Source organism: Rossellomorea aquimaris (genome assembly GCF_008180865.1).
GTDB classification, from domain to species: domain Bacteria; phylum Bacillota; class Bacilli; order Bacillales; family Bacillaceae_B; genus Rossellomorea; species Rossellomorea yichunensis.
Genome location: NZ_VTEX01000008.1, coordinates 1 through 56,240, shown reverse-complemented (window position 1 = coordinate 56,240; position 56,240 = coordinate 1). Strand labels below are relative to the sequence as shown.

The following is a 56,240-nucleotide window of genomic DNA, read 5'->3' as shown; positions in this document are numbered from 1 at the left end:
TCCAGCTTTTCCCGCAGGAGTCGAGCATCCTTCCGCTCCAATCAACTTTCGGAGCATGTTTCCTTAAAGGCTATTCTCTACCCACTCACTGACACCGGTCAAACAGCCCTTCTGTATTACACCAACAGGCTTTTCGAGATTAGCCAAAAATAAAAGCTGAGAGGTTATTCCTCATCAGCTTTTTCTTTATCTTCTTCTTCCATTGTTAAATAATTGAGAACACCCTGGTATACAGAGGCAGCGATTTTTTGCTGGTAGTCTTCTTTAAGTAAGTTAGCCCGCTCACCTGGATTGGATAAGAACCCGATTTCCACTAAGGCTCCCGACTTTTTGGCGTGTTTTAATATATATACATTCTGAATGCCCTTCGCTTCACGTGTGGTGTTTTCTAAATTACGAATAAGCTCTCCCTGAATGGCTTTTGCAAGGGCTTTATTTTCTTTATACTTTGGGTTATAGAATGTTTGTGCACCACTCCACTTAGCAGATGGAATGGAGTTTAGATGGATGCTTAAAAATAAGTCGGCTTCAGATTCATTGATTAAACTTAGCCTCTTCTTCAGATCTTCCACTTTCCGGCGGCTGTATCCTTTGGTTCCTTCATCGGCAAGATCTTCATCTTTTTCACGTGTCAGTATTACGAGAGCCCCTTGTTCCTGGAGATAATCCCTTACCATCAGAGAAACATTTAAAGCGATGTCCTTTTCCAGGGCATCCTGATCACCAGCCCCACCGTCCGGACCGCCATGTCCGGGATCTATATAGATGATTTTACCTGATAAGGGGAGATTCCAGGAATCCCACGTATCCTTGTCCAGAATCTTATATTGAATAATGAATAATAATATAGCCAGTGCAGAAATCATCCCGATTACCTTTAGTTTCTGAATCATTCCAGTCCTCCCATTTCAGTTTCAACCCGGAGTAAAGCTCCGCTGTCCTTACTAAAAAATATGGGACGAGAATGATTTTTAGAACTGAAATGATTAATTCAAACGCAGTTTATGACGCTTGATCCCCTTTTCATACCCTTCTGCCCACCATGTTTCCACAAAGTGCTCGCAGCAGTAATAGAAGGATTCATCCACTTGATTAGAGACGCCCATCTCTGACCAATACAACCAGAAATTATAAAGTGTATCAATAAAGTGTTTTAATTCTTCCTCGCACCGCTTTTTCACGAGGTCTGTGGGCTCACCGGTATAACCAAACTTGCTGACCTTTCCACCGAGCAGATAGGCTTCGATGGCCACATCAAAGCATGCCTCATCAAAACCCTGCTGCATAAATACTCCGCCTTGAACCTTTATATATCCAAAATGCTTTCGGACACTCTCCTGAAGCATTTTAATCGAAATCTCTTTCAGCAATGTTCTTTCCGTCTTAATTTGCTTTTCTCTTCTCTTTGTATTGAAAGTTGTAATAACGTTCAAAGATCATCCACCCCTTTGAACGTATTTTCCTACTTAACACACCACTTCATTCGAGTAACTGTTACCAATTTTTTTGAGGGACGGACCTCCGTTTTTTATGTAAAACAGAAGGTCCGTCCCTCTCTCACATAACAAAAAAAGCCCAACCGAATGAATCGGTTGAGCTTTTGTTTGAAATAATAATTAACGCTTAGAGAATTGTGGCGCGCGACGTGCACCTTTAAGACCGTATTTTTTACGCTCTTTCATACGAGAGTCACGAGTTAATAATCCAGCGCGTTTTAGAGTTCCACGGTACTCAGGGTCTGCTTGTAGTAAAGCACGAGCGATTCCGTGACGGATCGCACCAGCTTGACCAGCATAGCCTCCACCATGAACGTTTACTAAAACGTCATAGTTACCAAGAGTTTCAGTTGCAACTAGTGGTTGCTTAATTACTTCTCTTAGTGCTGCGAATGGGATATAAACTTCTACTTCACGATCATTGATAACAATGTTTCCGTTACCTGGTACTAAACGTACACGAGCTACTGAGCTCTTACGACGACCAGTTCCGTAATATTGAACTTGAGCCAAGATAATAACCTCCTCTTATTAATTATCCACGAAGTTCGTAAACTTCAGGTTGTTGTGCTTGATGCTTATGCTCTGCTCCAGCATACACATGTAATTTCTTGAACATTTGACGACCTAGAGAACCTTTTGGAAGCATACCTTTGATAGTAAGCTCTAACATTTTCTCTGAGTAGTTTGTACGCATTTCTAATGCTGTACGTTGCTTTAAACCACCTGGGTGATTAGTGTGACGGTAGTAAATCTTATCCGTTAACTTTTTACCAGTTAGTTCAATTTTTGAAGCATTAAGAATGATAACATGATCACCAGTGTCTACATGTGGTGTGAATGTTGGTTTGTGTTTTCCGCGTAGAATAGAAGCAACTTCACTAGCTAAACGTCCTAGAGTTTTGCCTTCAGCATCTACAACGAACCATTTACGATCGATTTCGTTGGCTTTTGCCATATACGTTGTACGCATGATTTAACCTCCTATTTAATGAATCCGTAGTATTTATTTTCTAATCACAATAAGTTTCCGGGGCTTATCGTGGGGTTAATAACATACCATATGCTATATTATCTTGTTCCCAGTCTATTGTCAAGAGAATGTTACACCAGGATTAGTTGTTTTAGAATTTTTTTTGAAAGTAAGATACAATACTACTTCACAGTAAGATCATAATCAACCTTCCACAGATATAACCCATGAGGTGGCGCTGTCTTCCCTGCCCTATTGCGATCCCGTGCTTCCAGTATTTCAGGGATCTCCTCTACCAGTAAATCCCCTGAGCCTACTTCTAATAAGGTACCAACCAATATCCTTACCATATTGTACAAAAATCCATTTCCCACAAAGGAAAAAATGAATTCTTCTTCATGCTCTTGAATGTCAATATGGTGAATGGTTCTTACTTTGTCTTCCACTTCTGTCTTAGCAGAACAAAAGCTCGTGAAGTCATGCTCCCCGATCAGATGCCGGGCAGCTTGTTCCATATCCGTCACTGAAAGATCATGCGGATAATGAAGGGAAAAGTGACGGTTAAACGGACTTCTCGATTCTCCCGTATAAACACGGTATCGATATTCCTTTTGTAGGACAGAGAACCTTGAGTGGAATTCAGTTGGAACAAACTCAGCTTCTTTAACGGTAACTTCATCCGGTAAGCGTGTGTTCAGCACGACCGGCCATTTCTCTTCAGGGATGGATAAAGGTGTATCAAAATGAAAAACCTGCCCGTTCGCATGAACACCAGCGTCGGTCCGCCCAGACCCACTGATCCGGATTCTTTCCCCTTTATGGATAGTGGACAGAATATCTTCTATGAGCCCCTGGACGGTTCGCTGATTGGGTTGTACCTGATAACCATGAAAATAGGTGCCATCATAAGCGATGGTACACTTCACTCTCTGCATACACGACACTCCCGTTATCCTCTAAAAATAATCAATACAACTGTTAGAAGGGCCAGTACCACTAATGCCCCCGTATCCTTCTTGTGCCAGGATAACAGGCGGTATTTTGTCCTGCCCTCTCCACCTTGATACCCTCTTGCCTCCATGGCGGTTGCCAGGTCCTCAGCCCTTTTAAAAGCACTGACGAAGAGTGGGATCAATAGAGGGATGATGGCTTGGATCCGATCTTTGATGGGACCGGAAGAAAACTCAGCACCCCTTGCAATTTGGGCCTTCATGATTTTATCCGTTTCCTCCATCAAGGTCGGAATGAACCTCAAGGAAATCGACATCATAAGGGCCAGCTCATGAACGGGAAACTTCACTTTTTTCAATGGGTTCAATAGCGTCTCGAGTCCGTCCGTAATCGTGATGGGGGAGGTCGTCAGCGTTAATAAAGACGTGACGAGAATCAGATAAAAGAATCGTAAAGAAATGAATATCCCCTGCCTTAACCCCTCTTCATGAACAGATAATATGCCTAAGTCCAGGATGACGGGACCTTCCTTGGTGAAAAACACGTGTAAAAAGAACGTAAAAAGAATCAACCAGAGGATAGGCTTCAATCCACCGATAATAAAACGCAAGGAAAGATTAGAAAGAATGAGTGCGCTAAATGTAAAAAGACCGAGCAATGCATACGTAACAAAATTATTTGCAAAAAAGACGACACAAATAAATCCAAAGATAAATAATAGTTTTGCCCTCGGATCCATCTGATGAAGGATGGATTTAGCAGGTACGTAGCGGCCAAAGATCATTTTCTCCATCATAGGGCTTCACCTCCGTCCATGACTTTGCGGATGGCTGAAGCTAATTCCTCTATCGTTAAACAGGTCTTCGGTAGCTTCTTCCCTGTTTTGTGTTCAAATTGATATTGAAAACGAACGACGTCCGGCACGTCCAATCCCATCTCAAACAGTTCATCCGCCGAAGAGAATATCTCTTCAGGACTTCCTTTTCTCTTAAGACGGCCTTTCTGCATAATCACAATCTCTTCTGCATAATGAGCAGCGTCTTCCATGCTATGGGTGACGAGAATGGTCGTCAGTCCTTTTTCCTTATGAAGGTCATAGAACATGTCCATAATTTCACGTTGACCCCTTGGATCGAGCCCCGCAGTAGGTTCATCGAGTACAATGACCTCCGGGTTCATAGCAAGTACACCTGCAATGGCTACACGTCTCATTTGTCCCCCTGATAAATCAAAAGGGGATTTATTAAGTACTTCTTCTGAAAGTCCAACCTTTACGATCAGTTCCTTGGCTCTTTTTATCGCTTCTTCTTCTGATACGCCAAAGTTCATTGGTCCGTAACAGATATCTTTAAGGACTGTTTCTTCAAACAACTGATGCTCAGGAAATTGAAAGACGATGCCTACCTTCTGTCTGACCGGCTTTAGACTTTTCGCCTTTTGTTTGGCTTTTATTTGATGTTCCCCTACTTGGACAACTCCCTCTGTAGGCTTTAACAGTCCGTTTAAATGCTGCAAGAGTGTTGACTTCCCTGAACCAGTGTGACCGATCACCGCAAGGAATTGACCTGTCGGGATGGTAAGATCGATATCTTGAATGGCGAGTTTTTCGAATGGAGTGTTGAATGAATACCGGTATTCTACCTGTTGAAATGTGATTTGCATAATTCATTCACCAACTCTTCTTCTGTAAAATATGTTTTTGACAAGGGTATCCCCACTTCTTTAAGAGCCCCGGTAAGCTTTATTGTGAAAGGAGAGTCCAGGCCAAGCTTGATTAACTCGTCCTCTAATAAGAAAATTTCTTCCGGGGTTCCTTCCTTAAAGACCATCCCCTGATTTAATACAATCATTCGATCGGCTTTTGTCGCTTCTTCCAGGTCGTGGGTAATGGAGATCACCGTCAGGTTTTCTTCCTCTTTCAGCTTGCGTACTGTTTCAAGAACTTCTTTTCTTCCTTTGGGATCAAGCATCGATGTCGCTTCATCTAAAATGATGATTGATGGCTGAAGGGCTACGACCCCGGCAATTGCTACACGCTGCTTTTGACCACCTGATAAATGGTGCGGCTCTTGATTAAGAAAATCCTCCATATGGACACTTTTTAAAGCATCATTGACTCGCTGTACCATCGATTCATAAGGTACTCCATGGTTTTCTAACCCAAAAGCCACATCATCTTCTACTGTAGCACCAACAAATTGATTATCGGGATTCTGAAAGACCATACCCAGCTTTGAACGGATGTCCCAGATAGAGCTCTCTTCAAGAACGATCCCGTCCACCGTTATCTTTCCCTTTTCAGGAAAATGAAGTCCATTCAACATTTTGGCAAGAGTCGATTTACCGGATCCGTTATGACCGACAATCGCTAACCATTCACCTTGATTGACAGTCAGGCTAATCCCTTTAAGGGCGTAGGAATTCTGATCAGGGTATCTGAAATGTACATCGTCTACTTGAATGATTTCTTTCATTTTTTGCAACCTCCTCTACGCTCTTCATACTCAGCTCAGCTAAAAAATCTCTGCATATAAAAAAAAGCCTGCACCCCGACCAAAGAAAAGAGAACTTTTCTTGTTCAACCATTGAACAGCTTCTATGAAAATAGAAGTTGGAAGGGGTGCACGAGCTAGACGAGTCAGCCGGAGCTGCTCATCGTAACGCTCTGCTTTTCATCAACATGCACTTATACAAAAAGGGCAAAGAAGCAGTTAAGGATTAACTGTCCTGCCCTTAATGTTAGAAGTCACGAATTATTAAACTAATTCGATGATTGCCATTGGAGCACCGTCACCACGGCGAGGACCAACCTTCATAATGCGAGTATATCCGCCTTGACGCTCTGTGTAACGAGGAGCGATGTCAGAGAATAACTTTTGTAGAGCATCTTGGTTGTTTTCAGCGTTTGCAACTTCTTTACGAATGAATGCACCAGCTTGACGACGCGCGTGAATGTCACCACGTTTACCTAGAGTGATCATTTTTTCCACAACTGAACGAAGCTCTTTCGCACGAGTTTCAGTTGTTTCGATGCGCTCGTTAATGATTAGGTCTGTAGCTAAATCACGTAGCATTGCTTTACGTTGAGCACTGGTACGTCCTAACTTTCTGTAAGCCATTAAGGGTTCCCTCCTTTGTTGAATCTATATATGAAAGAAGATGTTATCAGTCGTCTTTACGTAAGCCAAGTCCAAGGTCTTCAAGTTTAACTTTAACCTCTTCAAGTGATTTACGTCCTAAGTTACGCACTTTCATCATATCTTCTTCTGTCTTGTTAGCAAGCTCTTGAACAGTATTGATTCCAGCACGCTTCAGGCAGTTATAAGAACGAACAGAAAGATCTAATTCTTCGATCGTCATCTCAAGAACTTTCTCTTTTTGGTCTTCTTCTTTTTCTACCATGATTTCAGCATTCTGCGCTTCATCTGTAAGGCCAACGAAAATATTTAAGTGTTCTGTTAGAATCTTAGCACCCAAAGAAATCGCTTCTTTTGGTCCAATACTTCCATCAGTCCATACATCAAGAGAAAGTTTATCGTAGTTCGTCATTTGACCAACACGAGTATTTTCTATTTGATAGTTAACGCGTGAAACTGGAGTGTAAATAGAATCGATTGGGATCACGCCAATAGGAAGATCCTCACGTTTGTTCTGGTCTGCCGGTCTGTATCCACGTCCACGTGATGCGCTTAAACGCACACGGAAGTGTCCACTCTTAGATAATGTTGCGATGTGTAAATCAGGATTCAGCACTTCTACATCACTATCATGAGTAATATCAGCAGCCGTTACAACTCCTTCGCCCTGTACATCAATTTCTAGCGTTTTTTCTTCATCAGAGTAGATCTTTAACGCTAACTTCTTGATATTCAAAATGATGGATGTGACATCCTCTACGACGCCTTCAATTGTTGAAAATTCATGCAGTACTCCATCTATTTGAATAGATGTGACAGCAGCACCTGGGAGTGACGATAGTAGGATACGACGTAAGGAGTTACCCAAAGTTGTACCATATCCACGCTCAAGTGGTTCTACGACGAACTTTCCATATGTGGCATCATCGCTGATCTCAACCGTTTCAATTTTTGGCTTTTCAATTTCGATCATTAATATTTACCCTCCTTCAAAACGTCGAAACTCCGGGCTAAATAAGTTAAAGTCCGAAATTCCCCATGTTTACGTTCCCTATTGTGCACCAACAACTGGTTACTTTTCTGAATGAACGTATCTTGTATCATATCCCATTATAGACAACGATACAAAATTTATACAGAAAAATTAAACGCGGCGACGTTTTGGTGGACGGCATCCATTATGAGGAACTGGAGTAACGTCTCTGATTGCAGTAACTTCTAGACCTGCTGCTTGAAGAGCACGGATAGCTGCTTCACGACCAGCACCAGGACCTTTAACTGTTACTTCAAGAGTTTTTAAACCATGTTCTTGAGAAGCTTTCGCTGCAGTTTCAGCTGCCATTTGCGCTGCGAATGGAGTGGATTTACGAGAACCTCTGAATCCTAGTGAACCTGCACTTGACCAAGCAACAGCATTTCCGTGAACATCAGTAATAGTTACGATTGTGTTATTGAATGTAGAACGAATGTGTGCAATACCAGCTTCGATATTCTTTTTCACACGACGTTTACGAGTGTTTGTTTTACGTGCCATACTAAGAAGTAACCTCCTTTACCTATTATTTTTTCTTATTAGCTACAGTCTTACGAGGACCTTTACGTGTACGAGCATTGTTCTTCGTATGTTGTCCACGAACAGGTAGTCCACGACGGTGACGAAGACCGCGGTATGAACCGATTTCCATAAGACGTTTGATGTTTAGTGATACTTCACGACGAAGATCACCTTCTACTTTTAATTTATCAACGATATCACGAATCTTTCCTAGTTCGTCGTCAGTTAGATCGCGAACGCGAGTATCCTCAGATACACCAGCTTCAGATAAGATTTTCGCTGCAGTATTTTTACCAATACCGTAGATGTATGTTAATGAAATGACAACACGTTTGTCACGTGGAATGTCTACACCAGCAATACGTGCCATAGTGATAGCGCACCTCCTTTAAGATTAGCCTTGTTTTTGTTTGTGTTTAGGGTTTTCACAGATAACCATGACTTTACCTTTTCTACGAATAACTTTACATTTTTCGCAGATTGGCTTAACAGATGGTCTAACTTTCATCTTATTCTAACCTCCTTAATAGTACGGAGTGCAATAGATTATTTATAACGATAAGTGATTCTACCACGAGTTAAGTCATACGGTGATAATTCTACTGTTACCTTGTCACCAGGTAGGATACGAATGAAATGCATACGGATCTTTCCTGAAACATGTGCCAGTACTGTATGACCATTTTCTAATTCTACCTTAAACATCGCATTGGGCAAAGTCTCGGCGACCTTACCTTCAACTTCAATTACATCATCCTTAGCCATCGAACATGTCTCCCTTCTTCTCATCATTTAAAACTTCGTTAACAAACTTTGAAACAGCATAACGCAGTTTACCGTTCGTAACTCTTCCTGTTTCTATAATACTGTTTTGAACTTCTGGAGAAACATAGTCACACAAGTGAAGATGAGCGATGTTCTTTCGCTTGGCGCGATCAAACTTTCTTCGATCTCCATCTGCTATGAGTACAAAACGTTCATCCAATTGCTGAACAACGACCGAGTAGCTTCCTGTTTCTCTCCCTTTAAGGGTTTGAACAATCTGGCCTATCCTCGGAATCGTCGAATCTGACTCGATCAATCCAATCACCTTCACTTAGGCTTTCGTCAATATCTCATAGCCGTCTTCAGTAATTGCAATGGTGTGTTCAAAGTGCGCACACATTTTATCATCTACTGTGACGACTGTCCAGTTATCTGATAACGTTCTAACATATCGACTTCCTGCATTAACCATAGGTTCAATAGCCAGTACCATGCCAGGCTTTAAACGAGGGCCTTTGTTGGGTGGTCCATAATGAGGAATTTGCGGGTCCTCATGTAAGTCTTGACCAACTCCGTGTCCCACATACTCTCGAACGATAGAAAAGCCATTAGCCTCAACAAATGTTTGTATACTATGAGAGATATTCGACAGACGCTCGCCTGGTTTAGCTTCCTTAAGTCCCAGAAATAATGATTCTTCCGTAACATCCAGAAGCTTCTGGGTTTCATCATCTATTGTTCCAACTGGATATGTCCAAGCTGAGTCACCGTGATAACCGTTATACTTAGCACCGATATCGATGCTGATAATATCGCCATCCTTCAATACCCGATCGCCTGGAATTCCATGAACCAACTCATTGTTGACGGATGCACAGATGCTGCCACGAAACCCATTATACCCTTTAAAAGATGGAATTGCATCATGTTTACGAATGAATTTTTCAGCAATTGCATCCAATTCTTTCGTCGATATTCCCGGAGAAATATGCTTTTGCAATTCCGCATGAGTTAATGCCACAATCTTTCCAGCTTGCCGCATAATCTCAATCTCCCTCGGAGTTTTAGAAATGATCATTATGAAAGGCCTCCAAGTAGTTCATCAATGTCATCAAACACTCTATGGATGTCTTGTTGACCGTCAATGTTTTTCAGATAGCCTTTATCTTCGTAGTAAGCCAATAGTGGTTGAGTTTGCTTGATGTTTACGTCTAAACGGTTTTGAACCGTTTCTTCGTTATCATCTGCGCGTTGATATAACTCACCGCCGCAGCGATCACAAACGCCCTCTTCTGTTGGCGGATTAAAGACAAGATGATAAGTAGCGCCGCACTCTTTACAGATCCTGCGACCTGTCAAGCGCTCCATCAGGATGTCCTTATCTACATTTATATTAATGACATAATTCATTTTTTTACCAAGATCAGCCAGGATGTTTTCAAGTGCTTCTGCCTGAGCAACCGTTCTTGGAAACCCATCCAGTAAGAAGCCTTTTTCACAGTCCTCTTTGCTTAAACGTTCACGAACGATACCGATTGTCACTTCATCAGGAACAAGATCGCCATTATCCATGAATGATTTAGCCTTCAAGCCTAGTTCAGTACCGCCTTTAATAGCTGCACGGAACATATCGCCAGTAGAGATATGGGGGATACCATATTTATCTACGATCTTTTCAGCTTGAGTGCCTTTTCCTGCGCCTGGTAAGCCCATAAGAACTATATTCACTCTCGAACTCCCCCTAATTGTCTATAAAATGGCTTCAGGAACAAAATGTTCCCGAAAACCCTCTTATTTAATAAATCCTTTGTAGTGACGTTTCACTAACTGTGCTTCCAGTTGCTTCATTGTCTCAAGTGCAACACCTACTACGATGAGTAAGCTTGTTCCACCGATTTGAGCTGCAGGAGGTAATCCCGCAAAGTTAATGAAGAAAACAGGAAGTATAGAGATGACAGCTAAGAAGATTGCCCCAACAAATGTTAGACGATACAGAACGCGAGTGAGATACTCTTGTGTGGTTTTACCTGGACGAATACCAGGGATATATCCACCTTGCTTCTTCAAGTTTTCAGCCATTTGTTCTGGATTCACTTGAATGAAAGCATAGAAATACGTAAAGGCAACGATCAGAGCTACATAGATGATCATACCAACTGGTTTAGTGTAATCAAAGATGTACTGAATAGTACTTGTCACATCGTTTTCTCCGAAGAAAGATGAAATGGTCTGTGGCGTGATTATGAAAGAAATCGCAAAGATAACTGGAATAACACCCGCAGCATTTACCTTTAACGGTAGATGTGTTGATTGTCCACCAACCGGACTACGCCCCACTAAACGTTTTGCATATTGAATCGGAATCTTACGAAGTGCTTGTTGAATAAACACGACACCAACCACGATTGCAATAACTGCTAAAACAAGAAGTGCAAGAACCACAATTCGAAGGAAGAGCTGTTCGCCTGCCCCTTCAATTTGTTGAGCATAGATTTGGTTTACTGTGTTAGGGATAGCAGCAACAATACCTGCAAAGATCAGGATCGAAATACCATTCCCTACACCTTTAGCCGTGATTTGTTCACCCAACCACATAAGAAAAGCCGTACCAGCTGTTAGAACTAACGCTATTAGTAGGTACGTACTAACTCCCGGGCTTTGGATAAGCATTCCACCATATATTCTATTGAAGCCATAGGACATACCTAAAGCTTGGATGAATCCGAGAACGATGGTGAAATAACGTGTGAACTGAGCTAATTTTCGGCGTCCGACTTCACCTTGCTTAGACCACTCTGTAAACTTCGGCACAACATCCATTTGCAGGAGTTGTACGATGATAGAAGCAGTAATGTAAGGCATAATTCCCATCGCAAAGATGGAGAAGTTTTGCAGTGCACCGCCACCAAATGTATTCAGGAATCCGAGAATTCCTGCCTGGTCTTGCATTTTCAATACATTAGCGTCTACGTTTGGCACCGGAATGAAGGTACCAAGACGAAAGACTATTAACATTAGAAGGGTGAAAATAATTTTATTTCTTATATCACCCACGCGCATAAAATTGGAGATAGTTTGAAACATTAGATCACCTCGGATGTACCGCCAGCAGCTTCGATAGCTTCTTTAGCAGTGGTTGAGAATTTTTGTGCTTTTACTGTAAGCTTTTTCTCGATTGAACCTTTACCAAGAATCTTAATTCCCGCTTTTTCGTTACTCACTACGCCAGTTTCTACTAGTAGAGCTGGAGTAACTTCTGTACCATCTTCGAAGCGATTCAATGCGTCAAGGTTGACGATTGCATATTCTTTACGATTGATGTTCGTGAATCCACGTTTTGGTAGACGTTGGAATAATGGTGTTTGACCACCCTCAAAGCCAGGACGAGTTCCGCCACCTGAACGAGCGTTTTGTCCTTTATGACCTTTACCAGAAGTCTTTCCATTACCTGAACCAATACCACGTCCTACACGATTGCGGACCTTACGTGAACCTTCTGTAGGCTTTAACTCATGTAATTTCATGTCGGCACCTCCTTTTTTTCGAAAGAAATCGATTATTTTTCTGTAACCGTTACAAGGTGAGCAACTTTATTGATCATACCGCGGATAGCAGCATTATCTTGTTGTTCAACTGTTTGATGCAATTTGCGAAGTCCTAAAGCTTCAACAGTTTTACGTTGATCTTGTGGACGACCAATTGTACTGCGAGTGAGGGTAATTTCTAGTTTGTTAGCCATCGTTATCCCTCCCTTATCCTAATATCTCTTCTACTGATTTACCACGTAATTTTGCAACGTCTTCAGCACGCTTTAATTGTTTTAAACCTTCGATAGTAGCGCGAACCATGTTAATTGGAGTGTTAGATCCTAAAGATTTAGATAGGATATCTTGAACACCAGCTAATTCAAGTACGGCACGAACAGGTCCACCGGCGATAATTCCTGTACCCGCAGAAGCAGGTTTGATCAGAATTTGACCAGCACCAAATCGTCCAGTTACTAGGTGAGGTGTAGTACCATCAACCATAGGAACTTCAATTAGATTTTTCTTCGCATCTTCAATCGCTTTACGGATTGCATCAGGTACTTCCTGAGCTTTACCAGTTCCGAAACCAACGTGACCGTTTTTGTCGCCTACTACTACAAGAGCAGCGAAACGGAAACGACGTCCACCTTTAACAACTTTCGCAACACGATTGATTGTAACTACGCGTTCTTCAAATTCTAGTTTACTTGGATCAATACGACGCATCTGGATTGTCCCTCCTTTTTTTATTAAAATTCTAAGCCGTTTTCACGAGCTGCTTCAGCTAAAGCCTTGATACGGCCATGATATAAATATCCTCCACGGTCAAATACCACGGATTTCATTCCTTTATCTACTGCACGTTTCGCAACTAGTTCTCCAACTTTTGCTGCTGCATCGATAGTAGCGGCTGAGTCTAGATCGAAATCTTTATCTTGAGAAGATGCACTTACTAGAGTAACACCGTTCACGTCATCGATAAGTTGAGCGTAGATATTTTTGTTAGAACGGAAAACGTTCAAACGAGGACGAGTTTCAGTTCCAGTAATTTTTGAACGGACACGAGCATGTCTCTTCTTACGTGTTTTGTTCTTATCTGGCTTAGTAATCACCTACGGTCACTCCTTTCTTTTGCCTACGCGGCATTATTTACCTGTTTTACCTTCTTTACGACGAACATATTCACCTTCGTAGCGAATACCTTTTCCTTTGTAAGGCTCAGGAGAGCGTACAGCACGAATGTTTGCAGCTAATGCTCCAACACGTTCTTTATCGATACCTTTAATAGATATCTTTGTGTTTGCCGGTACTTCGATCTCGATACCTTGTTCTGGTTCGATCTCAACTGGGTGAGAGTAACCAACGTTAAGTACAAGCTTAGTACCTTGTTTTTGAGCACGGTAACCTACACCGACTAGCTCAAGATTTCTTTGGAATCCTTTAGATACACCTTCAACCATGTTTGCGATTAGGGCACGAGTTGTACCGTGTAACGCGCGGTGTTCTTTTGCATCAGAAGGGCGAGTAACTGTTGCTACGTTTCCTTCCAATTCAACTTTAATATCAGAATTGAATGTACGAGAAAGTTCCCCTTTAGGTCCTTTTACAGTTACAGTGTTATCTTCACCTACTGTTAGAGTAACGTCAGATGGAATTTCGATTGGTAGTTTTCCTACACGTGACATCCTGTTGCACCTCCATTCATATAAAAAATATTACCAAACGTAAGCTAGTACTTCTCCGCCTACTTGTTGAGCACGAGCTTCTTTATCAGTTAAAACACCTGTAGAAGTAGAAACAAGTGCGATACCTAAACCGTTTAATACTCTAGGTACTTCTGTAGATTTTGCATATACACGTAAACCAGGTTTAGAGATACGCTTTAATCCAGTAATTACACGTTCGTTGTTTGCTCCATATTTTAAGAAAATGCGGATAACTCCTTGCTTGTTATCTTCTACATATTCTACGTCACGTACGAAACCTTCACGTTTAAGGATTTCTGCAATTTCTTTCTTGATGTTAGAAGCAGGAACTTCTAATCTTTCGTGACGAACCATGTTCGCATTACGGATGCGAGTAAGCAAATCTGCAATTGGATCTGTCATTGTCATAATAATTTACCTCCTTCCCAATATAGGGTATTACCAACTAGCTTTCTTAACGCCAGGAATCTGACCCTTGTATGCAAGTTCACGGAAACAAATACGGCAAAGCTTGAATTTACGGATAACTGAATGAGGACGTCCGCAACGTTCGCAACGTGTGTACGCTTGAACATTATGCTTTGGCGTGCGTTTTTGTTTCGCAATCATAGATTTTTTAGCCACATTTTCGCCTCCCTTATATAGCGATTACTTTTGGAATGGCATTCCGATTTGTGTCAATAATTCACGAGCTTCTTCGTCTGTGTTCGCAGTTGTTACGATTACGATATCCATACCACGTACTTTAGACACTTTATCATAGTCAATCTCAGGGAAAATCAATTGCTCTTTAACTCCTAATGTGTAGTTACCGCGACCGTCGAATGCTTTTTTAGAAACACCACGGAAGTCACGTACACGTGGAAGTGAAACAGAAATTAATTTATCTAAGAATTGGTACATACGCTCTCCACGAAGAGTAACTTTTGCACCGATAGGCATACCTTCACGAAGACGGAAGCCTGCGATAGATTTTTTAGCTTTCGTTACAACTGGCTTTTGACCAGTGATTTGAGTCAACTCATCAACAGCTACATCAAGAGCTTTTGAATTTTGAACAGCTTCACCGATACCCATGTTGACAACGATCTTTTCAACTTTAGGTACTTCCATTACTGATTTGTAATTGAATTTGCTCACTAGAGCTGGACTGATTTCTTGTTGAAATTTTTCTTTTAGGCGGTTCATTCAGAATACCTCCCTTCTTAATCGTACTATTTATCTAGAACTTCACCTGATTTTTTTGCTACACGTACTTTTTTGCCGTCTTCTGTCTTATAACCTACACGAGTTGGCTCGTTAGATTTCGGATCTAGAAGCATAACATTTGATACATGGATAGATGCTTCTTGGCTGATGATTCCGCCTTGCGGGTTCATCTGTGAAGGCTTAGCGTGTTTTTTTACAACGTTGATTCCTTCAACTAGCACTCGGTCTTTCTTAGGGAATGAAGCAAGAACAACACCTGTTTTGCCTTTATCTTTCCCAGTAATGACCATTACTTTATCGCCTTTTTTTACATGCATTTCATCGCACCTCCTTGAATGGCCCAATGCTAAATATCTATTAAAGAACTTCTGGAGCTAAAGATACAATTTTCATAAAGTTGCTGTCACGTAGTTCGCGAGCAACAGGTCCGAAGATACGAGTTCCACGTGGACCCTTATCGTCACGGATAATTACACAAGCGTTCTCGTCGAACTTAATGTAAGTACCGTCTTGACGACGTACACCAGATTTAGTACGTACAACAACCGCTTTTACTACGTCACCTTTTTTAACAACGCCACCTGGTGTTGCTTGTTTTACTGTACACACGATAACATCACCGATGTTAGCTGTTTTGCGTCCAGAACCACCAAGCACCTTGATAGTTAATACTTCACGAGCACCAGAGTTGTCAGCAACTTTTAAACGTGATTCTTGTTGAATCATGTAGGTAACCTCCCTTCGGAATATAAAATATCCGAACAAATATATTAGATAATAACTGCTTTTTCAACAACTTCTACTAAACGGAAACGTTTTGTAGCAGATAGTGGACGAGTCTCCATGATACGTACGATATCGCCTACTTTTGCTTCGTTGTTCTCATCATGAGTTTTAAACTTCTTAGAGTACTTAACGCGCTTGCCGTATAGAGAATGCTTTTTATAAGTTTCTACCATAACCGTTACTGTTTTATCCATTTTGTCGGAAACAACACGGCCAGTGTATACCTTACGTTGGTTGCGGTCACTCATTTAAGCAAACCTCCTCTCATTTATCGATTGTTAACCCCGATCTCTCTTTCACGGATTACAGTTTTCATACGAGCGATCCCTTTGCGGACTTCACGGATGCGAGCTGTATTTTCTAATTGCCCAGTCGCAAGTTGGAAGCGAAGGTTAAATAACTCTTCTTTTAGAGTTTTTACTTTTTGTTCAATTTCAGCAGTGGTTAGGTCACGAATTTCATTAGTTTTCATTTGATTCACCACCAATTTCCTCACGTTTTACAAACTTCGTTTTGATTGGAAGTTTGTGTGATGCTAGACGAAGTGCTTCACGAGCTACCTCTTCAGACACACCAGCGATTTCAAACATGATTTTTCCAGGCTTAACTACTGCTACCCAACCTTCTGGAGCACCTTTACCTGAACCCATACGTACTTCTAAAGGTTTTGCAGTGTAAGGTTTATGAGGGAAGATTTTAATCCATACTTTACCGCCACGTTTCATGTAACGAGTCATAGCGATACGAGCTGCCTCGATTTGACGGTTTGTGATCCAAGAAGCTTCCACTGCTTGTAAACCGTATTCACCGAACGCTACCTCTTGACCGCCTTTAGCACGTCCACGCATTTTTCCGCGGTGTTCGCGACGATGTTTAACGCGTTTAGGTAATAACATAATTATTTGCCTCCTTCCTCAGATTTCTTTCTTGTAGGAAGAACTTCTCCACGGTAGATCCATACTTTAACGCCAAGCTTACCATAAGTTGTGTCAGCTTCTGCATGAGCATAGTCAATGTCAGCGCGTAGTGTATGAAGTGGAACAGTACCTTCACTGTAATGTTCTGCACGAGCGATATCTGCTCCGCCTAAACGACCAGATACTTGTGTTTTGATTCCTTTTGCTCCAGCACGCATAGCACGTTGGATTGATTGCTTTTGAGCACGACGGAAAGAAACACGGTTTTCTAATTGACGAGCGATGTTTTCTGCTACTAGTTTAGCATCAACGTCAGCTCTTTTGATTTCAACGATGTTGATGTGTACACGTTTTGAAGTAAGTTCGTTAAGTGCTTTACGAAGAGCTTCAACTTCTGTACCACCTTTACCGATAACCATACCAGGCTTAGCTGTATGAACAGTAATGTTAATACGATTTGCAGCGCGCTCGATTTCTACTTTAGAAACAGAAGCGTCTACTAAACGTTTTGCAATATATTCACGTACTTTAATGTCTTCGTGTAATAGATTAGCGTAATCTTTATCTGCGTACCATTTAGATTCCCAATCACGGATTATACCGACACGAAGTCCGACCGGATGTACTTTTTGACCCACAGCTTATCCCTCCTTCTTTTCTGATACGACAAGTGTAATGTGACTTGTACGTTTGTTAATTTGACTTGCACGTCCCATCGCACGAGGACGGAAACGTTTAAGTGTTGGTCCTTCATTTACATAAGCCTCAGTTACCACTAGGCTATTAATATCCATGTCAAAGTTGTGCTCTGCGTTCGCAATAGCAGACTTAAGTACTTTTTCGATTACTGGTGAAGCAGCTTTAGGTGTATGCTTTAAGATAGCAACCGCTTCTCCAACTTGCTTACCTCGGATTAGATCAACGACTAAACGTACTTTACGAGGAGCAATACGTACTGTTCTTGCAACAGCTTTTGCTTGCATTAGGATACCCTCCTCTCAATTAGCGTCTTGTTTTCTTATCATCACTTGCATGACCTTTGTAAGTACGAGATGGTGCGAATTCACCAAGCTTGTGTCCTACCATGTCTTCAGTGACGTATACAGGTACATGTTTACGACCATCGTAAACTGCGATAGTGTGACCGATGAATGCTGGGAAGATCGTTGAGCGACGAGACCAAGTTTTAACAACTTGTTTGCCTTCAGTTTCGTTCAATTTCTCAACCTTACTCATTAAATGATCATCAACAAAAGGTCCTTTTTTTAAGCTACGACCCATGTTTGAACCTCCCTTCGTGATTGATCTACGGCTCTTTTCAGGAACCGTAGTACAATCCCGTTATTTTTTGCGACGACGCACAATAAATTTATCAGATTTGTTGTTTTTCTTACGTGTCTTGTATCCAAGAGTAGGTTTACCCCATGGAGACATTGGTGATTTACGTCCGATTGGAGCGCGTCCTTCACCACCACCGTGTGGGTGATCGTTAGGGTTCATTACAGAACCACGAACTGTTGGGCGTTTACCTAACCAACGAGAACGTCCGGCTTTACCAATGTTGATAAGTTCGTGTTGTTCATTTCCAACTTGGCCTACAGTAGCACGACAAGCAGAAAGAATCATACGAGTTTCACCAGAGTTAAGACGTACAAGTACATATTTACCTTCTTTACCAAGTACTTGAGCAGATGTTCCAGCAGAACGTACTAACTGGCCACCCTTACCTGGTTTAAGTTCGATATTGTGTACGATTGTACCAACTGGGATGTTGATAAGTGGTAATGCGTTACCCACTTTAATATCTGCTTCAGGTCCAGACATTACTTCCATACCTACTTCGATTGTTTTCGGTGCAAGAATGTAACGTTTTTCCCCATCAGCGTAGTTAATTAGTGCAATGTTTGCTGAGCGGTTTGGATCGTATTCGATCGTAGCAACGCGTCCAGGTATACCATCTTTTTCACGTTTGAAATCGATGATACGGTATTGGCGCTTATGACCGCCACCTTGATGACGAACTGTTAACTTACCTTGGTTGTTACGGCCACCCTTTTTGTGTAGGGGTGCTAAAAGTGACTTTTCCGGAGAATCTGTAGTGATTTCAGCGAAATCAGAACTAGTCATGCCGCGACGACCATTAGAGGTAGGTTTATACTTTTTAATCGCCATGTTTTTCCCTCCTCTTCTTAATTAAAGAATTTTATACTTCAAAGAATTCGATTTCTTTACTATCAGCAGTAAGCTTAACGATTGCTTTACGACGCTTGTTAGTGTAACCAGCGTGTTTACCCATACGTTTGAACTTACCTTTGTAGTTCATGATGTTAACTTTATCTACTTTCACGTCAAAGATTTCTTCAACAGCGTCTTTTACTTGAGTTTTGTTAGCTCTAGTATCAACTTCGAAAGTATACTTTTTCTCAGACATAAGATCAGTTGAAGCCTCTGTAATTACGGGGCGCTTAATGATTTCACGTACATCCATTATGCAAGCACCTCCTCTACTTTTTCAACAGCTGATTTAGTGATCACTAGTTTGTCGTGTCCTAATACATCCAGAACGCTAATTCCATCAGCAGGAACAACAGTTACACCAGGGATGTTACGAGCAGAAAGTGCTACGTTTTCGTCGATGCCATCAGTGATTACTAATGTTTTAGAATCAACAGATAGACCTTTAAGAACGTTAGCAAATTCTTTTGTTTTAGGAGCATCGAATGATAATGCTTCTAATACTAAGATGTTTTCTTCTACTACTTTAGAAGAAAGAGCAGATTTGATCGCTAAGCGACGGACCTTCTTAGGAAGTTTGTAGCTGTAGCTGCGTGGAACTGGTCCAAATACAGTACCACCACCGCGCCATTGTGGAGAACGGATTGACCCTTGACGAGCACGGCCAGTTCCTTTTTGACGCCAAGGCTTACGCCCACCGCCACGTACTTCAGAACGATTTTTTACTTTGTGATTCCCTTGACGTAAAGAAGCTCTTTGCATCAATACTGCTTCAAACATTACATGTTTGTTTGGTTCGATACCAAAAACAGTGTCATTAAGTTCGATATCACCAACTTTAGAACCGCTTTGGTTAAATAATGCTACTTTCGGCATTCTTGTTTCCTCCTTTCTTGAAAAGTTCTATTAGTTTGCTTTAATAGCTGATTTTACTTTGATCAGTTGTTTCTTAGGTCCAGGTACATTACCTTTAACTAAGATAAGGTTACGATCTGCATCAACTTTTACAATTTCAAGGTTTTGAATTGTAATTTGCTCTCCGCCCATACGTCCAGGTAGTAATTTACCTTTGAATACACGGTTTGGATCAACAGGACCCATTGAACCAGGACGACGGTGGTAACGAGAACCATGGGACATAGGTCCGCGAGATTGGTTATGACGCTTGATAGCACCTTGGAATCCTTTACCTTTTGAAACTCCTGTTACATCTACGATTTCGCCTGCCGCGAAAATATCAACTTTGACTTCTTGACCAACTTCGTACTCTTCTACGTTTACACCGCGGATTTCACGGATGAAGCGCTTAGGAGCAGTTTCAGCTTTAGCAACGTGGCCTCTCTCTGGTTTGTTAGAAAGCTTTTCACGTTTGTCTTCAAAACCTACTTGGATAGCTTCGTAGCCATCAACATCGATAGATTTCTTTTGAAGTACCACGTTTTGAGCAGCTTCGATAACAGTTACAGGGATAAGATCACCGTTTTCAGCGAAAACTTGAGTCATACCAATCTTTCTTCCTAAGATTCCTTTGGTCATAAGTCACACCTCCTAATAATTATGGTTTTTATGAATTAAAGTTTGATTTCGATATCTACACCTGATGGTAAGTCTAAACGCATAAGCGCATCAACTGTTTGAGGTGTTGGGTTTACAATGTCGATTAAGCGTTTATGAGTACGCATTTCGAATTGCTCACGAGAATCTTTGTATTTGTGTACAGCACGTAAGATTGTGTAAACAGACTTTTCAGTCGGTAGTGGGATCGGTCCAGAAACCGCCGCACCAGAACGTTTTGCTGTTTCAACAATTTTCTCAGCTGATTGATCAAGAATTCTGTGATCATAAGCCTTTAAACGGATACGAATCTTTTGTTTTGCCATTATTTCCCCTCCTTTATCGCCTATTTTTGAATAGACATTCTCCACAGAAATTTCCCACACACTCGCCATGGCAAAGCGGCCGTGTGTGTCAGCAACCTTCTGTTTCATCGCAGTCAAAGACCAACATTGTCTATTATAACTAAAACACCTAGAAGATGCAACTGTTTCTTACAAATTCTTTATGTTTTGCACACTTTCTTTATTATACAAACGAACCGTGGTATTTTCAAGGTTATGTGGTATTTTCACAATATTAAATATAACAATGTTAGTGGATTAAAGGACTTTAATCCAAAGGGAAATATTAATCATTCTTATATAGCTCTGATTTATAATATTTTCTCAAGAGTGAGTGCTTGTTGATTTCCATTTCCGCTCCGGGATGCTCCAATCAACTTAGTGTTTCAATTACTTATCAAGCAGTATATATAAAATGAAGTGTGTGTCATAAGCCAAAATATTTCATTTTCAAAATATCTACTGAAGGTTGATCAACATAAATGAACAAGTACTATACTATATAGAAGAAACTCGTCAGCCCCATTATCAAAAACGTTGTAGTACGTCTAAATGGTATAGCTATTTTAAACAAAAAAACAGATGGACATGATGTCCATCTGTTTTTGATATCAATGATTACTCAGTGATTGTAGCTACTACTCCAGCACCTACAGTACGTCCACCCTCACGGATAGAGAACTTAGTACCTTCTTCGATAGCGATTGGAGCGATAAGCTCAACAGTCATTTCGATGTTATCGCCAGGCATAACCATTTCTACACCTTCAGGAAGGTTACAGATACCAGTTACGTCAGTTGTACGGAAGTAGAACTGTGGGCGGTAGTTAGTGAAGAATGGAGTGTGACGTCCACCCTCTTCTTTAGAAAGAACATAAACTTCTGCTTTGAACTTTGTGTGTGGAGTGATTGTACCTGGCTTAGCAAGTACTTGTCCACGTTGGATATCTTCACGAGCTACACCACGAAGTAGTGCACCGATGTTGTCTCCAGCTTCAGCATAGTCAAGAAGCTTACGGAACATTTCTACACCTGTTACAGTAGTAGATTTTGGCTCTTCAGAAAGACCGATGATGTCGATAGTGTCTCCAACTTTAACTTGTCCACGCTCAACACGACCAGTAGCAACTGTACCACGACCTGTGATTGAGAATACATCCTCAACAGGCATCATGAATGGCTTTTCAGTGTCACGCTCTGGAGTTGGGATGTAGCTATCTACAGCTTCCATAAGTTCGTAGATTTTTTCTTCCCACTCAGCTTCTCCTTCAAGAGCTTTAAGAGCAGAACCTTTGATTACTGGTACGTCATCGCCAGGGAAATCGTACTCAGAAAGAAGGTCACGTACTTCCATTTCTACTAATTCAAGTAGCTCTTCGTCGTCTACCATGTCACATTTGTTCATGAATACAACTAGGTATGGAACACCTACTTGACGAGAAAGAAGGATGTGCTCACGAGTTTGTGGCATTGGGCCATCAGCAGCAGAAACTACTAGGATCCCACCATCCATTTGTGCAGCACCAGTGATCATGTTTTTAACATAGTCAGCATGTCCTGGGCAGTCAACGTGTGCATAGTGACGAGTATCAGTTTCATACTCAACGTGCGCAGTAGAGATTGTGATTCCACGTTCTCTTTCTTCTGGAGCACCGTCAATTTGGTCATATGCCATTGCAGTTCCACGACCATACTTCTTGTGAAGTGTAGTTGTGATTGCAGCTGTTAGAGTTGTTTTACCGTGGTCAACGTGACCGATTGTACCGATATTCGCATGTTGCTTGGAACGATCAAATTTTTCCTTACCCATTTGAAAATCCTCCTTTGATTTTAAAGAAAATAAGTATATTTTGGATGCCTCAGAGATAGCTATAAAACCACCTCTGACACAACTATTGCTTACATTAGTATTTATACTTTATAAAAGCGAATAAATCAATTATTCACCTTTATTTTTTTTGATGATTTCTTCAGAAATCGATTTAGGTACTTCTTCATAGTGATCGAAGTGCATGGAGTATGTTCCACGTCCTTGTGTGTTAGAACGAAGAGATGTTGCATATCCAAACATTTCAGATAGTGGTACGAACGCTTTAACGACTTGAGCGTTACCGCGCGCTTCCATACCTTCTACGCGTCCACGACGAGAAGTTACATCACCCATGATATCTCCAAGGTATTCCTCAGGGATAACAACCTCTACCTTCATCATTGGCTCAAGGATAACTGGCTTACATTTAGAAGCAGCATTCTTAAGTGCCATTGATGCAGCGATTTTGAACGCCATCTCAGAGGAGTCAACGTCATGGTATGAACCATCGAATAATCTTGCTTTAACATCAACAAGTGGGAAACCAGCTAAGACACCATTTTCTAAAGCATCAGATAGACCGGCTTGTACTGCAGGGATGTATTCACGAGGAACAACACCACCGACGATACCGTTCTCGAATTCGAAACCTTTACCTTCTTCGTTAGGTGAGAATTCGATCCAAACGTGTCCGAATTGTCCACGTCCACCAGATTGACGAGCGAACTTACCTTCAACTTTAGCCGTATCACGGAAAGTCTCACGGTAAGATACTTGAGGAGCTCCTACGTTTGCTTCTACTTTGAATTCACGTTTCATACGGTCAACGATGATATCTAAGTGAAGCTCACCCATACCTGCGATGATAACCTGTCCAGTTTCCTGGTCAGTATGCGCACGGAATGTTGGATCTTCCTCTTGAAGTTTTTGTAGAGCAGTAGTCATTTTATCTTGGTCGGCCTTTGATTTAGGCTCAACAGATAGAGAGATAACCGGCTCTGGGAACACCATTGATTCTAGAATAACAAGACTCTTTTCATCACATAGTGTATCTCCAGTACTTGTATCTTTCAGACCAACTGCCGCTGCAATGTCTCCAGCGTAAACAGTAGAGATTTCTTCACGGGAGTTAGCGTGCATTTGCAGGATACGTCCTACGCGCTCACGTTTACCTTTAGAAGAGTTTCTAACGTATGAACCAGAATCTAATGTTCCTGAGTACACACGGAAGAATGTTAATTTACCAACATAAGGGTCAGTTGCAACTTTGAACGCTAATGCAGAGAATGGCGCATCGTCAGCTGATGGACGAGTTACTTCTTCTTCTGTATCAGGAACAAAACCTTTGATATCTTCAACATCTGTTGGTGCTGGAAGATAGTCAATAACTGAGTCAATTAATAATTGAACCCCTTTGTTTTTAAATGCAGATCCACAAACTACCGGGTAGAACTCAACAGTCAGTGTAGCCGCACGGATAGCAGCTTTGATTTCTTCGTTAGAAAGCTCTTCACCTTCTAAGTACTTCATCATAAGCTCTTCATCAAGTTCAGAAACTGCTTCAATTAACTTTCCGCGGTATTCATCAGCTTGATCTTTGTACTCTTCAGGAATGTCACGAGCTTCTGCACGTGTTCCAAGGTCATCTTCATAGAAGTAAGCTTTCATTTCAACTAAGTCGATGATACCTTCGAAATCATCCTCAGCACCGATTGGAAGCTGAATAGGATGCGCATTCGCTTGTAGACGTTCATGAAGTGTCCCAACAGAGTAAAGGAAGTCAGCACCGATTTTGTCCATTTTGTTAACGAACACAACACGGGGAACCCCGTAAGTTGTTGCTTGGCGCCAAACAGTTTCAGTTTGAGGCTCAACACCAGATTGAGCATCAAGTACTGCAACTGCACCATCAAGTACACGCAATGAACGCTCAACTTCAACAGTGAAGTCTACGTGTCCCGGTGTATCGATGATGTTAATACGATGGCCTTTCCATTGAGCTGTTGTCGCAGCAGAAGTGATAGTGATACCACGTTCTTGCTCTTGCTCCATCCAGTCCATTTGAGAAGCACCTTCGTGAGTTTCTCCAATTTTATGGATACGACCTGTATAAAATAGGATACGCTCAGTTGCAGTTGTTTTACCAGCATCGATGTGAGCCATGATACCGATATTACGAGTGTTTTCTAAGGAGAACTCTCTAGGCATGCGGTCTTTCTCCTTCCTTATATGAGAATGGTTTGTTTGTTTAAGATCAGATTACCAACGATAGTGAGCAAACGCTTTGTTCGCTTCAGCCATCTTGTGTGTATCTTCACGCTTCTTAACAGAAGCTCCAGTGTTATTAGCTGCATCAAGGATTTCGTTAGCTAAACGCTCTTCCATTGTCTTCTCACCGCGAAGACGAGAGTAGTTTACTAACCAACGAAGACCTAGTGTAGTACGACGCTCTGGACGCACCTCTACAGGTACTTGATAGTTTGAACCACCAACACGACGAGCTTTAACTTCTAATACCGGCATGATATTTTTTAGAGCTGCATCGAATACTTCCATTGCATCTTTACCTGAACGCTCGCTAATGATATCAAACGCAGCGTATAGTTTCTTTTGAGCTTTACCTCTTTTACCGTCAATCATGATTTTGTTGATTAAACGAGTAACTAATTTTGAATTGTACATTGGATCAGGTAAAACGTCTCTTTTTGCTACAGGACCTTTACGTGGCATGTGATTTCCTCCTTTCAACGAGAAATGAATTTATGATTTTTTTATTATTTTTTAGCGGCTTTAGGGCGCTTAGTTCCGTATTTAGAACGTCCTTGCATACGGCCTTCAACTCCAGCTGTATCAAGCGCACCACGTACGATGTGATAACGTACCCCCGGTAAATCCTTTACACGTCCTCCACGGATAAGAACAACACTGTGCTCTTGAAGGTTATGTCCGATACCAGGAATGTAAGCAGTAACCTCGATTCCATTTGTTAAACGAACACGAGCATATTTACGTAGCGCCGAGTTCGGTTTCTTTGGAGTCATTGTACCAACACGAGTACATACACCACGTTTTTGTGGAGAAGACAAGTTCGTGTGCACTTTCTTAAAGCTGTTATAACCTTTGTTAAGTGCAGGTGACTTTGATTTAGTTGATTTAGACTGACGAGGCTTGCGAACTAATTGGTTAATAGTTGGCATTTTGTTTTCCTCCCTTCTTATTTGGTAAGCCCACACATCCAGGTGGTTCTTTTTTGGGTAAAAGTAAAGTTTTTGCAGATAGCTTCTACAAAAACTATTTTACTGTATAATCGCAACAGCTGCTGCTCCAACATCTATTCCGCACGATTTACCAAGTTTCTTCATGGAATCCACTTTGTTAACCGGTACTTTAAGATCAATAGCGGCCTGAACTACTTTGGCTGTAACTTTGGGATCAGCATCCTCCGCAATAACAACCTCTAGTACATGACCTGTTTTTAGAGCTTTCACTGCTTGCTTTGTTCCTACAATAATTTCTTTAGCCTGCGCTACTTTTTCATAAGACATTTCATATCCTCCAAAGTAACAGGTTATTAATAGGAGCAACCTTGAATATATTATCATCTTAAAATCTCTATGTCAACATAGATTTAAAAGATTTATAAAAGCTAACTCTTAGAGCTTATGTTTGAGCAATCAAACACGCCTAAGAGTTAGCCTAAATAGATTACTCTACTGTTACTGTTTCTTCACTAGTATCTTCTGCTAATACCGGCTCTGCCTTGCGGTAACGTTGCATACCTGTACCGGCAGGAACCAATTTACCGATGATAACATTTTCTTTCAATCCAAGTAACTCATCACGTTTTCCTTTAATGGCAGCGTCCGTTAACACACGAGTTGTTTCCTGGAACGATGCTGCTGATAGGAAGGAGTCCGTTTCAAGTGAAGCTTTGGTGATTCCGAGCAGTACAGGACGTCCTGTTGCCGGAAGTTTTCCGCCAAATAGAGCTTTTTCGTTCGCATCTCTGAATTGATGGATGTCCATAAGAGTACCAGGTAGTACCTCTGATTCACCAGCATCAATAACACGAACCTTGCGTAACATTTGACGAACCATAACCTCAACGTGTTTGTCGCCGATTTCAACCCCTTGCATACGGTATACTTTTTGTACCTCACGCAGCAAGTATTCTTGAACGGCTGACACATCACGCACTTTAAGAAGTTCTTTTGGATCGATTGAACCTTCAGTGATTTCCTGACCGCGTACTACTTTATCATTCACAGCGAATTTCAAGCGAGCTGTGTAAGGAGCTGTGTAACTTCTCGTTTCCACATCACCTTGAACGGTAATTTCGTACTGACGATCTTTTCCTTCACTAATGGAAGTAATTACACCATCGATTTCAGAAATAACGGCTTGACCTTTAGGATTACGCGCTTCGAAGATCTCTTGGATACGCGGTAAACCTTGAGTGATATCGTCTCCTGCAACCCCACCAGTATGGAACGTACGCATCGTTAACTGAGTACCCGGTTCCCCGATGGATTGAGCAGCGATGATTCCCACAGCTTCCCCTACTTCGACTTTTTGTCCTGTTGCCAGGTTCGTTCCGTAACATTTCTCACATACACCATGTCTAGTGTTACATGTGAAAGCAGAACGGATCGAAACATGTTCGACACCAGCATCAATGATCGTCTTAGCTAAGTCTTCTGTGATCAGCTGATTTTCTGTGATGATGATTTCATCTGTCTCAGGATGACGTAATGTTTTACGTGAGTAACGACCAAGTAAACGTTCTTCAAGAGGCTCGATGATTTCTGTACCCTCTTTAATGGATCCTACAAGTAGGCCTCTGTCTGTTCCACAGTCTTCTTCACGAACGATTACATCCTGGGCCACATCAACAAGACGACGTGTCAGGTAACCTGAGTCAGCTGTTTTCAGTGCAGTATCGGCAAGACCTTTACGGGCACCATGTGTAGAGATAAAGTACTCAAGAACCGTTAAACCTTCACGGAAACTTGATTTGATCGGTAACTCAATGATACGACCAGCCGGGTTGGCCATCAGTCCACGCATACCAGCAAGCTGAGTAAAGTTAGATGCGTTACCACGGGCACCTGAGTCACTCATCATGAAGATCGGGTTGCGTTTATCGAGTGTCGCCATTAATTTACCTTGAATCGTATCTTTCGCAGCACTCCAGATTGAGATAACACGATCGTATCTTTCATCTTCTGTAATAAGACCACGTTTAAATTGTTTTAATACGTTGTCTACTTTACTTTGTGCTTCGATTAAGATTTCTTCTTTTTCCGCTAGTACGACGATATCTGCGATACCAACCGTAATACCGGCTTTGGTAGAGTATTTGAATCCTAAGTCTTTCATCTTATCAAGCATACGGGACGTTTCTGTGATAGCAAACTTCTTGAATACTTCCGCAATGATATTCCCTAAGAATCCTTTTTTGAACGGGTTGATTAACTCACGGTTTTGGAATACTTCTTTAACGTCCGTTGACGGATTAACAAAGTAGTTCTCAGGAGTAGCTACTTCCAAGTTCGTTCTTGTTGGTTCGTTAATGAACGGGAATGTATCAGGTAAGATCTCGTTAAAGATTACTTTACCTACCGTTGTTAATAATAATTGTTTATTTTGCTTTTCTGTGAACGTTTTGTTATTGATGGTGCTGGCATGGATCGCAATACGGGTATGCAAGTGAACATAACCATTTTGATATGCAAGAATGACTTCATTTGCATCATTGAAGATCATACCTTCACCAACAGCATTTTCACGTTCAAGTGTCAGGTAATAGTTACCTAATACCATATCCTGGGACGGAGTAACAACTGGCTTACCGTCTTTCGGATTAAGGATGTTTTGGGCAGCAAGCATCAGCATGCGTGCTTCAGCTTGTGCTTCAGAAGATAGAGGTACGTGAACCGCCATTTGGTCACCATCAAAATCCGCGTTGTATGCAGTACATACAAGTGGGTGAAGACGGATCGCTCTACCTTCGACTAGAGTTGGTTCAAATGCTTGAATACCAAGTCTGTGAAGAGTAGGTGCACGGTTTAAGAGAACTGGATGTTCTTTAATAACCCCTTCTAATACATCCCATACTTCCGGTTGAACGCGTTCGATCTTGCGTTTTGCACTCTTAATGTTGTGAGCCAATCCTTTTTCAACAAGTTCTTTCATAACAAATGGTTTGAATAACTCAAGAGCCATTTCTTTAGGAAGACCACATTGATACATCTTAAGGTTAGGTCCAACGACGATTACAGAACGGCCTGAATAGTCAACACGTTTACCAAGAAGGTTCTGACGGAAACGACCTTGCTTCCCTTTAAGCATATGTGAAAGGGATTTTAATGGACGGTTACCTGGTCCAGTAACTGGACGGCCGCGGCGGCCATTATCAATTAAAGCGTCGACTGCTTCTTGAAGCATACGCTTCTCGTTTTGAACGATGATACTTGGAGCACCAAGGTCCAATAAACGCTTCAAACGGTTATTACGGTTAATAACACGACGATATAAATCATTTAAGTCAGAAGTTGCAAAGCGTCCACCGTCAAGCTGAACCATCGGGCGAAGCTCTGGAGGAATGACAGGCAGTACATCAAGAATCATCCAATCCGGATCATTTCCTGAGTTTCTGAAAGATTCCACTACTTCTAAACGTTTGATTGCACGGGTACGTCGTTGACCTTGAGCTGTTTTCAGTTCTTCTTTAAGGAAATCAGCTTCTTTATCTAGGTCAATGTCCTGCAGAAGCTTTTTAATCGCTTCAGCTCCCATTGCAGCTTGGAATTTAACTCCGTATTTCTCACGATACGCACGGTACTCTTTCTCAGATAGAAGTTGCTTTCTTTCCAGAGCCGTGTCACCCGGTTCTGTTACAACATAGGAAGCGAAGTAAATAACTTCTTCCAAAGCGCGGGGAGACATGTCTAAAACAAGTCCCATACGGCTTGGGATTCCTTTGAAGTACCAGATGTGGGATACAGGGGCAGCCAGTTCAATGTGACCCATACGTTCACGGCGAACTTTAGCTTTTGTTACTTCAACACCACAGCGGTCACAAACGACGCCTTTATAACGGACACGCTTGTATTTTCCACAGTGACATTCCCAGTCCTTCGTAGGACCGAAGATACGTTCACAGAACAAACCGTCTTTTTCAGGTTTTAATGTACGATAGTTAATCGTTTCAGGTTTTTTAACCTCCCCGAAAGACCACGAACGGATCTTATCGGGGGAAGCTAAACCAATTTTCATATACTCAAAATTATTTACATCTAGCAAGGGGCCTACCTCCCTTTTAATCTACAGGCTCTAACCCTAATTGCTCTAAATTTATTCTTTTGACCCTACTGTCTGTGATTCTTGTGCATTAGATTCAGAGATATTTAGCGTGTCTGCTTGTTGTACTTCTTCTTCGTCCTCTAAGTCACGCATTTCAATTTCTTCTTCGTTACTAGAGAGGATCTTAACATCCATACCTAAACTTTGAAGTTCTTTGATCAGAACCTTGAATGATTCCGGAACTCCCGGTTCAGGAACGTTTTCACCTTTGACAATGGCTTCGTATGTTTTCACACGACCCACAACGTCATCAGACTTAACCGTCAGAATTTCTTGCAGAGTGTAAGCAGCACCATAAGCTTCTAGTGCCCATACCTCCATTTCACCGAAACGCTGTCCACCGAATTGAGCTTTACCACCCAACGGTTGCTGCGTAACAAGTGAATAAGGACCTGTTGATCGTGCGTGAAGTTTGTCATCGACCATGTGAGCAAGTTTGATCATATACATGATCCCTACTGATACACGGTTATCAAACGGTTCACCTGTTCTACCATCATAAAGAACGGTTTTCGCATCACGTGCCATACCGGCTTCTTCGATGGTTGCCCATACGTCTTCTTCACGCGCTCCATCAAATACCGGTGAAGCGACATGTACACCAAGGTATCTTGCTGCCATACCTAAATGAAGTTCAAGCACCTGTCCGATATTCATACGTGATGGTACCCCTAATGGGTTCAACATGATATCGATCGGTGTACCGTCCGGCAAGAACGGCATGTCTTCTTCAGGAAGGATTCTTGAGATAACACCTTTGTTACCGTGACGACCAGCCATTTTGTCACCTTCAGAAATTTTACGCTTCTGAACGATGTATACACGTACAAGCTGGTTAACACCTGGTGGTAATTCATCGCCGTCTTCACGATTGAAGACTTTGACATCGAGGATGATTCCTCCCCCACCATGTGGTACACGAAGAGATGTATCCCGGACCTCACGAGCTTTCTCACCGAAGATTGCATGTAACAGGCGTTCTTCAGCAGTCAACTCCGTTACACCCTTAGGCGTTACTTTACCGACAAGTAAGTCGCCATCTTTTACTTCAGCACCGATGCGGATGATTCCACGCTCATCAAGATTGCGAAGTGCATCTTCACCAACGTTTGGAATATCACGAGTGATTTCTTCAGGTCCTAATTTCGTATCACGGGATTCAGACTCATATTCTTCAATATGAATTGAAGTATATACATCGTCTTTTACAAGACGTTCACTCATGATGATCGCATCTTCATAGTTGTAACCGTCCCAAGTCATGAATCCAACCATTACGTTACGTCCTAAGGCAAGTTCTCCTTTTTCCATTGAAGGACCATCAGCAAGGATTTCTCCTTTAACTACGCGGTCACCTTCACTTACGATCGGACGCTGGTTGTAACATGTACCCTGGTTAGAACGGATGAATTTTTGCATACGATATTTATCGAGGTCACCTTTTACTTCTTGACCGTCGATTTCTTTCACACGACGTACCCAAACTTGTTTCGCTTCAACCTTTTCTACAATACCTTCATATTTACAAATCACAGCTGCACCAGAGTCTTTCGCAGATACGTGTTCCATACCCGTTCCGACAATCGGTGATTCCGGATTCATTAAAGGAACTGCTTGACGCTGCATGTTCGCTCCCATAAGAGCACGGTTAGAGTCATCGTTCTCCAAGAAAGGAATACATGCTGTCGCAGCTGATACTACTTGTTTAGGAGATACATCCATGTAGTCCAGACGTTCACGTTTGATAACCGTGTTTTCTCCACGGAAACGAGCGATGACTTCTTCATCAAGGAATGCTCCGTCATCACCAAGACGCGCGTTTGCTTGTGCCACTACATAGTTATCTTCTTCGTCTGCCGTCAAGTAATCGATGCGATCGGTTACTTTCCCTGAATCAGGGTCAACACGACGATACGGCGTTTCGATAAAGCCGAATTTATTCACTTTCGCAAATGAAGAAAGTGAGTTGATCAGTCCGATGTTTGGTCCCTCAGGCGTTTCAATCGGACACATACGACCATAGTGGGAGTAATGTACGTCACGTACTTCGAATCCTGCACGTTCACGCGTTAATCCACCAGGTCCTAAAGCAGAAAGACGACGTTTGTGCGTTAATTCTGCAAGAGGATTCGTTTGATCCATAAATTGAGACAATTGAGAGCTTCCAAAGAACTCTTTAATTGATGCGATTACCGGACGGATGTTGATTAGTTGCTGAGGTGTGATCGTGTTCGTGTCCTGAATGGACATTCTTTCACGAACAACACGCTCCATACGTGATAAACCGATACGGAATTGGTTTTGAAGCAATTCACCCACCGAACGTAAACGACGGTTACCTAAATGGTCAATATCATCCGTTAGTCCTACTCCATGTAATAAGTTAAAGAAGTAAGAAATAGAAGAGATGATATCTGCAGGTGTAATGTACTTAACCTCTTCTTCAACATACGCATTGCTGATGACATTAATCTCAAATTCTCCCTCTTCGTTAGGAGAATAGATTTTGATAGATTGAAGAACGACGTCTTCTTCTAACACGCCACCAGACTGTTGGTAGTTTTTAAACCCGATGCCATTTTCTAAATAAGGAATAACCTTATCCAGAGCGCGGCGATCAAGAACCGTGCCTTTCTCCGCCAGAATCTCACCCGTTTCCGGATCTGCTAGAGTTTCTGCTAGAGTTTGACCGAATAAACGGTTCTTAATGTGAAGCTTTTTGTTCATTTTGTAACGTCCAACGTTTGCTAAGTCATAACGCTTAGGATCAAAGAAACGAGAAACGAGTAAACTTTTAGCATTTTCTACTGTAGGAGGCTCTCCTGGACGCAGACGCTCGTAAATCTCGAGCAATGCTTTGTCGATACCTTCCGTGTTGTCTTTCTCGAGCGTGTTACGAATGTACTCATTATCACCGATCAAATCGATGATTTCTTGATCAGAGCCAAACCCAAGGGCACGTAAAAGAACCGTTACCGGTAGTTTGCGAGTTCGATCAATTCGCACATATACAACATCTTTCGCATCTGTTTCATACTCAAGCCAAGCTCCGCGGTTTGGTATAACGGTAGCAGTAAACCCTTTCTTTCCGTTCTTATCTACTTTTCCGCTAAAGTAAACACTAGGTGAACGTACTAGCTGAGATACGATAACGCGCTCAGCACCATTAATGACAAAAGTACCTGTGTCTGTCATTAATGGGAAGTCACCCATAAATACGTCTTGATCTTTCACTTCTCCTGTTTCCTTGTTCACAAGACGGACTTTCACTCTAAGCGGTGCAGAGTAAGTAACATCTCTTTCCTTTGATTCTTCCACCGAGTACTTTGGCTCTCCCAGACTATAGTCAATAAATTCCAAAGAGAGATTACCAGTGAAGTCCTCAATCGGAGAAATGTCACGGAACATTTCTCTTAACCCCTCATCAAGAAACCATTGATACGAGGAAGTTTGAATTTCGATTAAATTCGGTAATTCTAAAACTTCACTGATACGCGCAAAACTTCTGCGTTGGCGGTGTCGTCCATACTGAACTAGTTGACCTGTCAACTGATTCACCCCTCAAATCAAGCGTTTTGGTTGTGTCTATATGCCTTCAAGTAGGAATGCTACTCTACACAAGACAAAAAGAAAAAGGGTTTTAATGATAAAACCTCATTTTCAAATGACGAACTATTATTTTATAATCTTTTCCAATTTATCCAATATGTATACATATGGACATAATACCGGAAAATAATATTTTTGCATTTTATAATGTTATCATAGCAGTAAAGCTACGTCAACGGATTTCTTTTACCGATTTCAAGATGTAGTATCCCTTTTTTCTAGCGACAATTTCTACATTTGAAAACAATTCTTCCATTTTATCCATGGCAGACGGAGCACCTTGTTTCTTCTGAATAACGACCCACAATTCACCATTTTCCTTCAGATAGTCATAACTACTTTCAAGAATCGAATGAACCGTTTCTTTCCCTGCTCTTATCGGCGGGTTCGTTAATACGGCCGCAAATTCCGTTTCAACGACATTCGTATATCGGTCACTTTGATAGATGCTCACGTTTTGAACTTTATTCCCTCTAGCATTTTCTTTCGCTAAAGACAACGCTCTCTCATTTACATCAATCATATGAACGATACGATCATCATTTTCTTTCGCTAAAGACAAACCGATTGGACCATACCCACAACCGACATCCAGTAACGGACCCGTTACGCCAGGCAATTCAAACGTTTCAATCAAAGCTCTTGAACCAAAGTCAACTTCCTTCTTCGAGAAAACACCTTGATCCGTTTTGAAACGGAATGCATGCCCTCTCAACTCGAAGGTAATCGTTTGGGGGTTACTCTCTACATCAGGGTTATGAGAATAATAGTGATTGGTCATTATATCATCTCCATCCATTCTTACAAATCGTCTAGTAATCATCATTCCCAACAGAACTGAAGATAACCGACGATAAACATCCATGTTTATATTCCGTTAGAAGCCAGACAAGAAAAAAGCCCGCCAAATATAGCGAGCTTTTCATCTATACAATCATTACTTAACTTCTACGCCAGCTCCAACTTCTTCAAGTTTAGCTTTAAGTTCTTCAGCTTCCTCTTTAGAAATACCCTCTTTAAGAGCTTTTGGAGTGTTATCAACAACTTCTTTCGCTTCTTTAAGGCCAAGACCTGTGATTTCACGAACAACTTTGATAACTTTGATTTTTTGAGATCCAGCGCTCTCAAGGATTACGTCGAATTCAGTTTTTTCTGCAGCAGCTTCTCCGCCACCAGCAGCTACAGCTACAGGTGCAGCAGCAGTTACTCCGAATTCTTCTTCGATTGCTTTAACTAGATCATTTAATTCAAGAACTGACATTTCTTTAATCGCGTCAATGATTTGCTCTTTACTCATTTTAAATTTCCTCCTTGTAATGTGTGCTTAATTTTTATTTAAACGACTTGCTTTAACTTACGCGCCTTGCTCTTCTTTTTGATCTGCAACGGCTTTTGTTGCCAATGCGAAGTTGCGCATTGGTGCTTGAAGCACGCTGAGTAGCATAGAAAGAAGTCCTTCGCGGCTTGGAAGTTCAGCGATTGCTTTAACATCCTCAACTGAAGTGATTGTTCCTTCGATGACACCCGCTTTGATTTCAAGCGCTTCGTGTTCTTTAGCAAAGCTGTTAAGAATCTTTGCAGGTGCAACTACTTCTTCACTGCTGAACGCGATTGCGTTAGGACCAGTTAGGAATTCGTTTAACCCTTCAAGACCAGCTTCTTCAGCCGCACGACGTACCATAGTGTTTTTGTACACTTTGAAGTCGATGCCAGCTTCACGGAGTTGTTTACGAAGCTCAGTTACTTCGGAAACATCAAGACCGCGGTAATCTACAACGATTGTAGATACGCTGTTTTTTAGCTTGTCAGAGATTTCTCCAACGATATGTTTCTTTTGTTCTAGAATGCTGCTCATCATTACACCTCCTGTAGATTGACTGATGAACATTTATACCGTCATCCAATAAAAAATGCCCTTATATCAAGGTAGACATAAGGGCATTGCAAACACGCTATAAGCGGTTATTTTATCGCAATTACCTCGGCAGGGCATTAAGCTCTTAACGAGCACCTACTGTCTACGGTACAAATGTATTCGTTTTTTAACAACAGAACTAATTATAATCACTAGTCCCTAGTAAGTCAATACCAAATTATGCCTTAACTGCGAAAGATGAAGGATCGACTTTAACGCCAGGTCCCATAGTGGAAGTTACAGAAACGTTTTTCATGTAAGTTCCTTTTGCAGCAGCAGGTTTAACTTTAAGCATTGTTTCATACATTGTAGCAAAGTTTTCAACAAGCTTGTCGTTGTCGAATGAAATCTTTCCAACAGGAACATGAACGTTACCTGATTTGTCAGCACGGTACTCAACTTTACCTGCTTTGATTTCATTAACAGCTTTCGTTACGTCGAATGTAACTGTTCCAGTTTTAGGGTTTGGCATTAAACCTTTAGGTCCTAATACACGACCAAGTTTACCAACTTCACCCATCATGTCCGGAGTTGCTACGATTACGTCGAACTCGAACCAACCTTGGTTGATTTTGTTGATAAGTTCTGCATCACCTACGAAATCAGCGCCAGCAGCTTCTGCTTCTTTTGCTTTATCGCCTTTAGCGAATACAAGAACCTTTTGAGTTTTACCAGTTCCGTGTGGAAGTACAACTGCTCCGCGGATTTGCTGGTCGTTTTTACGAGTATCTACACCTAAGCGGAACGCTACTTCAATCGTTGCGTCAAACTTAGCGAAGTTTGTTTTCTTAACTAGTTCGATTGCTTCTTCAACTGAGTAAGCTGTAGTACGATCTACAAGCTTTTGAGCTTCAAGAAACTTTTTACCTTTTTTTGCCATTTTATATTTCCTCCTATATGTGGTTTTAGCGGAATAACCTCCCACGAAATAAGGTTGCGAGTGAAACGTACATTTCATCATCGCAACCTCGTTCAACAGGACCTTTGACGAAGCAGGGATTAGTCTTCGATGACGATACCCATGCTGCGCGCAGTTCCTTCTACCATGCGCATAGCTGATTCAACACTAGCTGCATTTAAGTCAGGCATTTTTGTTTCAGCAATTTCACGTACTTTGTCGCGTTTAAGTGTTGCCACTTTCTTGCTGTTTGGTTCGCCTGAACCAGACTCGATACCAGCTGCTTTCTTAAGTAAAACTGCAGCGGGTGGAGTTTTTGTGATGAATGTAAATGAACGGTCTTCAAATACCGTAATTTCAACAGGAATGATTAAGCCAGCTTGATCTGCTGTACGAGCATTGAATTCCTTACAGAATCCCATGATGTTAACACCTGCTTGACCTAGTGCAGGACCAACTGGTGGAGCTGGATTAGCTTTACCGGCAGGAATCTGCAATTTAACCATTTTGATAACTTTTTTAGCCACGAGACACACCTCCTTAAGTCCGTGATGTGGTTATTGGGTTTTTCACCCTCCCACTCATGTAAAAAATGTCTTTATCAACATAAAGAACGTCTATTAGTTTCAGTATCTCTTTGTGGAGACGCACTGACTTATGAAATAGTACCATTTTTTCAGAATGATTTCAAGTTCTTTTCCATTATAATTTATCAATTTGGGAGAAATCCAGTTCTACCGGGGTATCTCTGCCAAACATATTAACATGGACTTTCACTTTTGCTTTCGCATTATCGATCTCTTCGATTGAACCAGTGAAGTTCGCAAACGGACCTTCGTTTACTTTTACTGTTTCTCCTAATTCGAAGTCGATCTCTACCTTTCTCTCTGTCATGCCCATTTGCTTCAGAAGATTCGTTACTTCTTCGGGCAGTAACGGAGTAGGCTTTGATCCGGATCCAGATGAACCGACAAATCCGGTAACTCCAGGTGTATTACGTACAACATACCAGGAATCATCCGTCATGACGATTTCAACAATCACGTAACCAGGGAATACTTTCTTCTTAACGACTTTCTTCTTACCGTTCTTAAAATCTGTTTCTTCTTCTTCAGGTACGATCACGCGGAAGATTTTGTCTTGCATCCCCATCGTTTCAACACGTTTCTCAAGGTTTGCTTTAACCTTATTCTCGTATCCTGAATAAGTATGAACTACATACCAATTCTTCTCCATTTAATAGGACTAAACGTCCGTCCCTCCTCGCTATTTAAGAATACTCTTTCGCCTTTTTCTCCAAATGAAAAAACCCGTAAAAAGATAACGGGCTCTAAGGTCATGTACTCTATTAACATTCATTATACCATGCTTTTACGGTATATATACAACTAATTCTATGTTTCTCTTACTTAGAACCAATGATCAATCGCATAAGTTCTGAGATGCCCAGGTCAATGACAGCAAAGAAAAGGGCAACAAATACCACTGTTGTAATAACGGTAATCGTATAGCGTGTTAACTCTTTACGTTTAGGCCAGCTGACCTTTCTCATTTCTGATGCAACATTGCGAAAGAATTTAAACATCCGTTTGTAACCTCCAACTAATATCAATACGCAAGACTTGGTGCTCCACTATTTTGTTTCTTTGTGTAGGGTGTGAGCATTACATGTATTACAGAATTTCTTTAATTCTAATCGAACTGCTTGATTACGATTACCCGGTACACTATAGTTCCTGGAACCACACACCGTACAAGCAAGTATTAATTTAGTAGTCATATATTCCACCTATACTATCCATAGTAAGTCCTATCAAAAATAACACGACCACCAATTTGTGTCAATATGACTTTACATCGTTATTTCGCGAACTTCCAAGTATCGTTCGAGCTTTCTCTTCACTCGCTGCAAGGCATTGTCAATGGATTTTACATGGCGGTTCAGCTCTTCAGAAATCTCCTGATAGGATTGCCCGTCTAAATAAAGAGCCAGGACTTTCCTCTCAAGATCACTTAATAACTGAGCCATCTTGTCTTCCATATTATCGAATTCCTCACGATTGATAATCAGCGCTTCCGGATCCATTACTTTCGCACCTGAAATAACATCTAAGAGCGTTCGGTCTGACTCGTCATCATAAATGGGCTTATCCAATGAAACATACGAATTCAAAGGTATATGCTTCTGTCTCGTGGCTGTCTTAATGGCTGTAATGATTTGTCTTGTGATACAAAGCTCTGCGAACGCTTTAAAAGAGGTCAGCTTGTCCTCCTTATAATCACGTATCGCTTTGTATAATCCGATCATACCCTCCTGGACGATATCTTCCTTATCTGCTCCAATTAAGAAATACGAGCGGGCTTTCGCTCTAACAAAATTACGATATTTCCTGATTAAAAAATCTAACGCTTCGCTGTGACCCTGATGGACGGCTTCTATTATCTCTTCATCATCCATGCCTTCTAATCGATTATCAAATGCTTCTGTCCTGGTGATATTGCTCACACACATCCCCCCGCGCAAAACAATAGATAGAAATATTATACATTACAGAAAATTCAATCGTCAACCTCTCATTGTTCCCCGCGGCGCCATTTTTCGAAAATTTCAGCAACTTCATCTGATAATTGGATCTTGGAAGCCGGCCTTTTATCACTTGAATTCCGTACTTTTCTTTCAATTTTTTTTTCGATGACTTTTACTTCCGTCAGAAGCTCCCTTGCTGATTTACGGAGGGCTCCCTGGCCAAAGATCGCCCATTGCTCCGTGAAATCAGAAGTCGCTACATGAATTTGAGTTTTAATATTACTTAACTCAATGGCTAATTTTTCAATTCGTTCGTCCGCTGTTTCATTTTCTTTCGTGAAAATGACTTCTACCTTATAATTTCTATATTTACGGGCAATTCCCTGAACGTAATAAGCATCAAAAACGACAATGACCCGGTAGCCGGTATATCCTTGATATTCTGCCATTAGTTCTACAAGGCGATCTCTCGCTGCGGCCAAATCCTTATGTTTCAACTCATTCAGCTCTGACCAGGCACCGATTATGTTATAGCCGTCCACAAGGAGAATATCCATGTCTCTCTATTCTCCCAACGGGTGGCGTTTACGATAGACCTCATACATTAAAATACTAGCTGCCACCGAAGCGTTTAATGATGTTACATGACCGACCATTGGCAACTGAACAAGGAAATCACATTTATCTCTAAGTATTCGGCTCATCCCTTTACCTTCACTACCGATAATTAAGCCGATAGGCAGCGTACCATCCAATTGGCGAAAATCCTGCTTTCCTTTCGCATCCGTTCCTGCCACCCATACACCACGTTCTTTCAATTCATCAACCGCTCTGGAAAGGTTGGTTACACGTGCAACCGGAATGTGCTCAATGGCACCCGTTGATGCTTTCGCTACCGTTGACGTCAGCCCCACTGCTCTCCTCTTCGGGATGATGATTCCATGGGCACCAGCAGCATCCGCTGTTCTCATGATCGAACCCAGGTTATGAGGATCCTCTAATTCATCCAGGATCAGTATGAATGGATCTTCACCTTTTTGTTCGGCCCTATGAAACAAATCATCGATTTCCGCATACTGATAAGCAGCTACAGAGGCCACGACCCCTTGATGATTTTCCGCTACCATTTGTTCTATCTTCTTCTTCGGGACGTATTGAACCATCACATTCGATTCCTTGGCAAGTCCAACAATTTGCTGGATGGAGCCTTTCTGAGAACCTTCTGCAATCCAAATCTTATTAATATCCCTTCCTGACTTCAATGCTTCCAAAACCGGATTTCTTCCTCCGATAAAATCTTTACTCATTTCTTCTCCTCCTTTCCTGCCTGGGCTTGTTCAAATATAATCTTCAACAGTTCCTCTAATCGCTCTGTACGATTAAGTAAAAACAAATATCCAATAAGCGCCTCAAAAGCAGTGCTGTGTTTATACGTTTGTACATCCGTGTTTTTTGGAGTTGTCCCGGATTTCGCATTCCGGCCGCGCTTGACAATCGAAATCTCTTCTTCCGTTAAGACGTCCTGATCGAACAATGTTCTGAGAATAGCCGCTTGAGCTTTAGCTGACACATACTTAGTCGCTGCTCTGTGCAGCTGATTCGGTTTGATCTTTCCTTTTGTTAAGAGGAGCTGCCGTACATACGTTTCATATACAGCATCCCCCATATAAGCAAGTGCAAGTGCATTGATTTGTTTCGCATCGATTTGTTCATTTATCTCGTGAAGCATTAAGACCCTCTTTTCCAGCGAATGCCTTGAGGAGTATCTTCCAGGATGATATTCATCTCTTTTAATGTGTCACGAATTTCATCTGCTAATTGGAAGTTCCGATCTTTACGTGCCTGAACGCGTTTCTCGATCAGTTCTTCCACTTCCTCGTCCAACAGTTCTGCTTCCTGAAGGCTTAGCCCCAGGACAGAGAAGAAGTCTTCGAATTGGCTTAAGAACGTATCAATTACTTCTGTAGCCGTATTCTTCTCCATCAAATAATAATTGGCTTGCCTGGATAATTCGAATAATACGGAAATTCCGTTGGCTGTGTTAAAATCATCATCCATTTCAGAGATGAACTGCGCTTTTAACTCAGCGATTTTGTCCAGCCATTCCCGGTTGTTATCCGTTAAGTCTGTACTCGATTCCTTACGGTGCTTCAAGTTCTCATAAGCAGTCTTAATTCTATCTAAAGCGGACTCTGCATTTTGAAGAAGCTCTAAATTGTAGTTGATAGGATGACGGTAATGAACAGATAGCATAAAGAAACGAAGGACTTGTGGATCCTGTTCTTTAATGATGTCATGAACCAATACAAAATTCCCAAGTGATTTAGACATTTTCTCATTATCAATATTAATATATCCATTGTGCATCCAGTACTTAGCGAATGGCTTACCTGTAAGTGCTTCTGATTGTGCGATTTCATTCTCATGATGAGGGAAGGTTAAATCCTGGCCCCCGGCGTGAATATCGATGGTATCCCCCAAGTAGCGCTTTGCCATGGCAGAGCACTCAATATGCCAGCCGGGACGGCCTTCACCCCAAGGACTTTCCCAAGAAATTTCCCCTTCTTTCGCTGCTTTCCATAATACGAAATCAAGAGCATCTTCTTTTTTATCCCCTACATCTATGCGGGCGCCTGCTTTAAGCTCATCGATCGGCTGATGAGAAAGCTTACCGTAGCCATCAAACTTTCTTGTACGATAATAAACGTCGCCTTGTGATTCGTAAGCAAACCCTTTTTCAACAAGAGCAGAGATGAAATCAATGATGGCATCAATATTGTCTGTTACAGTCGGATGAACATCCGCTTTCTTGCACCCAAGTGCTCCGGTATCTTCAAAGTACGCCTGGATAAAGCGCTGGGCAACCGTCGGAACATCCATTCCCAGCTCCTTTGCCGCCCGAATCAATTTATCATCCACATCTGTAAAATTAGACACAAAGTGAACATCAAAGCCTCTGTAATCCAAATAGCGTCTTACCGTATCGAAGACAATGGCCGGGCGTGCATTTCCTATATGAATATAGTTATAAACCGTCGGCCCGCACACATACATTTTGACTTTACCCTCTTCCAGGGGTTTGAATTCCTCTTTTTTTCTTGTCAGTGTGTTATATAAACGAATCGTCAATATGATCGACTCCTTCCTTCGTATTCCCTTAATAATGATTTTACCTCGTTCAATTCCATTTCCAGTTGCTTCATACGATCATTCATCGGATCCGGGAGGTCACAGTGATTCAGATCCTTCTGTATCTTGACGCCATCCTGAATGACGACCTTCCCCGGAATACCGACGACGGTTGAGTTGGGAGGAACATCTTTCAGCACGACCGATCCAGCCCCTACTTTAGAATTTTCCCCAACTACAATCGATCCTAATACTTTCGCTCCCGTGGCGATAAGGGCATTATCCTGAATCGTAGGGTGCCGCTTCCCTTTTTCTTTGCCTGTTCCACCAAGGGTCACCCCTTGAAAGAGCGTAACATTATCTCCGATTTCACACGTTTCACCAATCACGACTCCCATACCATGATCAATGAAGAATCGGCGGCCGATCTTTGCCCCTGGGTGAATCTCAACCCCGGTGAAAAAGCGGCTTACCTGTGAAATAACGCGAGCGATAAAAAAGAATTTCCTTTTGAAAAAAGCATGGGCTATGCGGTGGGCCCATATGGCATGAAGACCCGAATACGTAAGGATGACCTCGAGATAATTCCTCGCAGCCGGATCCTGATCAAACACTACTTCTATATCTTCCCTAAATGACTTAAACATTCGGATCCCCTCTCTCAAAAAAATTGGACAATCAGAAAAGCGTAAGGGCTTCGCCCAGAGGCGACAAGCATAAGGCGAGCCCACCGGAAAGGCGATCTTTGCCTTTTTGATGGGCTTGACTTATGACCTCGAGCCTCTAGCCGCTGGAGCTGGATAAAATAAAAGCGCAGGCGGCTTGGTCAGGCCCGACAAGCATAAGATGAATGGGCCGGGATGGCGTTTTTTGCCTTCCTGGACCATTTAGCTTATGACCTCGAGGGCCTAGCTGCCGGAGCTAGATAAAATAAAAGCGCAGGCGGCTTGGTCAGACAATAAAAAAACGCCTCTGTCAATAATCTGACAGAGACGCTTAGGTAGCGCGGTTCCACTCTGATTGAGAAGAAAATATCCTTCTCCAACTCGAATCCTGTTAACGGTAGGAAACCGCCTTTACCTACTATATTTCAGTAACGGGCTCAGAGGTGCATTTCAGAATCGGAGGGGCTTAAACCACTTTCAGCCGGTGATGGTTCTCTCTACTAAGCATCCTTTTCTTACTTCTCCTCATCAACGCGATATCATTTATTGTGATACTCTTACTATATTACATAACATCCAAAATGTTAACCTAAAAGACTTTGCAGACGGTGTTTAACGGTATTTTTCCCTAAAAGCTCAATCGCATTCGGTAATTCAGGACCATGCGTCTGACCTGTTACCGCTACACGGATCGGCATAAACAGCTTCTTCCCTTTATGACCAGTCGACTTTTGCACCGCTTTGATCGACGATTTAATTTCTGCTGCTTCATAATTTTCAAGAGCTTCAATCTCATTCAAGAAAGCCTGAAGTACTTCAGGGACCTGCTCCTCTTCCAACACCGCTTTGGCATCCTCGTCATATTCAAGATCTGTCTTGAAGAACATTTCAGACAGTTCCACGATTTCAGCACCGAAGCTCATTTGCTCCTGGTATAAAGAAATGACGCGACTTGCCCATTCACGCTGCTCGTCAGACATTTTCTCATCCAGTTTACCCGCACTGATTAAATGAGGAAGGGATAGCTCCACAACTTGACTTAAGTCAAGATTCTTCAGGTACTGATTGTTCATCCATGTAAGCTTTTGATTATCAAACAGAGCAGAAGAAGTCGATAGACGCTCAGGGTCAAAGATTTCAATAAACTCTTCTTTAGAAAATAGCTCTTCTTCTCCTTTTGGAGACCAGCCCAGTAACGCAATGAAGTTGAATAAAGCTTCAGGTAAATAACCTAACGCTTCGTATTGCTCGATGAACTGAATGATACTTTCATCACGCTTACTAAGCTTTTTACGGCTTTCATTAACGATTAATGTCATATGTCCATAAACAGGTGCTTCCCATCCAAAAGCTTCAAAAATCATCAATTGCTTTGGTGTATTGGAAATATGATCTTCCCCGCGTAGAACGTGTGAAATCTTCATCAAGTAATCATCTACCGCAACGGCAAAGTTATACGTTGGTGTACCGTCTTTTTTCGCAATGACAAAGTCACCGATGCCATCTGATTCAAATGACACATCTTCTTTCACGATATCATTGAAAGTATATACTTTCCCTGCAGGCACACGGAAACGAATGCTCGGTTGACGCCCTTCTGCAGCTAATCTCTCTTGATCTTCTTGTGTCAAGTTGCGGCATTTACCGGAATAGCGGGGCATTTGACCGGATGCTGATTGAGCTTCACGTTCCGCTTCCAGCTCTTCTTCCGTACAGTAGCATTTATACGCTTGACCGCTTTCTAACAGCTCACTTAAATACTGCTCATAAATATGATTACGCTCTGATTGGCGATAGGGGCCATAGTCACCAGGCATATCTACGCTTTCGTCCCAATCAATTCCAAGCCACTGAAGATATTTAAGCTGACTTTCTTCTCCGCCTTCAATATTACGTTTCTTATCCGTGTCTTCAATACGGATGATGAACTTTCCACCTACACTGCGAGCGTATAAGTAATTAAATAAAGCGGTTCTTGCATTCCCAATATGTAAATGACCCGTTGGACTTGGAGCATAACGGACGCGTACTTCTTTTGTCATTTGGTTTCCTCCTCTATGATTCCTGCATTAAAGTCTATGACCTATTTTAACACCGTTATGAAAGGGAATAAAGCAGATTTCTCCCCTTACTTCTTTTTGATCAACACGGTTGTCTGCGCTGCGATCCCTTCGCCTCTCCCGGTAAAACCAAGCTGCTCAGAGGTTGTGGCTTTTACATTCACTTGCGTAATATCCGCTTCCAATAACGTTGCAATGCTTTGTCTCATTGCATCAATATAAGGAGCCATCTTCGGTTTCTGCGCAATGATCGTGCAATCGATATTCCCTAATGCATACCCTCTCTCTTTCACAAGAGACCATACATGCTCTAGAAGCTTAGCTGAATCTGCATCCTTGAACTCAGGGTCTGTGTCTGGAAAATGCTTGCCGATATCCCCTGCTGCAACAGCCCCCAAACACGCATCCGCTACAGCATGTAATAGTACATCTGCGTCTGAATGACCTAATAATCCTTTTTCATATGGTATCGTTATGCCCCCCATAATAAGAGGTCTTTCTTCTACTAATTGATGAACATCAAATCCTTGTCCGATCCTAAACATGGTTGTCTCCTCCACTCATTTCCTCTTGCTTCTTCAAAATGGCCTCAGCAAAATATAAGTCCTCAGGTGTTGTCAGTTTAATATTGTCATAATCACTTTCTACGACAGCAACCTCAACATCCATTCGTTCCACTAGAGAAGCATCGTCTGTTCCAAGAAAACCATCTTGCTCCGCTTCCCCGTGCGCTCTTTTCAACAATGAAACACGAAAAGCTTGTGGAGTTTGAACCATCCACAAGCTTGAGCGTTCAATCGTTTCCTCGACTTCCCCATCCAGTACTTTTTTAATCGTATCTTTAACAGGAACAGCAGCAATGGCGGCTCCTGCAAAATGAGTTTTCTCTACTAATTGGTGAATCGTGGATTCTTTAATAAATGGTCTTGCCCCGTCGTGTACAAGAACAATTTCATGATCAACCTCAAGCAATGCATTGTATACACTATGCTGTCGTTCCTCACCGCCATCTACAAGCTTAACGACCTTTGTGATACCAAAACGGTGTAATAAACCTTTGAACTCATCTCGCTCCGATGGATGAATCGCTAAATAGATTCCCTGACAAAGGGAGTCATGCTCAAAGACCCGAAGTGTATGAATAATGACTGGACAGCTATTCAGCTCGAGGAGCAGTTTGTTCTTGCCCGCTTTCATTCGTTTCCCTTGCCCTGCAGCAGGAATGACAACTTCATATTCCATACGATAACTCCTTTAACTCTCTAGTAATACTATTTATTATACCTTACTGAATCAATAGAGTCAGGGCATGATTACTTATAAAGCTTTTTCTAACTGTTTGGGCTTGGCAAAGATCATCCGGCCCGCAGAGGTTTGAAGAACAGATGTTACCAGTACATCGATGTACTTGCCGATATAATTGCGTCCTTCTTCTACAACGATCATCGTACCATCATCGAGATACGCGATCCCTTGGTTATGTTCTTTCCCATCTTTGATTACCTGAACCTTCAATTCTTCTCCAGGCAATACAACCGGCTTAACGGCGTTAGCTAAATCATTGATATTCAATACTTGTACACCTTGAAGATCACACACTTTATTCAAGTTGAAATCATTCGTTACAACGATCCCATTCGTAAGCTTAGCTAATTTCACCAGCTTCGAATCAACTTCCTGAATTTCCTCGAAGTCACCTTCATAAATCTGAACCTCAACAGGAAGCTCCTTTTGAATACGATTCAGGATATCAAGCCCTCGTCGTCCACGGTTTCGTTTCAACACGTCTGAAGAATCCGCAATATGCTGAAGCTCTTCCAGCACGAACTGTGGGATCACGACAATTCCTTCTAAGAATCCAGTTTGACAGATATCTGCGATACGACCATCGATAATCACACTCGTATCCAGTATCTTCAGGGTTTTCACACCCGCTTCATCAGAATCTTCGTCAGTCCCTTTTTTCTTGCCTCTATTTGTAGTACCAAACAGACTGACCAGTTCATCCCTTTTCTTAAAGCCAACTTGAAATCCTAAATATCCAAGAATCAACGTTAATAGAATCGGAACCACTGTGTTGACAATCGGGATCTCCATTTGATTGAAAGGAATCCCAAACAGATACGCAACAAAAAGACCGATAATAAGTCCTAAACTGCCAAATAACAGATCCGTTACTGGAGCTTTTACTAAACTATCTTCAAACCACTTGACGAAATTGACGACATACTCGACTGCCCAAAACGTAAGAATATAAAAAATAATGGCACCAAATATAGCAGTCATATAAGGGTTATTAATTAAAGGAATGTCTGATAAATTTATGACGGTAAATAATTCGGGAAGCAGAAATATCCCCAGTGTTCCCCCGACGATAAGGAAGCACGCTTGAACGATTTTTTTTAACATTCCCTCACCTCCTCCTATTCATTATAAACAATTTGCTATTTTTGAAACGTCATAGCCCTTGAAAATTTTAAATTTAATACTATGGAAACCATTTTGATATACTTATCCCATTTTACTAGCTTCCTTAAGTGAAGGCTAACATGTCTCATAATGACTGTCAATTTTTTGAAAATGCTTCAATTATCCCATATATGGCAAATACAGGACCACATACCTATAACTGTCGATCGGCAAACGTTTGTTCTTTGATCAGTTTTAATCCCTCTTTGATTTTCCGTGCCCTGACCTCTCCTATTCCTTCCACTTCATCCAAATCATCCACTGAAGCACTCACTACATGAGGGAGGGTTTCGAACCTGGTAATAAGGTTTTCGATGATTACAATCGGTAAACGCGGGATCTTATTCAACACGCGATATCCTCTTGGATAGATGGCATCATCGTGATGAACATACCCATGATAGCCTAATAATTTTAATAGGACATTATCCTCTAATACTTCTGAATGGACAAGCTCCTGAAATTTATAGAGTAGTTCGAACGGCTTTATATTTCTTTCCTGGGAATAATCCCTTATAATGAGCATCGCCTCATCTTCAATATCTGCCAATAGCTCATTCATCTGAAGGCGTATCAATCTACCTTCGACACCCAGCTCGCTTAAATAGGTCAATAACTCGTTCTTAATTCTTAATACCATTTCGAATCTGTGAAGAACCTGCAGTAGGTCGCTTTGTGTCACAAGCTCCTCAAACTCCAGCACCGATAAATTAGAAATGCTCTGATCCAGAACCACCTTATACTTCTCCAATGTTTGAATCGCCTGGTTGGCCTTCGTCAAGATGACAGAGATGTCCTTTAATGCATATCGAAAGTTACCTTGATACAGGGTGATGACGTTCCTCCGTTGAGAGATGGCGATGACAAGGGCATTGGTTTGTCTTGCAACCCGTTCAGCCGTACGGTGCCTCATTCCAGTTTCAGTTGAAGGAACGTACACATCGGGAGCCAACTGGGCATTGGCCAAAATAATCTTCGTACCCGCTTCATTCAGGATGATGGCCCCATCCATCTTGGCCAGCTCATATAGATAGCTAGGAGAAAAAGCGCAATTGATATGAAATCCGCCGTCCAGTACAGATTTCACCTTATCATTGTAGCCAACAACAATGAGCCCTCCTGTATTGGCTCTCAGCACATTATCAATACCATCCCTGATCGGGGCACCAGGAGCAACGAATTGTAAAATATCCGACATGGACTTCTCTCTTGCCTTCTTATCTTCCATTTCCTATCCTCCTAAAATAATAGCCAGCGCTTCATTTATATTTGATACTCCTGTGACTTCTATATCAGTAGGCGGATGCCACCCACTTAAGTTATTTTGGGGAATAATCACACGTTTAAAACCTAATTTAGCCGCTTCCTGGACACGTTGCTCAATCCTCGAAACCCTTCTTATTTCACCTGTCAAACCAACTTCTCCAATGATACAATCGTGGGCCCTTGACGCTTTATCACGAAAGCTCGACGCAATACTCGCTGCAACGGCCAAATCAATCGCCGGTTCATCCAGTTTCACTCCACCTGCCACTTTCAGATAGGCATCCTGCTGCTGCAATAGCATTCCTGCCCGCTTCTCCAATACGGCCATGATGAGTGAAACCCGGCTATGATCAATCCCCGTCGCCATTCGTCGTGGGTTGTTGAAGCTTGTTGGAGTGACAAGAGCTTGTATCTCCACTAGAACAGGTCTTGTACCCTCCATGGAAGCAACGACCGTTGAGCCTGCCGCGCCTTGGGAGCGCTCCTCCAGGAATATCTCAGAAGGATTTGCGACTTCCTCCAGACCAAGCTCTTTCATTTCAAAAATCCCCATCTCATTCGTCGATCCAAAGCGGTTCTTCACGGCTCTTAAAATACGATACGAATGATGACGTTCCCCTTCAAAATACAGCACGGTATCAACCATATGCTCCAATAAACGAGGCCCTGCAATCGATCCTTCTTTTGTAACATGCCCTACGATAAAGATGGCGATGCCTTTTGTTTTCCCTATTCTCATTAATTCCGCTGTACATTCCCTTACCTGAGAAACACTGCCTGGAGCAGAGGTCACTTCAGGGTGAAAAATCGTTTGAATCGAATCGATGATGACAAAATCAGGTGAGATCTGTTCAATCGTCTGATGAATCAATTCAAGATTTGTTTCTGCAAATATATATAGATCATCGGATTTCACATGTAATCGATCTGCCCGAAGTTTTGTTTGCTTGATGGATTCTTCACCGGATATATATAAAACCTTCTGCTTTTGATCAGCCAGCTGGGCAGAAACCTGTAGCAATAAAGTAGATTTACCAATGCCCGGATCTCCACCGATCAATACGAGGGATCCCGGAACGACTCCCCCACCCAACACCCGATTCAGCTCTTTCGACTCGGTCAATACTCTTGGTTCTTGCTTTGTTTCGATTGAGATAAGCTTCTCTGCTTTAGTTGGCCCGCTATTTTCAGAATGCATAAACGACCCACGAGGCTTCTTCCCGGTCATCTCAACCTCTTCCACCATCGTGTTCCACTCGTTACATCCCGGACATTTCCCCATCCATTTAGCAGACTCATATCCACATGATGAACATACAAACTTTGTCTTTTTCTTTGCCAATCTATTCTTCTCCTCTTTTACTCTATTTGTACTCTAATCATTCCATGAAAATACCCTTTTGGAATGATTGTATCGGTTTTATGTAATGGTTACAAGAAAAGCGGAGCCGGCTTGTTTAGAGGCGACAAGCATAAGACGAATCAACCGGAAAGGCGCTCTTTGCCTTTTTGGCGAGATTGACTTATGACCTCGAGGGACTAGCCGGCAGAGCTAGACAATAAGAAAAGCGGAGCCGGCTTGCTCAGAGGCGACAAGCATAAGACGAATCAACCGGAAAGGCGCTCTTTGCCTTTTTGGTTGATTTGACTTATGACCTCGAGCCTCTAGCCGGCGGAGCTAGACAACAAGAAAAGCGGAGCCGGCTTGCTTAGGCCCGACAAGCATAAGGCGAGCTCGCTGAAAAGGCGGTCTTTGCCTTTTTGGCGAGATTGACTTATGACCTCGAGGGACTAGCCGGCGGAGCTAGACAATAAGAAAAGCGGAGCCGGCTTGCTTAGAGGCGACAAGAATCCCTCGTAAAGCCATATTATGATAAAAGAGGTACACGAAAAACATATACGTGTACCTCCTTTTCTAGCGATTGTATTAAGTAGGAGTATTTGCTGCTGCTTCTTCTTTTACCTTCACAACAAACTCACTATCTTCTACATCGATCAATATATTCTGTCCTGTCAGCACCTTGCCTCTTAACAGCTCTTCTGACAGTTTATCCTCTACATGCTTCTGAATGGCACGACGCAGTGGACGCGCACCGTATTCAGGATCGAATCCTTCATCTGCTATTTTTTCTTTAGCAGCAGCTGAAAGCTCTAAATGAATATCCTGCTCTTTCAAGCGAGTTGTCAATTGGTTGGACATCAAGGTCACAATCTCTTTTAAGTGATCTTTTTCAAGGGAATGGAACACAATGATTTCATCGATACGGTTAAGGAACTCTGGTCGGAAAGCTCGTTTCAGCTCCTCCATTACCTTGCCTTTCATATCCTTATAATCCTGTTTTCCATCTTGAATATTGAACCCCACATATTTATTGCTCTTAAGGGACTGGGCACCAACGTTAGATGTCATAATTAACACTGTGTTTCTAAAGTCTACCGTTCTTCCTTTAGAATCCGTCAAACGCCCGTCTTCCAACACTTGCAGAAGGATGTTAAATACATCAGGGTGTGCTTTTTCAATTTCATCCAATAGAACGACGGAATATGGTTTGCGGCGAACTTTCTCCGTTAACTGGCCACCTTCTTCATATCCTACATACCCTGGAGGAGAACCTACTAAACGGGAAGTCGAATGTTTCTCCATGTACTCCGACATATCAATACGGATCATGGCATCCTCGTCACCGAACATGGATTCCGCCAGCGCACGGGCAAGTTCTGTTTTCCCTACACCAGTCGGACCTAAGAAGATGAAGGAACCGATTGGGCGCTTCGGATCTTTCAGGCCGGCTCTTGCTCGACGGACGGCTTTTGATACTGCTACGACTGCTTCGGATTGACCGATGACTCTGGAATGTAGGATCTCTTCCAGCTTTAGTAATCGATCCGTCTCAGTCTGAGCAAGCTTCGATACCGGTACTCCCGTCCAGTTCGATACAACTTTCGCAATATCTTCAACGGTCACTTCTGTATTTTCCTGGCCTTGCTTTTCTTTCCATGTGTTCTTCGTTTCTTCCAGCTCTTCACGAAGTTTCTGCTCTGAATCTCTTAGAGAAGCTGCCTTTTCAAACTCTTGGCTTTGAACCGCTGCATCCTTCTCTTTGCGGATTTCTTCCAGCTTGGCTTCAAGCTCTTTCAAGTTTGGCGGCGTTGTATAAGAACGTAAGCGCACTTTAGAGCCAGCTTCATCAATTAAATCGATCGCCTTATCCGGTAAGAAGCGGTCTGAGATATAGCGATCAGAAAATTTCACTGCCGCATCAATCGCTTCATCTGTAATCGACACGCGGTGATGGGCTTCATAACGATCACGTAAACCTTTAAGAATCTGAATGGACTCTTCTGCCGTTGGTTCATTGACTTGGATTGGTTGGAAACGGCGCTCTAACGCAGCATCCTTTTCAATATATTTTCGGTACTCATCTAATGTCGTTGCACCGATACACTGTAATTCACCGCGAGCAAGAGATGGTTTTAAGATGTTTGAGGCATCAATGGCACCTTCAGCCCCACCTGCTCCAATTAATGTATGAAGTTCATCGATAAACAGGATGATGTTACCTGCTTGACGGATTTCATCCATTACTTTCTTTAATCGATCCTCGAACTCACCACGATATTTCGTACCGGCTACCACTGTACCCATATCCAGTGTCATCACTCGTTTGTCCCGGAGAATTTCAGGAACTTCATTGGCAATGATCTGCTGGGCAAGACCCTCTGCAATCGCGGTCTTACCTACACCAGGCTCACCAATCAGAACCGGGTTATTCTTCGTACGTCGACTTAGCACTTCAATGACACGCTGAATTTCTTTGCTTCGTCCGATCACCGGATCTAAGCTGCCTTCACGGGCAATCGCCGTCAAGTCACGGGCTAAGCCATCAAGGGTAGGCGTATTGGCATTTGCATTGCCCCCGCCCTGGTGGTTACTTGAATCATTGCTGCCAAGTAACTGCAATACCTGCTGTCTTGCTTTATTTAAGCTGACTCCAAGATTACCAAGCACACGAGCGGCTACTCCTTCACCTTCACGAATCAACCCTAGTAAAATATGTTCCGTTCCTACATATGAGTGACCCAGTTTACGAGCCTCATCCATAGAAAGCTCAATCACTTTCTTCGCTCGGGGTGTATAATGGATCGTTTGAGATTTCTCGGTACCTTTTCCGATTAATCCTTCCACTTCTTTCTGAATCTTTTCAGGGCTCAGTCCCAACGCCGTAAGTGCTTTAGCGGCAATCCCTTCACCTTCGCGGACAAGTCCCAATAAAATATGTTCAGTACCAATATTACTGTGCGCCAGACGAATAGCTTCTTCTTGAGCTAATGCCAATACCTTTTGTGCTCTTTCTGTAAATCGACCAAACATCATATTATTTTTCCTCCTCACATGTATCCTTATCTAACTTAATTCGCTCCCGAATCAAAGAAGACCTTCTTATATCTCTTTCATTTGGTCTCAATGGACCTCCAGAATATTGTTGTAAAAATCCAGGTTGGGTTAAAATCATTAGTTCATTCAATATATTCTTAGATATAACTTTGATGTATCCTAAATCAATTCCAAGTCTGACATCCGATAAACACTTCGCTGCTTCCTTGGACTCAATAATTCTACTATGCTCCAACACGCCAAGTGAACGAAAGATCCTATCTTCTAATTGTATGTTAGACGTTTTAACTAATGCGTCCCGCGCCGAGTGTTCTTTATCAATGATCTGCTTCACGACGCTCAATAAATCTTCCACGATATCTTCTTCAGATTTACCAAGTGTCGTTTGATTCGAAATCTGAAAAATGTTCCCTAACGCTTCGCTGCCTTCTCCATAAATCCCTCTAACCACCAGACCTAATTGGTTAATGGCAGGAATGATCCGATTTAATTGCTGGGTCAGAACCAGACCAGGCAAGTGCATCATCACGGAAGCTCGAAGCCCGGTCCCCACATTAGTGGGGCAAGTCGTTAAATATCCATGTTTCTCATCAAAAGCAAAATCAAATTCACTCTCAAACCAATCATCGATCTGATTCGCTCTCTGTAAAGCTTCCTTCAATTGCAATCCTGGATATAAACACTGTATTCGAATGTGGTCCTCTTCGTTTACCATTATGCTAATATCTTCTTCATTGGATAGAAGGACAGCTCCATGATTCGTGTCCTCCGCTAAGTTAGGACTAATAAGGTGTTTCTCCATCAATACCCTCTTTTGGAGAGGCTGAATCTCACTTGTAGGTAAAAATTCTAATTCTCCTAAATTCTTTGGGTATAAAGAGAGCTTATCCTTGACGCGATCCACGATCTCTTTAGCTTCTTCAGAAGAATATAAAGTAGAAAAACGAAAGTCCGTCATGTTTCTTGCGAGCCGGACCCGCGAACTAAGGACAATATCTGAATTCGGTCCTTCTTCATTCATCCAGGAGCTAACAGCATTTTGTAAAAACTTCTCCAGACTCATCCTTTATCTCCCCCCTCTTTATGAACATCTTTCTCCAGGGAGCGAATTTCGTCTCGTATCTCTGCTGCTTTTTCGAACTCTTCATCTGCAATCATCGTTTGCAGATCCGATTTCAACTGCTGAATCTTCTTCTTGATGTGAATGGCTCCACCCATGCGTTCCGGAACCTTCCCGTGGTGCTCAACATTCCCACTATGAACGCGCTTTAAAAGAGGAGTAAGTTCATCTTTAAACGTTTCATAACAATGGGCACAGCCGAAGCGTCCTACATTAATGAATTGCTGAAAAGTCATTTTACACTTTTCACACTGTAAAACCTCTGTCTTAGGAATTTCCGTTTCTTTTGCCTGCTTAAATGCAGGGGCTATATTAAGAAGACCTGCCAATAGATTGTTCACAGAGAACCCTGAAGAAGAATCAAACATAAACATTTCACCCTTATCCTGAGCGCATTGTTCACATAAATGAACCTCTGTCTTTTCCCCATTTATCACCTTGGTAAAATGAAGGGTTGCAGGTCTTTCATTACACTCTTGACAAACCATCCTACTCACCTCTCAAAACTTACTCATATTTCAATGTATCCAACATGGCCCTGAGCATTCTTCCCCTCAATACATCCCGTTCAGGTAAATCTACCATGATCACCGAACGGTCCATTACGCTCAGCATAATCTTCGCTTCCCTCTCAGAAATAATATCCTCTTCCACTAATCGAAACACAATATCAGCCGCCGAATTCTGACTGATGGTTTGTGTTATTAAAGCTACTAGCTGGTCAATAAGATGAACTTGATCGTGGGCCTTAACCTTCATGATTCGGATGTAACCCCCGCCACCTCGTTTACTTTCTACTACATACCCTCGTTCTATCGTGAACCGGGTATTGATCACATAATTAATTTGAGAAGGAACACATTGAAACTTATCAGCAATCTCGCTTCTTTTAATCTCGACTATCTCACTTTCGCTCAGTTCTAAAACATTCTTTAAATAACGTTCAATGATGTCGGATATGTTCCTCATCAAACCTCCTCCTCATTTTGACTTTGACTATATTTGACTATAATTATACAACCGTGTTTTAAACTTTGCAATTATGAAGTATGACCTTAGAAGTTTTCCTGTTTTAGGAAGGTTTTAAACGTGGGAATGTGAGATTGTTGGATAGAAATAAGGAATTGGGGCATTGGGAGTGCGGTGTTTTGTTTAGGAAGTGCTGTGGTATGGGATGGGAGTTGATTATAGGGATGGAGGAAGAGTAGAAATTAATTAATTAGGATTAAGATGGATTCTTTCAGAAAGGTTGTGGCTAATTGGGGGATTAGATAAGGAAAGTGCTTTATTTTGTATCAAAGCTGGGAGTTTTCAATGGTGAACTAAATGTTAATAGTCGAGGATTCGTGGTAATTGCGTGGTTTTTTATTTTTATGCGTCATTTCCGGCTATTTTTGAGTCGTTTTTTTCGTTTTATGCGTCATTTTCCAATTATCAACTAGCCTCTCGTAGGATTACCAACTAATTAAATTATCTTTTCCAAAGCTTAGATGTATAGAGGATTGATGTTCAATCCACAATCACATAAATTCAAACCACAAAAAAAAGCAGCCCTAAGAGCTACTCTTTCTCACATTTGCCTGGCGACGTCCTACTCTCACAGGGGGAGATCCCCCAACTACCATCGGCGCTGAAGAGCTTAACTTCCGTGTTCGGCATGGGAACGGGTGTGACCTCTTCGCCATTGTCACCAGACGAATATTCAATTGAAGGGTTGTTCCTTCAAAACTAGATAAAGAATTGATGTCAAGAAAGCCGAATACCGACCAATTGTTGTTCATTTTAAAAATGACTCTTTGTGGTTAAGTCCTCGATCGATTAGTATCAGTCAACTCCACATGTCGCCATGCTTCCATC

The 56,240-nt window shown here is 42.0% G+C and carries 70 protein-coding genes, 1 rRNA gene and 2 other annotated features; all 71 genes read right to left on the bottom strand.

What is annotated here, in order from left to right; all coding sequences use genetic code 11:
- Positions 1-164: 164 nt before the first annotated feature.
- Positions 165-893 carry an N-acetylmuramoyl-L-alanine amidase CwlD gene (gene cwlD, locus FZC88_RS23005; RefSeq protein ID WP_148996564.1) on the bottom strand — a complete coding sequence of 243 codons (729 nt, stop codon included), beginning with the start codon at positions 891-893 and terminating at the stop codon, positions 165-167.
- A gap of 93 nt (positions 894-986) precedes the next feature.
- Positions 987-1,433 carry a DUF2521 family protein gene (locus tag FZC88_RS23000; protein ID WP_148996563.1) on the bottom strand — a complete coding sequence of 149 codons (447 nt, stop codon included), beginning with the start codon at positions 1,431-1,433 and terminating at the stop codon, positions 987-989.
- A 183-nt stretch (positions 1,434-1,616) separates the two neighbouring features.
- Complete coding sequence (gene rpsI / locus FZC88_RS22995) at positions 1,617-2,009, bottom strand: 30S ribosomal protein S9 (protein ID WP_148971251.1); 393 nt, start codon at positions 2,007-2,009, stop codon at positions 1,617-1,619.
- 22 nt (positions 2,010-2,031) lie between these two features.
- Complete coding sequence (rplM, locus tag FZC88_RS22990) at positions 2,032-2,469, bottom strand: 50S ribosomal protein L13 (protein ID WP_113970906.1); 438 nt, start codon at positions 2,467-2,469, stop codon at positions 2,032-2,034.
- A gap of 182 nt (positions 2,470-2,651) precedes the next feature.
- Entirely contained in the window at positions 2,652-3,404 is a 753-nt protein-coding gene (gene truA / locus FZC88_RS22985; protein ID WP_148996562.1) for a tRNA pseudouridine(38-40) synthase TruA, read from the bottom strand.
- A gap of 14 nt (positions 3,405-3,418) precedes the next feature.
- Entirely contained in the window at positions 3,419-4,216 is a 798-nt protein-coding gene (locus FZC88_RS22980; RefSeq protein ID WP_148996561.1) for an energy-coupling factor transporter transmembrane component T family protein, read from the bottom strand.
- A complete protein-coding gene (locus FZC88_RS22975) occupies positions 4,213-5,082 on the bottom strand; it encodes an energy-coupling factor ABC transporter ATP-binding protein (RefSeq protein WP_148971248.1) in 870 nt (289 codons plus the stop codon). The genes FZC88_RS22980 and FZC88_RS22975 overlap by 4 nt, the downstream gene beginning before the upstream one ends.
- Positions 5,058-5,894 carry an energy-coupling factor ABC transporter ATP-binding protein gene (locus FZC88_RS22970; RefSeq protein WP_148996560.1) on the bottom strand — a complete coding sequence of 279 codons (837 nt, stop codon included), beginning with the start codon at positions 5,892-5,894 and terminating at the stop codon, positions 5,058-5,060. The genes FZC88_RS22975 and FZC88_RS22970 overlap by 25 nt, the downstream gene beginning before the upstream one ends.
- Before the next feature lie 282 nt (positions 5,895-6,176).
- Positions 6,177-6,539: a 50S ribosomal protein L17 gene (gene rplQ, locus FZC88_RS22965; RefSeq protein ID WP_034765940.1), complete on the bottom strand. Its 363-nt coding sequence runs from the start codon at positions 6,537-6,539 to the stop codon at positions 6,177-6,179.
- 46 nt (positions 6,540-6,585) lie between these two features.
- Complete coding sequence (locus FZC88_RS22960) at positions 6,586-7,530, bottom strand: DNA-directed RNA polymerase subunit alpha (RefSeq protein WP_034765941.1); 945 nt, start codon at positions 7,528-7,530, stop codon at positions 6,586-6,588.
- Positions 7,531-7,701: 171 nt separating this feature from the next.
- Positions 7,702-8,091, bottom strand: a complete 390-nt coding sequence (gene rpsK / locus FZC88_RS22955) for a 30S ribosomal protein S11 (protein ID WP_032085294.1) — start codon at positions 8,089-8,091, stop codon at positions 7,702-7,704.
- Positions 8,092-8,116: 25 nt separating this feature from the next.
- Positions 8,117-8,482 carry a 30S ribosomal protein S13 gene (gene rpsM / locus FZC88_RS22950; RefSeq protein WP_034765943.1) on the bottom strand — a complete coding sequence of 122 codons (366 nt, stop codon included), beginning with the start codon at positions 8,480-8,482 and terminating at the stop codon, positions 8,117-8,119.
- Between the two features lie 24 nt (positions 8,483-8,506).
- On the bottom strand, positions 8,507-8,620 hold the full coding sequence (gene rpmJ, locus FZC88_RS22945) for a 50S ribosomal protein L36 (protein ID WP_003156543.1): 114 nt from the start codon (positions 8,618-8,620) through the stop codon (positions 8,507-8,509).
- 38 nt (positions 8,621-8,658) lie between these two features.
- The gene (gene infA / locus FZC88_RS22940) at positions 8,659-8,877 is read right to left on the bottom strand and encodes a translation initiation factor IF-1 (protein ID WP_034765945.1); all 219 of its coding nucleotides are present in this window, start codon (positions 8,875-8,877) and stop codon (positions 8,659-8,661) included.
- Positions 8,870-9,193, bottom strand: coding sequence for a KOW domain-containing RNA-binding protein (locus tag FZC88_RS22935; RefSeq protein WP_148971246.1), 324 nt, complete (start codon positions 9,191-9,193; stop codon positions 8,870-8,872). The genes infA and FZC88_RS22935 overlap by 8 nt, the downstream gene beginning before the upstream one ends.
- A 15-nt stretch (positions 9,194-9,208) precedes the next feature.
- The gene (gene map / locus FZC88_RS22930) at positions 9,209-9,955 is read right to left on the bottom strand and encodes a type I methionyl aminopeptidase (protein WP_148971245.1); all 747 of its coding nucleotides are present in this window, start codon (positions 9,953-9,955) and stop codon (positions 9,209-9,211) included.
- Positions 9,955-10,605: an adenylate kinase gene (locus tag FZC88_RS22925; RefSeq protein ID WP_113970899.1), complete on the bottom strand. Its 651-nt coding sequence runs from the start codon at positions 10,603-10,605 to the stop codon at positions 9,955-9,957. Before FZC88_RS22925 ends, map begins: the two co-directional genes overlap by 1 nt.
- 63 nt (positions 10,606-10,668) lie before the next feature.
- The gene (gene secY, locus FZC88_RS22920; RefSeq protein ID WP_113970898.1) at positions 10,669-11,961 is read right to left on the bottom strand and encodes a preprotein translocase subunit SecY; all 1,293 of its coding nucleotides are present in this window, start codon (positions 11,959-11,961) and stop codon (positions 10,669-10,671) included.
- Entirely contained in the window at positions 11,961-12,401 is a 441-nt protein-coding gene (rplO, locus tag FZC88_RS22915) for a 50S ribosomal protein L15 (RefSeq protein ID WP_113970897.1), read from the bottom strand. Before rplO ends, secY begins: the two co-directional genes overlap by 1 nt.
- A 32-nt stretch (positions 12,402-12,433) precedes the next feature.
- A complete protein-coding gene (gene rpmD, locus FZC88_RS22910) occupies positions 12,434-12,616 on the bottom strand; it encodes a 50S ribosomal protein L30 (protein WP_148996559.1) in 183 nt (60 codons plus the stop codon).
- 13 nt (positions 12,617-12,629) lie between these two features.
- The gene (gene rpsE, locus FZC88_RS22905) at positions 12,630-13,130 is read right to left on the bottom strand and encodes a 30S ribosomal protein S5 (protein WP_113970896.1); all 501 of its coding nucleotides are present in this window, start codon (positions 13,128-13,130) and stop codon (positions 12,630-12,632) included.
- 23 nt (positions 13,131-13,153) lie between these two features.
- A complete protein-coding gene (gene rplR / locus FZC88_RS22900) occupies positions 13,154-13,516 on the bottom strand; it encodes a 50S ribosomal protein L18 (protein ID WP_113970895.1) in 363 nt (120 codons plus the stop codon).
- Positions 13,517-13,549: 33 nt separating this feature from the next.
- Entirely contained in the window at positions 13,550-14,089 is a 540-nt protein-coding gene (gene rplF, locus FZC88_RS22895) for a 50S ribosomal protein L6 (protein ID WP_148971243.1), read from the bottom strand.
- Between the two features lie 30 nt (positions 14,090-14,119).
- Positions 14,120-14,518 carry a 30S ribosomal protein S8 gene (gene rpsH / locus FZC88_RS22890; protein WP_060674108.1) on the bottom strand — a complete coding sequence of 133 codons (399 nt, stop codon included), beginning with the start codon at positions 14,516-14,518 and terminating at the stop codon, positions 14,120-14,122.
- Positions 14,519-14,548: 30 nt separating this feature from the next.
- Positions 14,549-14,734 carry a type Z 30S ribosomal protein S14 gene (locus FZC88_RS22885; protein WP_010191505.1) on the bottom strand — a complete coding sequence of 62 codons (186 nt, stop codon included), beginning with the start codon at positions 14,732-14,734 and terminating at the stop codon, positions 14,549-14,551.
- A gap of 24 nt (positions 14,735-14,758) precedes the next feature.
- Positions 14,759-15,298, bottom strand: a complete 540-nt coding sequence (rplE, locus tag FZC88_RS22880) for a 50S ribosomal protein L5 (RefSeq protein ID WP_148971242.1) — start codon at positions 15,296-15,298, stop codon at positions 14,759-14,761.
- A 26-nt stretch (positions 15,299-15,324) separates the two neighbouring features.
- On the bottom strand, positions 15,325-15,636 hold the full coding sequence (gene rplX / locus FZC88_RS22875) for a 50S ribosomal protein L24 (RefSeq protein ID WP_034765969.1): 312 nt from the start codon (positions 15,634-15,636) through the stop codon (positions 15,325-15,327).
- 40 nt (positions 15,637-15,676) lie between these two features.
- Positions 15,677-16,045 carry a 50S ribosomal protein L14 gene (gene rplN, locus FZC88_RS22870; RefSeq protein ID WP_032085280.1) on the bottom strand — a complete coding sequence of 123 codons (369 nt, stop codon included), beginning with the start codon at positions 16,043-16,045 and terminating at the stop codon, positions 15,677-15,679.
- A gap of 44 nt (positions 16,046-16,089) precedes the next feature.
- Complete coding sequence (gene rpsQ / locus FZC88_RS22865) at positions 16,090-16,353, bottom strand: 30S ribosomal protein S17 (protein ID WP_032085279.1); 264 nt, start codon at positions 16,351-16,353, stop codon at positions 16,090-16,092.
- A gap of 20 nt (positions 16,354-16,373) precedes the next feature.
- Positions 16,374-16,577, bottom strand: a complete 204-nt coding sequence (gene rpmC / locus FZC88_RS22860) for a 50S ribosomal protein L29 (protein ID WP_032085278.1) — start codon at positions 16,575-16,577, stop codon at positions 16,374-16,376.
- A complete protein-coding gene (gene rplP, locus FZC88_RS22855) occupies positions 16,567-17,001 on the bottom strand; it encodes a 50S ribosomal protein L16 (protein ID WP_044340527.1) in 435 nt (144 codons plus the stop codon). The genes rpmC and rplP overlap by 11 nt, the downstream gene beginning before the upstream one ends.
- Positions 17,002-17,003: 2 nt before the next feature.
- Positions 17,004-17,660, bottom strand: a complete 657-nt coding sequence (gene rpsC, locus FZC88_RS22850) for a 30S ribosomal protein S3 (RefSeq protein ID WP_034765973.1) — start codon at positions 17,658-17,660, stop codon at positions 17,004-17,006.
- A gap of 3 nt (positions 17,661-17,663) precedes the next feature.
- Entirely contained in the window at positions 17,664-18,005 is a 342-nt protein-coding gene (gene rplV / locus FZC88_RS22845; RefSeq protein ID WP_034765976.1) for a 50S ribosomal protein L22, read from the bottom strand.
- Positions 18,006-18,024: 19 nt separating this feature from the next.
- Positions 18,025-18,303 (bottom strand): 30S ribosomal protein S19, encoded by a 279-nt coding sequence (gene rpsS, locus FZC88_RS22840; protein ID WP_148971241.1) that lies wholly within the window; start codon positions 18,301-18,303, stop codon positions 18,025-18,027.
- 60 nt (positions 18,304-18,363) lie between these two features.
- Positions 18,364-19,194, bottom strand: a complete 831-nt coding sequence (gene rplB, locus FZC88_RS22835) for a 50S ribosomal protein L2 (protein WP_044340525.1) — start codon at positions 19,192-19,194, stop codon at positions 18,364-18,366.
- 31 nt (positions 19,195-19,225) lie between these two features.
- Positions 19,226-19,510: a 50S ribosomal protein L23 gene (gene rplW, locus FZC88_RS22830; protein ID WP_058300085.1), complete on the bottom strand. Its 285-nt coding sequence runs from the start codon at positions 19,508-19,510 to the stop codon at positions 19,226-19,228.
- Entirely contained in the window at positions 19,510-20,133 is a 624-nt protein-coding gene (rplD, locus tag FZC88_RS22825) for a 50S ribosomal protein L4 (RefSeq protein ID WP_148971240.1), read from the bottom strand. Before rplD ends, rplW begins: the two co-directional genes overlap by 1 nt.
- Before the next feature lie 30 nt (positions 20,134-20,163).
- Complete coding sequence (rplC, locus tag FZC88_RS22820; protein WP_148971239.1) at positions 20,164-20,793, bottom strand: 50S ribosomal protein L3; 630 nt, start codon at positions 20,791-20,793, stop codon at positions 20,164-20,166.
- Between the two features lie 35 nt (positions 20,794-20,828).
- Positions 20,829-21,137: a 30S ribosomal protein S10 gene (rpsJ, locus tag FZC88_RS22815; RefSeq protein ID WP_007085291.1), complete on the bottom strand. Its 309-nt coding sequence runs from the start codon at positions 21,135-21,137 to the stop codon at positions 20,829-20,831.
- A gap of 636 nt (positions 21,138-21,773) precedes the next feature.
- Positions 21,774-22,964, bottom strand: a complete 1,191-nt coding sequence (gene tuf, locus FZC88_RS22810) for an elongation factor Tu (RefSeq protein ID WP_113970887.1) — start codon at positions 22,962-22,964, stop codon at positions 21,774-21,776.
- A gap of 129 nt (positions 22,965-23,093) precedes the next feature.
- Entirely contained in the window at positions 23,094-25,172 is a 2,079-nt protein-coding gene (gene fusA, locus FZC88_RS22805; protein ID WP_148971238.1) for an elongation factor G, read from the bottom strand.
- 51 nt (positions 25,173-25,223) lie between these two features.
- The gene (rpsG, locus tag FZC88_RS22800; protein ID WP_034765993.1) at positions 25,224-25,694 is read right to left on the bottom strand and encodes a 30S ribosomal protein S7; all 471 of its coding nucleotides are present in this window, start codon (positions 25,692-25,694) and stop codon (positions 25,224-25,226) included.
- A 44-nt stretch (positions 25,695-25,738) separates the two neighbouring features.
- On the bottom strand, positions 25,739-26,161 hold the full coding sequence (gene rpsL, locus FZC88_RS22795; protein ID WP_032085266.1) for a 30S ribosomal protein S12: 423 nt from the start codon (positions 26,159-26,161) through the stop codon (positions 25,739-25,741).
- 99 nt (positions 26,162-26,260) lie between these two features.
- A complete protein-coding gene (locus FZC88_RS22790; RefSeq protein WP_148971237.1) occupies positions 26,261-26,509 on the bottom strand; it encodes a 50S ribosomal protein L7ae-like protein in 249 nt (82 codons plus the stop codon).
- 160 nt (positions 26,510-26,669) lie between these two features.
- Complete coding sequence (rpoC, locus tag FZC88_RS22785) at positions 26,670-30,269, bottom strand: DNA-directed RNA polymerase subunit beta' (RefSeq protein ID WP_148996558.1); 3,600 nt, start codon at positions 30,267-30,269, stop codon at positions 26,670-26,672.
- A gap of 51 nt (positions 30,270-30,320) precedes the next feature.
- Positions 30,321-33,878 carry a DNA-directed RNA polymerase subunit beta gene (gene rpoB, locus FZC88_RS22780; protein WP_148996557.1) on the bottom strand — a complete coding sequence of 1,186 codons (3,558 nt, stop codon included), beginning with the start codon at positions 33,876-33,878 and terminating at the stop codon, positions 30,321-30,323.
- A 232-nt stretch (positions 33,879-34,110) separates the two neighbouring features.
- The gene (locus FZC88_RS22775; RefSeq protein ID WP_148996569.1) at positions 34,111-34,719 is read right to left on the bottom strand and encodes a class I SAM-dependent methyltransferase; all 609 of its coding nucleotides are present in this window, start codon (positions 34,717-34,719) and stop codon (positions 34,111-34,113) included.
- A 156-nt stretch (positions 34,720-34,875) separates the two neighbouring features.
- Positions 34,876-35,235 (bottom strand): 50S ribosomal protein L7/L12, encoded by a 360-nt coding sequence (rplL, locus tag FZC88_RS22770; RefSeq protein ID WP_148971233.1) that lies wholly within the window; start codon positions 35,233-35,235, stop codon positions 34,876-34,878.
- A gap of 57 nt (positions 35,236-35,292) precedes the next feature.
- Positions 35,293-35,793 carry a 50S ribosomal protein L10 gene (rplJ, locus tag FZC88_RS22765; RefSeq protein WP_148971232.1) on the bottom strand — a complete coding sequence of 167 codons (501 nt, stop codon included), beginning with the start codon at positions 35,791-35,793 and terminating at the stop codon, positions 35,293-35,295.
- A gap of 42 nt (positions 35,794-35,835) precedes the next feature.
- Positions 35,836-35,980 (bottom strand) — a sequence feature (ribosomal protein L10 leader region).
- A 51-nt stretch (positions 35,981-36,031) separates the two neighbouring features.
- Entirely contained in the window at positions 36,032-36,778 is a 747-nt protein-coding gene (rplA, locus tag FZC88_RS22760) for a 50S ribosomal protein L1 (RefSeq protein WP_282139298.1), read from the bottom strand.
- A 74-nt stretch (positions 36,779-36,852) separates the two neighbouring features.
- Positions 36,853-37,278, bottom strand: a complete 426-nt coding sequence (gene rplK, locus FZC88_RS22755; protein ID WP_032085258.1) for a 50S ribosomal protein L11 — start codon at positions 37,276-37,278, stop codon at positions 36,853-36,855.
- 175 nt (positions 37,279-37,453) lie between these two features.
- Positions 37,454-37,987 carry a transcription termination/antitermination protein NusG gene (nusG, locus tag FZC88_RS22750; protein ID WP_148996556.1) on the bottom strand — a complete coding sequence of 178 codons (534 nt, stop codon included), beginning with the start codon at positions 37,985-37,987 and terminating at the stop codon, positions 37,454-37,456.
- A gap of 169 nt (positions 37,988-38,156) precedes the next feature.
- Positions 38,157-38,336: a preprotein translocase subunit SecE gene (gene secE, locus FZC88_RS22745; protein ID WP_044340513.1), complete on the bottom strand. Its 180-nt coding sequence runs from the start codon at positions 38,334-38,336 to the stop codon at positions 38,157-38,159.
- Positions 38,337-38,384: 48 nt separating this feature from the next.
- Positions 38,385-38,531, bottom strand: a complete 147-nt coding sequence (gene rpmG / locus FZC88_RS22740) for a 50S ribosomal protein L33 (protein ID WP_079534455.1) — start codon at positions 38,529-38,531, stop codon at positions 38,385-38,387.
- A gap of 72 nt (positions 38,532-38,603) precedes the next feature.
- A complete protein-coding gene (sigH, locus tag FZC88_RS22735; protein WP_374056919.1) occupies positions 38,604-39,248 on the bottom strand; it encodes an RNA polymerase sporulation sigma factor SigH in 645 nt (214 codons plus the stop codon).
- 77 nt (positions 39,249-39,325) lie between these two features.
- Positions 39,326-39,835, bottom strand: a complete 510-nt coding sequence (locus FZC88_RS22730) for an NYN domain-containing protein (protein ID WP_148971230.1) — start codon at positions 39,833-39,835, stop codon at positions 39,326-39,328.
- A 6-nt stretch (positions 39,836-39,841) separates the two neighbouring features.
- Positions 39,842-40,585: a 23S rRNA (guanosine(2251)-2'-O)-methyltransferase RlmB gene (rlmB, locus tag FZC88_RS22725; protein WP_148996555.1), complete on the bottom strand. Its 744-nt coding sequence runs from the start codon at positions 40,583-40,585 to the stop codon at positions 39,842-39,844.
- Positions 40,582-41,007 (bottom strand): Mini-ribonuclease 3, encoded by a 426-nt coding sequence (locus tag FZC88_RS22720; protein WP_148996554.1) that lies wholly within the window; start codon positions 41,005-41,007, stop codon positions 40,582-40,584. Before FZC88_RS22720 ends, rlmB begins: the two co-directional genes overlap by 4 nt.
- Positions 41,007-42,407: a cysteine--tRNA ligase gene (cysS, locus tag FZC88_RS22715; protein ID WP_148996553.1), complete on the bottom strand. Its 1,401-nt coding sequence runs from the start codon at positions 42,405-42,407 to the stop codon at positions 41,007-41,009. The genes FZC88_RS22720 and cysS overlap by 1 nt, the downstream gene beginning before the upstream one ends.
- Complete coding sequence (cysE, locus tag FZC88_RS22710; protein ID WP_148971226.1) at positions 42,404-43,054, bottom strand: serine O-acetyltransferase; 651 nt, start codon at positions 43,052-43,054, stop codon at positions 42,404-42,406. The genes cysS and cysE overlap by 4 nt, the downstream gene beginning before the upstream one ends.
- Before the next feature lie 338 nt (positions 43,055-43,392).
- Positions 43,393-43,613, bottom strand: a binding site (T-box leader).
- 43 nt (positions 43,614-43,656) lie between these two features.
- A complete protein-coding gene (gene gltX, locus FZC88_RS22705; protein WP_148996552.1) occupies positions 43,657-45,114 on the bottom strand; it encodes a glutamate--tRNA ligase in 1,458 nt (485 codons plus the stop codon).
- An 86-nt stretch (positions 45,115-45,200) separates the two neighbouring features.
- Positions 45,201-45,677: a 2-C-methyl-D-erythritol 2,4-cyclodiphosphate synthase gene (gene ispF / locus FZC88_RS22700; protein ID WP_148996551.1), complete on the bottom strand. Its 477-nt coding sequence runs from the start codon at positions 45,675-45,677 to the stop codon at positions 45,201-45,203.
- Complete coding sequence (ispD, locus tag FZC88_RS22695; protein ID WP_148996550.1) at positions 45,670-46,374, bottom strand: 2-C-methyl-D-erythritol 4-phosphate cytidylyltransferase; 705 nt, start codon at positions 46,372-46,374, stop codon at positions 45,670-45,672. Before ispD ends, ispF begins: the two co-directional genes overlap by 8 nt.
- Before the next feature lie 75 nt (positions 46,375-46,449).
- Complete coding sequence (locus tag FZC88_RS22690; protein WP_148971222.1) at positions 46,450-47,541, bottom strand: PIN/TRAM domain-containing protein; 1,092 nt, start codon at positions 47,539-47,541, stop codon at positions 46,450-46,452.
- Positions 47,542-47,755: 214 nt separating this feature from the next.
- Positions 47,756-48,829: a DNA integrity scanning diadenylate cyclase DisA gene (disA, locus tag FZC88_RS22685; protein WP_113970866.1), complete on the bottom strand. Its 1,074-nt coding sequence runs from the start codon at positions 48,827-48,829 to the stop codon at positions 47,756-47,758.
- A gap of 3 nt (positions 48,830-48,832) precedes the next feature.
- A complete protein-coding gene (gene radA, locus FZC88_RS22680; RefSeq protein ID WP_148971221.1) occupies positions 48,833-50,209 on the bottom strand; it encodes a DNA repair protein RadA in 1,377 nt (458 codons plus the stop codon).
- A gap of 585 nt (positions 50,210-50,794) precedes the next feature.
- On the bottom strand, positions 50,795-53,242 hold the full coding sequence (gene clpC / locus FZC88_RS22675) for an ATP-dependent protease ATP-binding subunit ClpC (protein ID WP_148996549.1): 2,448 nt from the start codon (positions 53,240-53,242) through the stop codon (positions 50,795-50,797).
- A 1-nt stretch (position 53,243) separates the two neighbouring features.
- Positions 53,244-54,326, bottom strand: coding sequence for a protein arginine kinase (locus FZC88_RS22670; protein WP_148971219.1), 1,083 nt, complete (start codon positions 54,324-54,326; stop codon positions 53,244-53,246).
- The gene (locus tag FZC88_RS22665; protein ID WP_148996548.1) at positions 54,323-54,871 is read right to left on the bottom strand and encodes a UvrB/UvrC motif-containing protein; all 549 of its coding nucleotides are present in this window, start codon (positions 54,869-54,871) and stop codon (positions 54,323-54,325) included. Before FZC88_RS22665 ends, FZC88_RS22670 begins: the two co-directional genes overlap by 4 nt.
- A 19-nt stretch (positions 54,872-54,890) precedes the next feature.
- Complete coding sequence (locus FZC88_RS22660; protein ID WP_148996547.1) at positions 54,891-55,352, bottom strand: CtsR family transcriptional regulator; 462 nt, start codon at positions 55,350-55,352, stop codon at positions 54,891-54,893.
- A gap of 609 nt (positions 55,353-55,961) precedes the next feature.
- Positions 55,962-56,078, bottom strand: a 5S ribosomal RNA gene (rrf, locus tag FZC88_RS22655).
- Positions 56,079-56,240 lie beyond the last annotated feature (162 nt).

Bases quoted from the DNA above. Each gene is read 5' to 3' on its own strand.
- nusG (WP_148996556.1), bottom strand. From the start codon at position 37,987: ATGGAGAAGAATTGGTATGTAGTTCATACTTATTCAGGATACGAGAAT.
- rplX (WP_034765969.1), bottom strand. From the start codon at position 15,636: ATGCATGTAAAAAAAGGCGATAAAGTAATGGTCATTACTGGGAAAGAT.
- tuf (WP_113970887.1), bottom strand. From the start codon at position 22,964: ATGGGTAAGGAAAAATTTGATCGTTCCAAGCAACATGCGAATATCGGT.
- rplE (WP_148971242.1), bottom strand. From the start codon at position 15,298: ATGAACCGCCTAAAAGAAAAATTTCAACAAGAAATCAGTCCAGCTCTA.
- ispD (WP_148996550.1), bottom strand. From the start codon at position 46,374: ATGGAATATGAAGTTGTCATTCCTGCTGCAGGGCAAGGGAAACGAATG.
- FZC88_RS22690 (WP_148971222.1), bottom strand. From the start codon at position 47,541: ATGTTAAAAAAAATCGTTCAAGCGTGCTTCCTTATCGTCGGGGGAACA.
- cwlD (WP_148996564.1), bottom strand. From the start codon at position 893: ATGATTCAGAAACTAAAGGTAATCGGGATGATTTCTGCACTGGCTATA.
- disA (WP_113970866.1), bottom strand. From the start codon at position 48,829: ATGGAAGATAAGAAGGCAAGAGAGAAGTCCATGTCGGATATTTTACAA.
- FZC88_RS22970 (WP_148996560.1), bottom strand. From the start codon at position 5,894: ATGAAAGAAATCATTCAAGTAGACGATGTACATTTCAGATACCCTGAT.
- rplQ (WP_034765940.1), bottom strand. From the start codon at position 6,539: ATGGCTTACAGAAAGTTAGGACGTACCAGTGCTCAACGTAAAGCAATG.
- rpsE (WP_113970896.1), bottom strand. From the start codon at position 13,130: ATGCGTCGTATTGATCCAAGTAAACTAGAATTTGAAGAACGCGTAGTT.
- FZC88_RS22790 (WP_148971237.1), bottom strand. From the start codon at position 26,509: ATGTCTTATGAAAAAGTAGCGCAGGCTAAAGAAATTATTGTAGGAACA.
- rplV (WP_034765976.1), bottom strand. From the start codon at position 18,005: ATGCAAGCAAAAGCTGTTGCAAGAACAGTACGTATTGCTCCTCGTAAA.
- FZC88_RS22980 (WP_148996561.1), bottom strand. From the start codon at position 4,216: ATGATGGAGAAAATGATCTTTGGCCGCTACGTACCTGCTAAATCCATC.
- secY (WP_113970898.1), bottom strand. From the start codon at position 11,961: ATGTTTCAAACTATCTCCAATTTTATGCGCGTGGGTGATATAAGAAAT.
- clpC (WP_148996549.1), bottom strand. From the start codon at position 53,242: ATGATGTTTGGTCGATTTACAGAAAGAGCACAAAAGGTATTGGCATTA.
- rlmB (WP_148996555.1), bottom strand. From the start codon at position 40,585: ATGAGTAAAGATTTTATCGGAGGAAGAAATCCGGTTTTGGAAGCATTG.
- rplF (WP_148971243.1), bottom strand. From the start codon at position 14,089: ATGTCACGTGTAGGAAAACTACCAATCGAAATTCCATCTGACGTTACT.
- FZC88_RS22720 (WP_148996554.1), bottom strand. From the start codon at position 41,007: ATGCTTCACGAGATAAATGAACAAATCGATGCGAAACAAATCAATGCA.
- rpsS (WP_148971241.1), bottom strand. From the start codon at position 18,303: ATGGGTCGTAGCTTAAAAAAAGGACCTTTTGTTGATGATCATTTAATG.
- rpsG (WP_034765993.1), bottom strand. From the start codon at position 25,694: ATGCCACGTAAAGGTCCTGTAGCAAAAAGAGACGTTTTACCTGATCCA.
- cysE (WP_148971226.1), bottom strand. From the start codon at position 43,054: ATGTTTAAGTCATTTAGGGAAGATATAGAAGTAGTGTTTGATCAGGAT.
- FZC88_RS22665 (WP_148996548.1), bottom strand. From the start codon at position 54,871: ATGGTTTGTCAAGAGTGTAATGAAAGACCTGCAACCCTTCATTTTACC.
- FZC88_RS22960 (WP_034765941.1), bottom strand. From the start codon at position 7,530: ATGATCGAAATTGAAAAGCCAAAAATTGAAACGGTTGAGATCAGCGAT.
- FZC88_RS22730 (WP_148971230.1), bottom strand. From the start codon at position 39,835: ATGGATATTCTCCTTGTGGACGGCTATAACATAATCGGTGCCTGGTCA.
- rplO (WP_113970897.1), bottom strand. From the start codon at position 12,401: ATGAAATTACATGAGTTAAAGCCTACAGAAGGTTCACGTAAGGTCCGC.
- rplC (WP_148971239.1), bottom strand. From the start codon at position 20,793: ATGACCAAAGGAATCTTAGGAAGAAAGATTGGTATGACTCAAGTTTTC.
- rplP (WP_044340527.1), bottom strand. From the start codon at position 17,001: ATGTTATTACCTAAACGCGTTAAACATCGTCGCGAACACCGCGGAAAA.
- rplM (WP_113970906.1), bottom strand. From the start codon at position 2,469: ATGCGTACAACGTATATGGCAAAAGCCAACGAAATCGATCGTAAATGG.
- rpsL (WP_032085266.1), bottom strand. From the start codon at position 26,161: ATGCCAACTATTAACCAATTAGTTCGCAAGCCTCGTCAGTCTAAATCA.
- rpsJ (WP_007085291.1), bottom strand. From the start codon at position 21,137: ATGGCAAAACAAAAGATTCGTATCCGTTTAAAGGCTTATGATCACAGA.
- secE (WP_044340513.1), bottom strand. From the start codon at position 38,336: ATGTTTAAATTCTTTCGCAATGTTGCATCAGAAATGAGAAAGGTCAGC.
- rplJ (WP_148971232.1), bottom strand. From the start codon at position 35,793: ATGAGCAGCATTCTAGAACAAAAGAAACATATCGTTGGAGAAATCTCT.
- map (WP_148971245.1), bottom strand. From the start codon at position 9,955: ATGATCATTTCTAAAACTCCGAGGGAGATTGAGATTATGCGGCAAGCT.
- rpmC (WP_032085278.1), bottom strand. From the start codon at position 16,577: ATGAAAACTAATGAAATTCGTGACCTAACCACTGCTGAAATTGAACAA.
- rplW (WP_058300085.1), bottom strand. From the start codon at position 19,510: ATGGATGTACGTGAAATCATTAAGCGCCCCGTAATTACAGAGGCTTCA.
- rpmG (WP_079534455.1), bottom strand. From the start codon at position 38,531: ATGACTACTAAATTAATACTTGCTTGTACGGTGTGTGGTTCCAGGAAC.
- rplD (WP_148971240.1), bottom strand. From the start codon at position 20,133: ATGCCGAAAGTAGCATTATTTAACCAAAGCGGTTCTAAAGTTGGTGAT.
- FZC88_RS22660 (WP_148996547.1), bottom strand. From the start codon at position 55,352: ATGAGGAACATATCCGACATCATTGAACGTTATTTAAAGAATGTTTTA.
- FZC88_RS22670 (WP_148971219.1), bottom strand. From the start codon at position 54,326: ATGAGTCTGGAGAAGTTTTTACAAAATGCTGTTAGCTCCTGGATGAAT.
- rplN (WP_032085280.1), bottom strand. From the start codon at position 16,045: ATGATTCAACAAGAATCACGTTTAAAAGTTGCTGACAACTCTGGTGCT.
- rpsM (WP_034765943.1), bottom strand. From the start codon at position 8,482: ATGGCACGTATTGCTGGTGTAGACATTCCACGTGACAAACGTGTTGTC.
- rpsK (WP_032085294.1), bottom strand. From the start codon at position 8,091: ATGGCACGTAAAACAAACACTCGTAAACGTCGTGTGAAAAAGAATATC.
- rplL (WP_148971233.1), bottom strand. From the start codon at position 35,235: ATGAGTAAAGAGCAAATCATTGACGCGATTAAAGAAATGTCAGTTCTT.
- rplB (WP_044340525.1), bottom strand. From the start codon at position 19,194: ATGGCGATTAAAAAGTATAAACCTACCTCTAATGGTCGTCGCGGCATG.
- ispF (WP_148996551.1), bottom strand. From the start codon at position 45,677: ATGTTTAGGATCGGACAAGGATTTGATGTTCATCAATTAGTAGAAGAA.
- FZC88_RS22975 (WP_148971248.1), bottom strand. From the start codon at position 5,082: ATGCAAATCACATTTCAACAGGTAGAATACCGGTATTCATTCAACACT.
- FZC88_RS22775 (WP_148996569.1), bottom strand. From the start codon at position 34,719: ATGACCAATCACTATTATTCTCATAACCCTGATGTAGAGAGTAACCCC.
- infA (WP_034765945.1), bottom strand. From the start codon at position 8,877: ATGGCTAAGGATGATGTAATTGAAGTTGAAGGTAAGGTCGCCGAGACT.
- fusA (WP_148971238.1), bottom strand. From the start codon at position 25,172: ATGCCTAGAGAGTTCTCCTTAGAAAACACTCGTAATATCGGTATCATG.
- rpmJ (WP_003156543.1), bottom strand. From the start codon at position 8,620: ATGAAAGTTAGACCATCTGTTAAGCCAATCTGCGAAAAATGTAAAGTT.
- truA (WP_148996562.1), bottom strand. From the start codon at position 3,404: ATGCAGAGAGTGAAGTGTACCATCGCTTATGATGGCACCTATTTTCAT.
- rpsQ (WP_032085279.1), bottom strand. From the start codon at position 16,353: ATGAGTGACCGCAACCAACGTAAGGTATACACTGGCCGTGTTGTTTCC.
- gltX (WP_148996552.1), bottom strand. From the start codon at position 45,114: ATGACAAAAGAAGTACGCGTCCGTTATGCTCCAAGTCCAACGGGTCAT.
- rpsH (WP_060674108.1), bottom strand. From the start codon at position 14,518: ATGACAATGACAGATCCAATTGCAGATTTGCTTACTCGCATCCGTAAT.
- rpmD (WP_148996559.1), bottom strand. From the start codon at position 12,616: ATGGCTAACAAACTAGAAATTACCCTCACTCGCAGTACAATTGGTCGT.